The following is a 57,671-nucleotide window of genomic DNA, read 5'->3' as shown; positions in this document are numbered from 1 at the left end:
AGCGGTGCGCAGGTCACCGGTGACCGCGCCACGGTGCGCCAGGCCCAGATCACCTCGGTGCCCGACGGCTTCCAGAACGACATCGACCTCGTGCGACTGGACGGGCGGTGGTACATCGACTCACCGTCCGCCGCCGACCCGCCCTCGGCCGACCCGACGGGCTGACCCGACCGGCTGACCCCACGGGTCGCGCTTGACGCGCGGGAAAGGGCGATACTGAAGGGCATGTACGGCACCGAGATGGTCAGCGAGGATCACGACGACCCGATCGGGCCCGACGTGCCGCTCAACGCGTCGGAGTCCGCTGACTACGACGCTGCCGTCGCCGGGGCCGTGGCCACGGCCGACCGGTCCGGTCTGGGCCCGACCTCCTTCGACGCCCTGCTCCAGGCCGACCTGCGGGTCGAGCCGCGTGACGAGATGCCCGACGCCTACCGCCGCACGCTGGTGCGCCAGATCGCCCAGCACGCACACTCCGAGATCATCGGCATGCAGCCGGAGGGGGCGTGGATCACCCGTGCTCCGTCGCTGCGGCGCAAGGCGATCCTCATCGCCAAGGTGCAGGACGAGGCCGGGCACGGGCTCTACCTCTACAGCGCCGCCGAGACCCTCGGTGTCGACCGCGCCGACCTGCTCGACCAGCTGCACGAGGGCCGGCAGAAGTACTCCTCGATCTTCAACTACCCCACCTTGACCTGGGCCGACTGCGGCACCATCGGCTGGCTCGTCGACGGCGCGGCGATCATGAACCAGGTGCCCCTGTGCCGCTGCTCCTACGGCCCGTACGCCCGCGCGATGATCCGCGTCTGCAAGGAGGAGTCCTTCCACCAGCGACAGGGCTTCGAGATCCTGTGGACGCTCACCCGCGGCACCGATGCGCAGCGGGCCATGGCCCAGGACGCCGTCGACCGCTGGTGGGGGCCGTCGCTGATGATGTTCGGTCCCCCCGACACCGGTGACGCGGCCCGGGGTGGCGGTCACACCGACCAGTCGATGGCCTGGGGCATCAAGCGCTTCAGCAACGACGAGCTGCGCCAGCGCTTCGTCGACACCATGGTGGCGCAGGCCGACCGGCTCGGGCTCACCCTGCCCGACCCCGACCTGCGGTGGAACGAGGAGCGTGGCCACTGGGACTTCGGCCCCGTCGACTGGGCTGAGTTCCGCCGTGTGCTCTCCGGTGACGGCCCGTGCAACGCCGAGCGCCTCGCGCACCGGCGGGGGGCCCACGAGGAGGGCGCCTGGGTGCGTGAGGCGGCGACGGCGCATGCCGCGAAGCACGCGCGCCCGAGCCGCCAGCGGGAGCCAGCCGCGTGAGCGAGCGGAGCTGGCCGCTCTTCGAGGTGTTCGTGCGCGCCAAGCGTGGCCTGTCGCACGTGCACGTCGGGTCGCTGCACGCCCCGGACCCGACGATGGCGCTGCGCAACGCCCGTGACGTCTACACCCGCAGGCAGGAGGGGGTCTCGCTCTGGGTCGTCCGCTCCGACGACATCACCGCGAGCAGCCCGGGCGAGAAGGACAGCTTCTTCGACCCGGCCGCCGACAAGGTCTACCGCCACCCGTCGTTCTACGACGTCCCCGACGACGTGGAGTACCTGTGAGCGACGAGCTCGCCGCCGCCTACCTGCTCGGCCTCGCCGACGACGCCATGGTCTACGCGCAGCGGCTGGGGGAGTGGCTGACCCATGCCCCCCAGATCGAGGAGGACATGGCGCTGGCCAACATCGCCCTTGACCTGCTGGGCCAGGCCCGAGCGCTCTACCCGCGCGTCGGCGACCTCGACGGCACCGGCCGCGGCGAGGACGACTACGCGATGCTGCGCGACGAGCGCGCTTGGTGCAACGTGCTGCTCGTGGAGCAGCCCCGTGGCGAGTTCGCCGACGAGATGGCCCGGCTGCTGTGGTTCTCCGCCGCTCGCCTGCAGGTGCTCGTCGCGGGGTCGGGCGACCCGGTGCTGGACGGCGTGATGGGCAAGGGGGCCAAGGAGGTCACCTACCACCTGGACCACGCAGCCCAGTGGGTGGTGCGTCTCGGTGACGGCACCGAGACGTCGCACCAGCGCATGCAGGCGGCGCTGAGCCGGGTCACGCCCTATGTCGACGAGCTCTTCGAGGACGACCCCGTCAGCCTCGCCGTGGCTCCCGAGGTGCGCGGGCCGCTGCCCTCCGAGACCCGCCCGCCTGCGGTGGCGGCCGTCGAGCGCGTGCTGGCCGCCGCGGGTCTCACCCTGCCGGAGGCGGACTCCTGGCGCTCGCGGGGTGGTCGGCAGGGGGTCCACTCCCGCCCGATGGGCTCACTGCTGGCCGAGATGCAGTATCTCGCCCGGTCGCACCCCGGGGCGTCCTGGTGACGCGGCTCGCCGTCACCCGCACGCCCGCCGCCGTGCTCGACGCAGCCCTGCGCGAGGTGCCTGACCCGGAGGTGCCGGTCGTCAGCATCGCCGACCTCGGCATCCTGCGCGAGGTGGTGCTCGACGAGCGCACCGGCGAGGCCAGGGTGACGATCACGCCGACCTACTCCGGGTGCCCAGCCATGGACGTCATCCGCACCCACGTCGAGCACGTCTGCCGCCAGCAGGGCTGGCAGCCGGTGGTCAGCCTGCGGCTCTCTCCGCCGTGGACGACCGACTGGATGACGTCGCGGGGCCGGATGCGGTTGCGGGAGTTCGGTATCGCGCCACCCGGGGCGGCCCCGTCGTCCGCCGGTGGCCCCGTCGCGCTGACCCTGCAGGCGCACGTCGTCACCTGCCCCCAGTGCGGCTCCGACGACACCCAGGAGGTGTCCCGCTTCGGCTCCACAGCGTGCAAGGCACTGCGCCGGTGCCTGGTCTGCCGCGAGCCGTTCGACGAGTTCAAGGCGATCTGAGGACGCGAATGCCGTTGATCACCAAGCCTGCTCGGACCCGGGTGGCCTTCCACCCCCTGCGCGTCGTGCAGGTCGAGCACCTGACCGACGAGTCGGTCGCGCTGACCTTCGCCGTGCCGCCAGAACTGTGGGGAGCCTACGGTTTCGAGCCCGGTCAGCACCTGACCCTGCGGTCCACCATCGGTGGCGAGGAGGTGCGTCAGTCGTACTCGATCTGCGTGGCGCAGGTGCCGCAGACCCGGCTCGGCCAGGGCCAGCTGCTGCGGGTGGCCGCGGCGCGCGTGGAGGGCGGGCGCATGTCGACCTGGCTGAACGAGTCGGTGCGGCCCGGCGACGAGATCGAGGTGATGACCCCGATGGGTACCTTCGTGGTGACCGTCCGCCCCGACGAGGCGCGCCACCACCTCGCGGTCGCTGCCGGCTCCGGCATCACCCCGGTGCTCTCGATGGTGTCGTCGCTGCTGGTGCAGGAGCCGCACAGCCGGGTGACCCTGCTCTACGGCAACCGCCGCACCAGCTCGATCATGTTCCTCGAGGAGCTCGAGGACCTCAAGAACGCCCACCCCGGCCGCTTCCAGCTCGTGCACGTGCTGTCGCGCGAGGCCCCCGACGTCGAGCTCTTCCACGGGCGGCTCGACCGCGAGCGACTCGAGACGATCCTGGATGCCCTCGCTCCCGTGGCGACGGTCGACGAGTTCTACCTCTGCGGTCCCTTCGGCATGGTGACGGGCGCCCAGGCGCTGCTGCGCGAGCGGGGGGTCCCGGCCGAGCACGTCCACCACGAGATCTTCCACGTCGAGGACGACAGAGCCCCGCGGCCCGCCGCCCCCTTCACCCCCACCGACTCGTCGGCTCCTGCCGCTGCGGTGGTGACGGTGACCCTCGACGGGCGCACGACCGAGGTCCCGATGCGCACGCGGGACGAGTCGGTGCTGGCGGCGACGCTGCGGGTGCGCCCCGACGCGCCGTACAGCTGCGCGGGTGGGGTGTGCGGCACCTGCCGCGCCCGGGTCGTCGAGGGTGAGGTGACGATGGACCGCAACTACGCCCTCGAGCCGGAGGAGCTGGCGGCCGGCATCGTGCTGGCCTGCCAGGCGCACCCGGTCACCGACCGGGTCCGCCTGGACTACGACGCCTGAGCCGGCGGCCCGGGGACGTCAGGCGAGCACGAAGCCCTGGCGCTGCCGCTCGTAGGCGACGAAGGCGAACCCGTCGTGGGGCTCGCGGCTCGTCTCGTGCCAGACCGCCATGTCGATGGCGGGGAAGCGCACGTCGCCCGGAGGCGACTGGTCGACCTCTGTCACCAGCAGTCGGCCGGCGACCGGCATCGCCGCGGCATAGAGCTCGCCCCCGCCGCACACGAAGACCTCGCCCGTGGGGCCGGCGAGGGCCAGGGCGGCATCCAGCGAGTGGGCCGTCTCGACGTCGGCGTGGCGCCACCCCATCTGGCGGGTCACGACGATGGTCCGGCGCCCGGGCAGCACCCTCCCGACGGAGTCGAAGGTCTTGCGCCCCATGACCATCGTGTGACCCATCGTGGTGCGCTTGAAGAAGGCGAGGTCGGCGGGCAGGTGCCAGGGCAGCTGGTTGTCGGCTCCGATGACACCGTTGCGGGCGACGGCGGCGATGAGGGTGGGTTGGGTCATGCTGAGCTCCTCAGACGGCGATGGGGGCCTTGATGCCCGGGTGCGGGTCGTAGCCGACGAGCTCGAAGTCGTCGAGGTCGAAGTCGTCGAGCTGCTTGCCCGCGGTGATGGTCATCCGCGGCAGGTCGCGAGGCTCGCGGGTGAGCTGGAGGCGGGCCTGCTCGAGGTGGTTGAGGTAGAGGTGGGCGTCGCCGAGGGTGTGCACCAGCTCGCCGACCTCGAGGTCACACACCTGCGCCACCATCATCGTCAGCAGGGCGTAGGACGCGATGTTGAACGGCACCCCGAGGAAGACGTCGGCCGAGCGCTGGTAGAGCTGGCAGGACAGGCGGGCCCGCCCGCCGTCGCGGGCCGGGGCGACGTAGAACTGGAAGAGCGTGTGGCACGGCGGGAGCGCCATGTCGTCGACGTCGGCGACGTTCCACGCCGAGACGATGTGGCGGCGGGAGTCGGGGTTGGAGCGGATCGACTCGACGACCCGGGCGATCTGGTCGACGTGACGACCGTCAGGGGTCGGCCACGAGCGCCACTGGTGGCCGTAGACCGGGCCGAGGTCGCCCGACTCGTCGGCCCACTCGTCCCAGATGTTGATGCCCCGCTCCTGCAGCCAGCGCACGTTGGTGTCTCCCCGCAGGAACCACAGCAGCTCACCGATGATCGAGCGCAGGTGCAGCCGCTTGGTGGTCAGCACGGGGAAGCCCTCGGCCAGGTCGAAGCGCATCTGATGGCCGAAGACGCTGAGCGTGCCGGTGCCGGTGCGGTCGCTCTTGCGCTGGCCCTCGGCGAGCACGCGGTCGATCAGGTCGAGGTACTGGCGCACGCTGGGCACGCTAGCACCGCCGGGCGACCCGCCCACGCCGTGGTCCTGAATCACACGAATGCGTCGTGGATACCCATTTGAGTCGGTCTGTTTCGGGGTTTTGGGGTCTGGAGGCGACGAATTTCGTGGTTTCCATTTCGCTCGCGGCACGTGTCGTGCAACAATGGACGAAGTCGTGGCGCTGCCTGAACCCCCGAGCGGGCAGCGCCACGACCCCTGTCCGGACGAGAGCCCTGGCCCCGATATCCTCAGGCCATGCCTTCGCCGCCCCCCTTCGGTCGCGCCCTGACCGCTGTCGTCACGCCGATGCACCCCGACGGGAGCCTCGACCTCGAGGGATTCCGGGCGGTGCTCGAGCACCTGCTCGCGACGGGGCACGACGGGGTCGTGGTCAACGGCACCACCGGGGAGGCGTCGACGACGAGCGACGACGAGAAGGTCGTCCTGCTGCGAGCCGCGCTCGAGGTGGTCGGCGACCGCGCCGCCGTCGTGGCCGGGGTCGGGACCAACGACACCGCACACTCCGTGAGCAGCGCCCGCGAGGCGCAGCGCGCCGGTGCCCACGGGCTGCTGGTCGTGACGCCCTACTACAACCGCCCGACCCAGGCCGGTGTCGTGGCCCACATGGAGGCAGTGGCCGACGCCGCCGACCTGCCGGTGATGGTCTACGACGTGCCGCACCGCACGGGCACCCCGATCACGACCGACAGCCTCGTGCGCCTCGCCGAGCACCCCCGCATCCTCGCGGTCAAGGACGCCAAGGGCGACCTGTGGGCGGCGACGCACGTCCTCGCGGCCACCGACCTGCTCTACTACTCCGGCGACGACGCGCTGACGCTGGCGCACCTGACCCAGGGGGCGGTGGGCTACGTCGGGGTGGCCACGCACCTGCTCGGCCTGTCGTATGCCGCGATGCTCGCTGCGGTCGACCGGGGCGACCTCGCCGAGGCCATCGCGATCCACCGGCGCTCGGTGCCGGTGGTCGACGCGATCATGACCACCTCGCAGGGAGCGATCATGGCCAAGGCCGCGCTCCACGAGGAGGGCGTCATCGAGTCGGCTGCGGTGCGCCTGCCCCTGCTCGAGTCGCCCCCCGAGCACCTCGCCCTGCTGCGAGCAGCCCTCTCACCCGCAGGAGCCCGGTGACCACCGCGTCTGCCGACCCGTCCGCCGCGCTCGTCACCCCTCCGCCGCCACCCCCGCTGCCGGACAACGGGCTGCGCGTCATCGCGCTGGGCGGGCTCGGCGAGGTGGGCCGCAACATGACGGTCCTCGAGACCCGGGGCAGGCTGCTGGTCATCGACTGCGGCGTGCTCTTCCCGGAGGACCACCACCCCGGCATCGACCTGATCCTGCCCGACTTCGAGTACCTCGACGGACGTCTCGACGACATCGAGGCCATCGTGCTCACGCACGGTCACGAGGACCACATCGGTGCCGTGCCCTTCCTGCTGCGGCGCAAGCCCGACCTGCCCCTCATCGGCTCCCAGCTGACCCTCGCCCTGGTCGAGGCCAAGCTCAAGGAGCACCGCATCAAGCCCTACACGCTGACCGTCGCGGAGGGGCAGCGCGAGCGGGTGGGGGCCTTCGACCTCGAGTTCGTCGCAGTCAACCACTCGATCCCCGACGCGCTCGCCGTCTTCGTGCGCACCCCGGCCGGCACGATCCTGCACACCGGCGACTTCAAGATGGACCAGCTGCCGCTCGACGGGCGCCTCACCGACCTGCGCGCCTTCGCCCGGCTCGGCGAGGAGGGCGTCGACCTCTTCCTCACCGACTCGACCAACGCCGAGGTGCCCGGCTTCACCACGCCGGAGCGCGACATCGCTCCGGCCATCGACACCGTCTTCCGCAACGCGCGGCGCCGCGTGATCGTGGCCTGCTTCTCGTCGCACGTGCACCGGGTGCAGCAGGTGCTCGACGCCGCGCAGACGTCGGGGCGCAAGGTCGCCATGGTCGGCCGCTCGATGGTGCGCAACATGGGGATCGCCGCCGAGCTCGGCTACCTGCACGTGCCGGACGGCGTGCTCGTCGACGTCAAGAAGCTCGACACCCTGCCCGACGACGAGGTCGTGCTCATCTGCACGGGCAGCCAGGGCGAGCCGATGGCCGCTCTGTCGCGCATGGCCAACCGCGACCACCGGATCGAGGTGGGCCCGGGCGACACCGTCCTGATGGCCAGCTCGCTCATCCCGGGCAACGAGAACGCCGTCTACCGCGTGATCAACGGCCTGATGAGGCTCGGCGCCGACGTCGTGCACAAGGGCAACGCCCAGGTGCACGTCTCGGGTCACGCCAGCGCGGGCGAGCTGCTCTACTGCTACAACATCGTCAAGCCGAAGAACGTCATGCCCGTCCACGGCGAGTGGCGCCACCTCGTGGCCAACGCCGAGCTCGCGATCAAGACGGGCGTCCCGCGGGAGAGGGTCATCGTGACCACCGACGGCGGGGTCGTCGACCTCGTCGACGGGTTGGCGACGCAGGTGGGCGAGGTCTCGTGCGGCTACATCTACGTCGACGGGTCGTCGGTCGGTGAGACCACCGAGGCGCTGTTGAAGGACCGGAGGATCCTGCGCGACGAGGGCTTCATCACCTGCATCGCGGTGATCGACCTGGCCACGGGCAAGATCGCCGCCGGTCCCGAGATCACGGCTCGGGGCTTCGCCGAGGACACCCACATCTTCGACGAGGTGATCCCGCGGGTCGAGCGGGCCCTCATCGAGGCGACGAGCAACGGCGTCCGCGACGAGTACCAGCTGCAGCAGGTCATCCGGCGCACCATCGGGGGCTGGGTCGGCGGCAAGATCCGCCGCCGACCCATGATCATCCCCGTCGTCATCGAGGCCTGAGCAGGGCGGTGACGAGATGACCTCCCGACGAGCCTCCGGGGGGCTGCTGGCGCTCGCGCTCGTCGGGTCGGGCGCTGGTGTGGCGTCGCGCCGGGTCGATCTGGGCCAGCGCGCGCTGGCGGTGGTGCAGTCGGTGGTCCCGGCCTGGGAGGTCACCGTCGTCGTCGTCGCGCTGCTGTGCGTGTGGCGTCACCGCCGGCTGGCCCTCGTGCCCGCCCTGGTCAGCGCGGGTCTGCTGGTGTGGCCCCCTTCCTGCCCCACTCCGTGCCGAGCGGCCCCGGCGACGTCACGGTCATGGCCTCCGACCTCGAGTTCGGCCCGGCCGACGCCGGCCTGGGTCGGCTGCTTGCCGTATGCCGCCGGGTCACCCGGACAGGACGTCTCCGGCACGATGGTGCGCAGTGGCTACCCCCGCGACCTGCTGAGCACCGGAGAGGGGCCGAACGGTCTGCGCCGTTCGTGGTCAAGGCCGTGCACCCGCTGCCACCGACCGGCGACGTCAACGCGTCGGTGGAACTCGACCACGTGCCGGTCCGGGGCTTCTCCGTGGTCGATGCCGGCACCGTGCACCTCGACGACACCGACCACGCGGCGGTCTGGGGCGCCGTGCGCTGACGGCGCCCCATGGCCTCGCGGGCCCCACGCGGCGACCGGGGGGTCAGCTCGCGGGGACGAGGACGCGGTCGGCGGTCAGGCTCGTGGTGCCCGTGCCCGAGACCACGACCTCGGCGCCGCTCGTGACGTCGGAGATGCTCCCCCTCGCCGCACCGGCCGCACCGGCCGCCGGGCTCGCGGTCGCTCCGGTCGCCCTGCCCTTGGCGGGCCGGAGGGTGACCTTCGTCGAGGCGCCCACGGTGTAGGTCTGGCTCACGCCGTCCTTCGCCTTGACGGTGAGCGACGTCGCCGAGACCGCGGTGACGGTGCCGCGGATCGCGTCGCGGGTGACGAAGGCCCCGTCCTTGTCGGCGACGACCCACTGCGCGTGCTGCAGGCCCTTGAGCCGGGTGACGAGGTCACCCTTGGCGTGCTTGCGGTCGGCCTTGGCGCCGGCCGGCCCGGATGGCGCGGTGGTGGCGGAGGGGCCGGCCGTGCTGGTGCCGACCGCGACGGAGGTGGCGGGGGTGGTGTTGGCCGCGTGTGCGGCCGCGAACCCACCCACGGCGCCGGCAGCGGCGATGAGGGCGGCGGCGCCGCCTCCGATGACGACCGAGCGGGTGCGAGTGGTCCACATGGTGCGGCTCCTGCTTCGTGAGAACGAGGTGACGGGCCGCTTCAGCGGCTCGGACGCCAGTGTGCGAGAGCGATGTTCGAGGACGGTCAGGCTCCGCTGTCGATTCGGTATCGGACGGAGGCCGGACCCGCGGGCCACGCGCGGTCCCGCCCAGCCCAGCCCGCTCCGGTCACCAGGGTCGGGGCAGGGCGAGCACGCGGGTGTCGTCGCGCGGCTCCCACGCCCCGTGCGTGCGCACGTAGGGGCGGGTCGGTCCGTCGGCGGCGAGGGCGGCCACGGCGGCGACGAGACGGGTGACGTGCTCGGGCGTCGTGCCGAGCCCGAGGCTGGCGCGCACCGCCGTCGCCGGGGCCTGCCCGGACGGCTCGCGGAGCAGGGCGTCGACCAGCACGTGGGCACAGAACTTGCCGTCGCGCACACCGATGCCGTGCTCGGCCGACAGCACGGCAGAGACCAGCGAGCTGTCGAGCCCGGCGACGGTGAAGGCGACGACCCCGACCCGGTCGTGGTCGTGACCGAAGAAGGAGTGCAGCCCCACCCCGGGGATGGCCGCCAGTCCCGCTCGCAGCTCGGCCAGCAGGGTGCGCTCGTGCGCCTCGACCGCGGCCCGGTGGCGGGTCAGGGTGGCACAGGCCGCCGCGAGCGCGACGGCGCCGACGACGTTGGGGCTGCCGCCTTCGTGGCGGGCGGCGCCGGTGGTCCAGGTGGCGCCGGTCGTCGTGACCTGCGCGGTCGCGCCGCCGCCGCGCAGGTAGGGCGCCGCCTCGTCGAGCCAGTCGGAGCGCCCGACGAGGACCCCGACGCCATACGGCGCATAGAGCTTGTGACCCGAGAAGGCGACGTAGTCGACGTCGAGCCGGCGCAGGTCGAGCGCGCGGTGGGGTGCGAGCTGGGCCGCGTCGAGGGCGACCCGGGCGCCGTGCCGACGGGCGACCTGCCCGACGCGGTCGATCGGCCAGACCTCGCCCGTCACGTTGGAGGCGCCGGCGACGACGACGAGCCGGTGCTGCGTCGTCACGCCGGTGAGGGCGGCGTCGAGGTCGGCCAGGGCCCGGTCGACGCCGGTGGGCACGGGCAGCGTCACGCAGGTCGAGTCGGCCCACGGCAGCAGGGCCGCGTGGTGCTCGCTGCCGAAGACGACGACGGTCGTGTCGTTCGGCAGGCAGCGGGCCAGCAGGTTGAGCGAGTCCGTGGTGTTGCGCGTGAAGACCACTGTGTCGTCCGGGCGGGCCCCGACGAAGCGCGCGACCTCCTCTCGGGCCTGCTCGTACCACGCGCTCGTCACCCGGCTGGCGTAGCCGTTGCCCCGGTGGACCGAGGAGTAGGTCTGGAGCACGGTGTCGACGGCATCGCGCACGGCGACGAGAGCCGGGGTCGAGGCGGCGTGGTCGAGGTTGGCGTAGCCCCGCGTCCCGTTCAGCGTCGGCGCGAGCAGGTCGGCCCCCACGACGGCCGGCAGGCAGGAGACAGTGGGAGCAGGGGGAGCAGTGGGGACGAGCGAGGTGGTCGACATGGGTGAGCCTCCGAGACGGGGAGGACCGACCCCGCAGGGCGGTCCGCGCTTGCCCGCGCCGGACGGCATACGGGCCTGGTCGTCATCCGGAGCACCCCACCGCGAAAGAGGGTTGCTGGCCAGCGAGCCGGGGCTTGACGCTGGCACTCATGACCGTTGAGGAAGATATCGACAGCGCGCCCCTCCGGTCCAGCAGAAGGGGCGACGCTCTCGGTATGCGAGACGGCTAGAGGATGCCGCGGGCCACGAAGGCCGCCTTGACCTGCCGTGAGGCGGCTGCCCCGTAGAGGGTCGTCGCCGTCGACACGGTCACCCGGGCGGCGGACGCGAAGCTCGTGCGCGGGGCGTAGCCGAACTGCGACTCCAGCACCAGGGTGGCGGCCTTCTCGCGACCGAGCGCCTGGGTGACGTCCCACAGCGCGTTCGACCAGATCTCGCCGTCGTCGTGCACCTCGCCGTCGAGGTCGGCGACGGTCTTGCCGGTGTCGGTGCGACGCAGGCAGTGCGGCACGGTCGTGGTGTAGCTGGTGGAGTCCCAGTCCATCACGCAGGGCGTGTCGAGGCCCTTGCCCAGCGGTTGGCCCATGGTGACGGCCCACCAGTCGCCGAACCCCTCACCGATGGCCCCGGCCTGCTCCGAGGCACCGAAGCCGGGCACCTGGGCGTCCTGGATCGCGTGACCGTACTCGTGCCACACGACCTCGAGGTCCTCGGCGTCGTCGACGCCACCAGTGCCGTAGGTGATCAGGTCAGCGCCGGGGGAGTAGAACGAGTTGTCGTCCGGGATCGTGTTGATGCTCAGCTTCTGGGCCTCGGCGTTGACGTCGGTGAACCCCAGTGAGCGGATGTAGGTCTGGGCGCGGTCGATCCCGTAGTAGGCGTTGGCCTGCTCGAAGCGGTCGTCGGCCCGGTTGTAGACGAAGGTGCGGTTGGCGCTCTGCGCGAGCCCACCGGCTGCGGACACCACCGTGGCCCAGCGACCGCTCAGACGGTCCCCCGGGAGCAGGTTGTGCAGGGTCACGCTGCGGTAGGCCGCCTGCGGCACCGCGGTGGCCGAGTCGTTGCGGTCCTTGAGCGTCTGCAGTCCGAGACCGACGACCGGGTTCGGGTCGAAGACCGTCGCCGTGCCCGTCACGGCGGCGGCCCGCGCCGAGGTCCCGCCGGACGCTCGCTCGTTCTTCGACAGGGCGCGGACCTCGCGGACCGCGCCCGTGGTCGCGTCGACGAGGGTGCGCGTCTCGCCGTCGGCGGCGGTGGTGACGACGCTCCACACGAGAGCGGGAGCGGCTCCACCGACCACCGAGAGGGTGGCGGTCGACGTGCCGGCGGCGGCAGGGAGGAGCGCCACGTCCTTGCGCGGTCGGGTCGAGAGCGACGGTGCCACGGCGGCCTTTCGGGCGCTCACGCCGGTCACGACGGCCGTCGCCGACGACAGGGTCGGGATCGTGCCGAGCGTGTCGGGCACGGCCAGCCGACCGTCGTCGACGCGGACGGCCCCGAGACGGTCGGTGTGGACGGCGTAGTAGCCCTCGAGCACCGGGAGCCCACGGTAGGTCTGGGCATACCAGGCGTGCGTGCCGAGGAGTGACGAGAGGGTGCGGACCGCGGTCAGTCCGGGCGGCACGGCGGCGGATGGTGCGGTGGTGCCGGTCGTGACAGCCGAGGCCACGAGGGGCGAGGTGCTCCCGACGAGGAGAGCGGCCCCGGCCGCCACGGCGACGGTGACGGCGAGTCGGCGGTGCGAGCGAGCCTGAGACACAGGGAGATCCTTTGCTGGGGGGTGCTACCAGAGATTAGAGGCCGCGGCGCCTCCGCAGGGCCCATCCGACAAACCTGTGGGCCCTGTGCTCGTGTCACGCGTGTGGTTCATGGGTCTGGTGGGACCGATGCCGTACGGTCTCAGCATGGCCACACGTCCGTCCTCCACGCCGCGCCCGGGCCCGGCCCGCGCGACACCGACGACGCGCCCCACGACCGCCCGCTCCGGCGGGACCGCACGGGCGGGGGGGACCGGACGGGCCGGCCAGTCGGGCTCGTCGGGCCGCGTCTCCGCCGCCCGCTCCCGCTCGGGTGCGCGCTCCGGCGGTCTTCCGTTGCCCCTGCGCGCGGTGCGCGGCACGTGGATGGGCGTCAGCCACCTGGCCGGCGGTGCCGTCCGCCGCATGGGCTCCTCCGCCCGCGACCTCGAGCCGGAGCACCGCCGCGACGGGGTGGGCTTCACCCTCCTCGCCCTCGCGGTCCTCGTCGCCGCCCGCGAGTGGTGGGGGGTCGAGGGCCCGGTCGGCACCGTGGTGCACGCCGTGGTCGCCGGCACCCTCGGACGGGTGGGCTACGCCGTGCCCCTCGTGCTGCTCGGCCTCGGCCTGCGGCTCCTGCGCACCCCGGGGGACTCCGCCGCGACCAACCGCATCATCGTCGGGCTCGGCGCCCTGACCTTCTCGGCCAGCGGCCTGGCCCACGTGGCCGACGGCATCCCCGTGCCCCCCGACGGGGCCCTGCCCATGCGGGCGGCCGGGGGCATCATCGGCTTCCTTGCGGCGAGCCCGCTCGCGTCGGCCGTGACCGTCTACGGCGCGGTCGTCATCCTCGCGCTCGTGGGGGTCTTCGGCCTGCTCGTGGTGACGGCGACGCCGGTGCGGGCCATCCCCGACCGCTTCCGCCAGCTGCACGACCGGGTCGTCGGCGAGCACCATGACGGCTTCCACGAGGAGCAGGAGCAGGAGCAGGAGCCGCGAGCCCGTCGGGGCGGCCGTCGCAGCCGTGACCCCGAGCACGAGCTCGACGAGCTGGGTGAGCGGGTGGGTGACGAGGCCTTCGAGCAGGCGGCCGTCGTCGGCGCGCCCAAGGGGGCCCGGAGCGGCCGTCGGCCGCGTCCCGGCGAGCGACGACCGGCCCACGACGACACGCAGCCGGTGGGTCCCGCCCCGGCGGCCGGGCCCACGCCACCGGTGGCTCGCGTCGCGGCCTCGGTGCCGGCGCCCACACCCGGGGGAGCGGCGGCTGTCGGCCCGCGGGAGATCCTGGTCCCGCCGCCGACCACGAGCCTGCCGGCCCGGGTCGAGCAGCTCCAGCTGTCGGGAGACATCACCTACACCCTGCCCGACCAGGCCCTGCTGGCCCCCGGCGCCCCGCACAAGACCCGCAGCGCCGCCAACGACAAGGTGGTCGACTCGCTGACGCAGGTCTTCGAGCAGTTCGAGATCGATGCCGCCGTCACCGGCTTCTCCCGCGGTCCCACGGTGACCCGCTACGAGGTCGAGCTCGGCCTCGGCACCAAGGTCGAGCGGGTCACCGCTCTCTCCAAGAACATCGCGTACGCCGTCGCCTCCGCCGACGTGCGCATCCTGAGCCCGATCCCCGGCAAGTCGGCCATCGGCATCGAGATCCCCAACACCGACCGCGAGACGGTCTCGCTCGGCGACGTGCTGCGCAGCCAGGTGGCACGCAGCAACGAGCACCCGATGGTCATGGGGGTCGGCAAGGACGTCGAGGGCGGCTACGTCATCGCCAACCTCGCCAAGATGCCGCACCTGCTCGTCGCCGGGGCGACCGGCGCGGGCAAGTCGTCGTTCGTCAACTCGATGATCACCTCGATCCTGATGCGGGCCACGCCCGACGAGGTGCGGATGGTGCTCGTCGACCCGAAGCGGGTCGAGCTCACGGCCTACGAGGGCATCCCGCACCTCATCACCCCGATCATCACCAACCCCAAGAAGGCGGCCGAGGCGCTGGCCTGGGTCGTGCGCGAGATGGACACGAGGTACGACGACCTCGCGGCATTCGGCTTCAAGCACGTCGACGACTTCAACAAGGCCGTCAAGTCGGGCAAGCTCAAGCCGCTGCCGGGGTCGGAGCGGGTGCTCACGCCCTACCCCTACCTGCTCGTCGTCGTCGACGAGCTCGCCGACCTGATGATGGTGGCGCCGCGCGACGTCGAGGAGTCGATCGTGCGGATCACCCAGCTCGCGCGCGCGGCGGGGATCCACCTCGTGCTGGCGACCCAGCGGCCCTCGGTCGACGTCGTCACCGGCCTGATCAAGGCCAACGTGCCGTCCCGTCTGGCCTTCGCCACCTCGTCCCTGGCCGACTCGCGGGTCGTGCTCGACCAGCCCGGCGCCGAGAAGCTCATCGGCCAGGGTGACGCGCTCTTCCTGCCCATGGGGTCGAGCAAGACCATGCGCGTGCAGGGGGCCTGGGTCACCGAGTCCGAGGTCAACGCGGTCGTCAAGATGGTGACCGAGCAGCTGAAGCCCAGCTACCGCGAGGACGTCACCGTCGTCGCCGCGAGCAAGCTGGTCGACGACGACATCGGCGACGACCTCGACGTGCTGCTGCAGGCCACCGAGCTCGTGGTCACGACGCAGTTCGGCTCGACGTCGATGCTGCAGCGCAAGCTGCGCGTCGGCTTCGCCAAGGCCGGGCGCCTGATGGACCTGCTCGAGTCGCGGGGCATCGTCGGCCCGTCCGAGGGCTCCAAGGCTCGTGACGTGCTGGTCAAGCCCGACGACCTGCCGGCCACGCTCGCGCTGCTGCGCGGAGACGACATCCCGATCGACCCGCCGCCGGTCGCCGCCGCGCTCCCGGGCGACGAGCCGCCGCCTCCGGCCCCGCGCTGGGAGACCAAGGACTCGCTCGCTCCCGAGGGCCACGCCGAAATCGACGGGGACGAGGGCTCCGAGGACGCCTGGAGCCTGACCGACCGCGACTGAGCGGAGACGGCGCGACGGCATGCTGGGGCCATGGCGTACGACCGTGAGCTCGCCTCCTTGGTCGGCGGCTCGATGGCCGTCGCGGCCGGCAACCTGGGCGGCCTGCTCCTGCGCTGCGACCCGGCACACCCAGGAGCTCGCGCGGGCCCCCGGCGTGGAGCGGTACGAGACGCGCGGCCGGAGCACGAACGGCTGGCTGCACGTGGCGCCGGAGGCGGTCGAGGACGACGTGGACCTCCGGCGGTGGGTCGCCATCGGACTCGACCACGCCGCGAGCCTGACATGCGGCTGAGGCCCCGCCCGCCATCTCCGGAGCGGGTGCTGCGCAGGCCGTGAGCACGGCACCCCGCGGCGCCCGGTCGATGCACCGGACCCACCCCCGAGCTGTGGATCCGGCGCACCGGCCGCGCGACGCGGGGTGCTGACTGCCGGGGACGGGCCCCGACGGGCGTGGTCAGGAGCGGACCGAGCGACGTCCTCCGACACGGGTCCACACCAGGAGCACGATGACCGCTCCGATGATGGAGCCGATGATCCCGGACGGCTGCAGGAAGCCGTCGGCGGCGTCCTTGTGGAAGAGCACGTAGCCGAGGAACCCGCCGACGAGCGAGCCGAGGATGCCGATGACGATGGTCATCGCGATCGACAGGTCCTGCTTGCCGGGCACGAGCAGGCGGGCGACGAAGCCCGCCACGAGGCCGACGACGAGGATGGTGAGGATGAGTCCGAGCATGGTGAGGTGACCTTTCGTCAGGTGACGGCGGTCGCGTCCCGGTGGGGGCACCTCGCGCCGTCGTCCTCGAGACAACCACCCCCTGGGGTGGGTCCACCACACCCCTGGGGGTGGTTAGAGTCCTCCTATGAGCCCCGCCCCGCTGACGATCGCGCTCGTCGACGACTACGACGTCGTGCTCAAGGGGGTCGCATCGATGCTCGACCCCTATCGGCACCGGGTGCTCGTGGCCGAGATCGACGCGACCACCGCCCTGCACGACGAGGTCGACATCGCGCTCTACGACTCGTTCGCACAGCCGGAGTCCGACCACCACGAGATCGGGGTGCTCGTCGACAACCCCGCCGCTCGCCGCGTGGTGGTCTACACCTGGAACTTCCACCCCGACCTGGTCGAGAACGCCCGCTCGCAGGGGGCGCACGGCTACCTCGCCAAGTCGCTCCCTGCGGCGCAGCTCGTCGAGGCCCTCGAGGCGGTGCACGCGGGGGAGCAGGTGGTCAGCGAGCCGCCCCGGCGCGCGGGCTCCGCCAACGGGCTCGACTGGCCCGGGCGCGGCGAGGGGCTCTCGGACCGGGAGGCCGAGATCCTCGCGCTCATCACCCAGGGGAAGAGCAACGCCGAGGTCGCGGCGCTGACCTTCCTCAGCCCCAACACCGTCAAGACCTACATCCGCACGGTCTACCGCAAGATCGGCGCGGGCAGCCGCACCCAGGCCGTGCTCTGGGGCGTGGCCCACGGCTTCACCCCCGACCACCACCGCATCGACCACTGGCGCGGCGGGCCCTGAGGGCGGGAGCCCGCTCAGGCGCCGAGCACCTGGGCGACTGCCCGGGCCGTACGCCGTCCCGACACCAGCGCCCCCTGGATCGAGGGGGTGTCGCGGTGGTCACCGCACACGAAGCGCCCGTCACCGAGGTCGACCGGCGCCCGTGCGTCCAGTGGCGGACCGGAGCGAGGCAGGGCCCGGGTCACGTCGTGGCGCACGAGCAGGTCCCAGCCGTCGGCGCCGACCTGCCACAGCCTCCCGCCCTCAGCCCGAGCGGCGCTGTCGGACAGTCCGGCTGCGGCCAGGGTCGTCACCTGCACGAGGTCGCGGCCGGCGGGGGCATAGCTCGGGGCGGCGGCCGAGACGACGGCCGTGTTGACGACCGGCCCGCGGTCGCCGTCGACGACCAGCAGCCGGTCGTGCGGCATGCCTGAGGGGGTGCTGAACCACCAGGTGACGAGGCCGCCCATGGGCGCCGCGTCGGGCAGCGCTCCCAGGTCGGCGGCGTCGTGCCCGTCGGTCGCGACCACCACGGCTCGAGCGCCGATCGACCCCGAGGCGGTGCGCACGGTGGCCCCGGTGGGTGCGGGGTCGATGCCCAGGACGCGCACCCCGGTCTCGGCGGGGCGCAGCAGGTGGGTGGCGAGCTGGGCGGGGAGCGCGCGCATCCCGTCGTGGGGCAGGGCGGGCGTGCCGAGCAGGAAGGAGCGGATCAGCAGGCGCACGAACGTCGCTGAGGTCTGGCCGGTGTCGTCGGCGAGCACCCCGGCGAGGAACGGCTCGAGCACGTGTCGGCGCAGCGGCCCGCGCACACCGGCGGCGTCGAGCGACTGGTCGAGCGTCAGGTCGTCGCCCCGCATCGTGCGCTTCGCGTCGACCAGCACCGGCGCCGCCCACCGGGCCAGGCCCGCGATCTCGCGCGGGTCGAGCAGGCGGCTGCGCAGGGTGGCCAGCAGCAGACCCGGCTCGCGACGCGGGTCGGCGAGCGTGACCGACCTGTCGCTTCGCCGCACCCGCACCCCGGCCGCGAAGGGCTGCAACCGCAGCGCGTCGACGTCGACCAGCCGACCCACGGCCGGGTAGGCGGGGTTGAGCAGCTGAAAGCCGACGTCGCACAGGTGCCCGTCGACCACCTCGGTGCGGACCCGGCCCCCGACCTCGTCGGCCGCCTCCAGCAGCCGCACGTCGAGACCGCGCCGCTGGAGCGTCGCCGCACAGACCAGTCCCGCCAGCCCGGCGCCCACCACGACCACGTCCGCCCGCTGCACCATGCCCTTAGGCTCTCACCCGGCACCGGGAGGGGCGCGCGTGGCCCCGCACGGGGCCGGCCCCGTCAGTCCAGCTCGATGGTGAAATCCCACACGGCCATCACGTGACCACCCGGCGCCCAGGTCAGCTGCGCCGAGCCGCTGCGGAAGACGCCGGAGACCTCGAGCTGCCCCGTCGACCCAGCGGCCACCCGGCGCGAGGCCGGGCCGAGCGGGGTGAGCCGGATGGAGGCTCCCGAGTCGTCGCGACAGCTCAGGTCCGACGCGGACAGGACCGTCGTGCCGGTCTCACCTCGGGCGGAGACGGTCATCGTGGCCTTCGTGCGTGGGGGCGGCTGCCCCGGGGTGGGGACCACCACGCCCTGGTGGTCCTGCCGTGGCCCGTTGGCGGTGACCGTCGCGCGGGAGCCGTCGGCCAGGACGACGAGCACCGGCTCACCCATCGCCAGCAGCTGCAGCCTCGCGCCCGACGCGGTGGGCACGGGCGGGGTGGGGGGTGGGGTGGGGATGGGCACCGCCCCGAGCGCCGCGACGTCGAGGTCGTCCGTCGTCGAGGTGGCCCCCGGGGTGGCGCCGGTGCTGCCGCCGGTGCAGGCGGCTGCGCCGAGGCCGAGAGCCAGGGCCAGGGGAAGGGCCACCGCCGCCCGCCGGCCCCGGGCGCGCAGGCGCCCGGGGCCGAGCAGGACGGCGTGGTAACCGGTCAGCGCGACACCACCGGGACCGGCGCACGCCGGACGACGGCCTGCGGCAGGTCGGCCGCCCGGGCCGTGGCCGGGTAGACCGAGCTGCCCGACGGGGCCGCCTGGAGGGCTCTCCCCGGGTGGTTGTTGTAGACGTCCGCCCCGAAGGGTCGCAGGCCGTCCGCGCCGGCGTAGCCCAGGTGGCCCTGTCCGTCGCTCCCGCCCTCGGTCACCCCGTAGAGGTCCTCCATGCTGCGCAACCAGCTGTAGTGGTTGTACGGCTGGTCCGACACCGAGCCGGGAGTGATGAAGCGGCTGATGAACACCGCCCCCGTGACGCCCCCGCCGGGAGTCGTGTCCTGGTTGAAGGCCTGGAAGCCCGGCTGGCTCGTGTTGGGGCCGGGGAGCTCGTTGCAGCAGGCGACGACCGACTGGGCGGTGTTGGCCTCGGCCTGGACCGAGCCACCCGTGGCGGAGTCCGTGCCGAGCCGGGCGTCACCGGCGTAAGTTAGGTCCGCGATGGAATTGTTGTACATCTTGTAGGGCGGGAAGGCCTCGTCGAAGAGCACCTGGATCATCCCGTCCTCCTGGAAGGCTGGGGAGGCCATGATCGTGGGAATCCACTTCTCCAGGAAGCGGTCTGCGGCGTAGAGGCCGCCCTGGTGGTTGGTCGGGTCGCCCGACAGGTTGTCGCCCACGCAGGTCGCGTCGTGGGCGTCCGAGCAGTTGTTGGGTGAGATCCACGAGTACGACGGCGTCGTGCTGACGGACTCGAGGTCCTTCGCCATGCTGGGGATGGCGGCGTGCCCCGGGGTGGCGGGGTAACCGTCGAGGGGGACGACGTTCTGACAGTCCTTGTGCGAGTCGATCAGCGAGTGGAACCAGGGTGCCGGGTTGTGCTTCGGCACGTACTGGTCGGTGGGCGTGGCGCCCCCCGGGTCGGGCACGCCGGCGCCGGCGGGGTTGCCCGGGATCCCGCACTGGTAGACCTGCTCGCGGGCGGGGTCGTTGCCCATGTCCTGGGCGTAGATCTTCCAGCTCTTCCCGACGCTGTCCAGCTGGTCGAACAGCGTCTTGGTCTGGCGCGGGTAGACGCAGCCGGAGGAGGCGAACGTCTGCCCGTCGGGGGCCGGGAGCCCCGGGGCCACGTTGACGTACTGCGGGCAGTCGGCCTGGTTGGACGGGGTCGGAGACTGCCCGGAGACGAGGCTGATGTAGTTGTCGAGGGAGTAGTGGCCAGTCCCGTAGTACTGCTGCAGAAGCTCGCCATAGGACGGGAGGGTCTTCCACAGGTAGTCGTTCTGGTTGAGGCCCGTGAAGGTCGCCTCGTAGGACTTGTTCTCGAGGATGATCGTCCAGACATGGCCGATCTTCGGCAGTCGGGGCGAGGAGCCCTGACCGCGCGCGCTGGCCGAGGCCAGCGAGGCAGCACACAGGAGGACGGCCACGGCGGTGGTGATCAGCGCTCGGTGGCGACCTCGCCAGAGAATCCCAGAATTCATTCGTCTCTCCGATCACAGCCGCCTGACACCAAGCGGTTGACAGACACACAGGTGGACGGCAGAAGATTGCCCGGGACAACTGGGGGGAGCCTGGGAGCACGCTGACCACGAGGCGGCATCCAGGTGAACAGTGCGTGGACGACCCCCTCGGGGCCGCTCAGGGGTGCAGGCGGTAGCCGATCCCGGGCTCGGTGAGCAGGTGCACCGGGCTGCCCGGGTCGGGCTCGAGCTTGCGGCGCAGCTGGTTGGCGTAGACCCGCAGGTAGTTCAGCTCCCGCCCGTAGGCCGGCCCCCACGCCGCGCGCAGCAGCTCGGCGTGCGTGACCAGGTGCCCGGGCTGGCGGGCCAGTGGCTCGAGCAGGCGCCACTCGGTGGGGGTGAGCCGCACCTCGGCCCCTCCGGGCCCGGTGGCGCGCCGTTCACCGAAGTCGAGCACGAAGTCGGCGGAGGTCACCACGAAGGACTCGTGCTCGTCGGCCGAGCCGCGGCGGATGGCGGCCCGCACCCGGGCGAGCAGCTCGTCCATTCCGAAGGGCTTGGTGACGTAGTCGTCGGCGCCGGCGTCGAGGGCCTCGACCTTGTCGTCGGACTCGTGCCTCGCCGAGAGCACGATGACCGGCACCCGCGAGGTGCGGCGCAGCCGACGCAGCACCTCGACGCCGTCGAGGTCAGGCAGCCCGAGGTCGAGCACGATGATGTCGGGCGCGCGCTCGGCCACGACCTGCAGGGCTGACCGGCCGTCGGCGGCCGTCTCGACCTCGTAGTCGCGGGCCCGCAGGTTGATCGTGAGGGTGCGGCGGATGAGGGGCTCGTCGTCGACGACGAGGACGAAGGTCACGGGCTCGATCCTCGCACCGCCCCGGCCGGCTCGGCAGGGGCGGTGGCGAGCTCGAGCACCACTGTCAGGCCGCCCCCGGGGGTGTCCTCCGCCCAGACCCGACCGTCCATCAGCTCGGCGAGACCGCGGGCGACGGCCAGCCCCAGCCCGACTCCGTCGCCGCGTGGGGCGTCGCCCTCGCGCTGGAAGGGCGCGAAGATGCGCTCCTTCGCGTCCTCGGCGACCCCCGGTCCGCGGTCGACGACCCGCACCTGCACCCGGTCGCCCAGCCGACCCGACTGGACCAGCACCTCCCGGCGGCCGGGGGAGTGGCGCACGGCGTTCTCGAGGACGTTCGCCAGCACCCGGTCGAGCAGCCCGGCGTCGGCGACGACGGCCTCGGCTCCCGCGTCGAGCTGCAGACGCACCCGGCCGGGGTCGCTGAGCCCGGCGTCGACGGTGCGCACGGCCGGGGCGACGGGCACCGGCTCGAGGTGGGGGGTGATGGCCCCCGTCTGCAGCCGCGACATGTCGAGGAGGTTGCCGATGAGCACGTCGAGCCGGTCGGCCGACTCCTCGACCGTGCGCAGCAGCTCGGCCTCGTCCTCGGGCGAGAAGGTGACGTCGTCCTGGCGCAGGCTCGAGACGGCCGCCTTGATGCCGGCGAGGGGCGTCCGCAGGTCGTGCGACACCGCCGCCAGCAGGGCGGTGCGGGCCCGCCCCTCACGGGCCAGACCCTTGGCCTGACCCGCCTCGGCGAGCAGTCGTCGCCGGGTCAGCACGGAGGCGGCGTGGGTGGCGAAGGCCGACACGAGGCCCTGCTCGTCGGCGGGCAGCACCGGCCCGAGCAGCACCAGGTCGGTGGTCTCGTCGACGGTGGCGCGCACGGCCGCGGCCCCGATGCCGTCGACGGTGAACTCGCCGGTCTGGCCCACGACCTGCCAGGGCTCGCGCACGCCCTCGCGGGTCACGAGGGCCGCCCCGCGCATCGCGAAGGTGGTCAGGGCCTCGTCGAGCAGCGCCGTCACCGGGTCGGAGGCGCTGATGAGCGAGCTCGCGAGCGTGGCCAGGGTGCGCGACTCGTGCTGCGCCTCCACCGCCTGCCGGGTACGCCGGGCCGCGAGGTGCACGACCGACGCCACCGAGACGGCGACGACCACGAAGACCAGCAGGGCGAGGGCGTTCTGCGGGCTGCTGATGGTGAGGGTGCCCACGGGGTCGGTGAAGAACCAGTTGATGACCAGCGACGACCCGATGGCGCACACGACCGACGGCCAGACCCCGCCGAGCAGGGCGCACCCGACGGTGAGCGCCAGGTAGAGCAGCACCTCGAGCGGCAGGTCGTGGGCCCCTCTGGTCGGCACGAGCAGGAGGCTGAGGGCCACGACACCCAGCACGGCCAGCAACCAGCCGCCGAAGCGGCGGCGGCGGCTGAGCGAGCGGGGGCCCGGACGACGCCTCGACACCGCCACCGCGCGATGGCCGACGAGGTGGACGTCGATGTCGCCCGCCCCGGCCGCCACGGCCTCGCCGATGCCGCGCGAGAAGCGCCCCCGCAGGGCGCCGTGCCGGGAGGTGCCGATCACGATCTGCGTGGCGTTGACCCCGCGGGCGAAGTCGAGGATGGCTTCGCCGACGTCGTCGCCGGCGACGGCGTGGAAGGTGCCGCCGAGCTCCTTGACCAGCCGGCGCTGCGCGGCGATCACCTCGGGGGCGTCGTCGACCAGTCCGTCGCTCTGCCCCACGTGACAGGCCAGCAGCTCGCTGCCGGCCCCGCGCGAGGCGATCTGGGCGGCCCGCCGCAGCACGGTCTCGCCCTCGGTCCCCCCGGTGAGCGCGACGACCACCCGCTCGCGGGTGGCCCAGGTGGCCGAGATGTCGTGGCTGGCGCGGTAGCGCTCGAGGGTCTCGTCGACCCGGTCGGCCAGCCACAGCAGGGCGAGCTCGCGCAGGGCCGAGAGGTTGCCCGGCCGGAAGTAGTTGGCGAGGGCGGCGTCGATCTTCTCGGCGGCGTAGACGTTGCCGTGGGCCATCCGCCGGCGCAGCGACTCGGGTGACATGTCGACGAGCTCGATCTGGTCAGCCGCCGACCGCACGACGTCGTCCGGCACGGTCTCGCGCTGCGTGATGCCGGTGATCGACTCGACGACGTCGTTGAGCGACTCGAGGTGCTGGATGTTGACCGTGGAGACGACGTCGATGCCGGCCGCCAGCAGCTCCTCGATGTCCTCCCAGCGCTTGGTGTTGCGTGAGCCCGGCACGTTGGTGTGGGCGAGCTCGTCGACGAGCGCGAGGTCGGGCCTGCGGGACAGCAGGGCGTCGAGGTCCATCTCCTCGAGCACCGCGCCCCGGTGCTCGATCCGGAGGCGGGGCACCACGGGCAGGCCCTCGAGCTGGGCCCCCGTGAAGGGGCGCCCGTGGGTCTCGACGAGCCCGACCACGACGTCGGCCCCCCGCTCCGCCCGGCGATGGGCCTCGGAGAGCATGGCGACGGTCTTGCCCACCCCGGGGGCCGCCCCGAGGTAGATCCGCAGCTGACCGCGCGCCATGCCCTCATCCTGCCTGTTGGAGGTGCAGCCGGGTCAGGACAGTCCGGCGAGGGCCAGGTTGAGCTCCGTGGTGTTGACCCGGGGCTCACCCAGGAACCCGAGCAGCCGACCCTTGGTGTGGTCCTGGACCAGCTCGAGCACCCGCTGCTGCGGGAGTCCCCGGGCCGAGGCGATGCGGCCCACCTGGAGCAGGGCGTACTCCGGCGAGATGTCGGGGTCGAGACCGCTGGCCGAGGCCGTCAGCGCGTCGGGCGGGAGCACGGCAGGCGCGTCCGGGTTGGCCGAGCGGACCGCGTCGCCGTTGTCCGTGACCGCCTTGGCCAGGTCGGCGGCGGCGGCCCCGAGGTTGCTGCCGCCGCTCGCGTTGCCGGCGTAGTCGCTGGCCGACGGCCGGGCGAGGAACCACCTGGCTTCCTGGCCCGTGGCGACGGTCTGGCCGAGGCTCGAGGAGCCCACGGTGGTGCCGTCGCGGCTGACGAGGGAACCGTTGGCGGCTCCGTGGTCGACCACCTGGCCGACGCCGAGGACCACGAGGGGGTAGACGATCCCGGTGAGCACCGTGAGCGCGAGCAGCATCCGCAGGGCTGCCCCGAGCTGGCGGGGGAGGGCGAGCATGTCAGATCACTTCGTTCCGGTCGAGGGCAGGAGCAGCGAGACCACGAGGTCGATCACCTTGATTCCGATGAACGGGGTGACCACCCCCCCGAGGCCGTAGACGAGCAGGTTGCGGCGCAGCATCGACGCGGCCGACGCGGGCCGGTAGCGCACCCCGCGCAGGGCCAGCGGGATGAGCACGACGATGACGAGCGCGTTGAAGATGACCGCCGACAGGATCGCCGAGTCCGGTGTGGCCAGGCGCATGACGTTGAGCGTCTGCAGACCGGGGAACAGCCCGGTGAACATCGCCGGGATGATCGCGAAGTACTTCGCGACGTCGTTGGCGATCGAGAAGGTCGTGAGGGCGCCGCGGGTGATGAGCAGCTGCTTGCCGATGGCGACGATCTCGATGAGCTTGGTCGGGTCGGAGTCGAGGTCGACCATGTTGCCGGCCTCCTTCGCCGCCGACGTGCCCGTGTTCATCGCGACACCCACGTCGGCCTGGGCCAGCGCCGGGGCGTCGTTGGTGCCGTCACCGGTCATCGCGACGAGCCGGCCGCCCTCCTGCTCCTTGCGGATCAGGGCCATCTTGTCCTCGGGGGTGGCCTCGGCGAGGAAGTCGTCGACACCGGCCTCCTGCGCGATGGCGGCCGCGGTGAGTGGGTTGTCGCCCGTGATCATCACGGTGCGGATGCCCATGGCCCGCAGCTGGTTGAAGCGCTCGGTCATGCCGGGCTTGACCACGTCCTTGAGGTGGATGACACCGAGAACCGTTGCGCCAGAGCCACCCTGGGCGCGGGCGACGACGAGCGGGGTGCCACCGGAGGTCGAGATGCCGTTGACGACCTGCGTGAGGTCGGGGGGCTCCGTCCCGCCGTTGGCGACGACCCAGGCGGCGACCTGGCTGCCCGCGCCCTTGCGCACCTGCTCACCCGAGGGGAGGTCGACCCCCGACATGCGGGTCTGCGCGGTGAACTCCACGAAGGTCGCGCCGTCGGCCTGCAGGCTGGACGGCGTGCGCCCGGCGGGGGCCGAGGGGTAGCCCCCGATCGCCAGCTCGACCACCGAGCGCCCTTCGGGCGTCTCGTCAGCGAGGCTGCTGAGGTATGCGGCAGCCGCGAGGTCGACGTCGGTCGTGCCGCCGACGGGCACGAACTGCGTGGCCCGGCGGTTGCCGAGGGTGATGGTGCCGGTCTTGTCGAGCAGCAGCGTCGACACGTCGCCGGCGGCCTCGACCGCGCGGCCCGACATGGCGAGCACGTTGCGCTGCACGAGACGGTCCATTCCCGCGATGCCGATCGCCGAGAGCAGCGCGCCGATGGTCGTGGGGATCAGGCACACGAGCAGGGCCACCAGGACGACCACCGTCTGGCTCTCGCCCGAGTAGGCGGCCATCGGCTGCAGGGCGACCACGACGAGCAGGAAGATGATCGTCAGCGTCGCGAGCAGGATGTTGAGGGCGATCTCGTTGGGTGTCTTCTGCCGGGCGGCACCCTCGACGAGGGCGATCATCCGGTCGATGAAGGTCTCTCCGGGCCTGGTCGTGATCTTGACGACCACCCGGTCGGACAGCACGGTCGTGCCACCGGTGACGGCGCAGCGGTCGCCACCGGACTCAAGGACGACCGGAGCCGACTCGCCGGTGATGGCCGACTCGTCGACGGTGGCGACACCCTCGACGACGTCGCCGTCACCGGGGATCACCTGACCGGCCTCGACGACGATGAGGTCGCCGATGCTCAGGGTCGCGCCCGAGACCTCCTCCTCGGTCCCGCCGTCGGAGGTCAGACGTCGGGCCATCGTGTCGGTGCGGGCGGCCCGCAGGGTCGCGGCCTGGGCCTTGCCGCGGCCCTCGGCCACGGCCTCGGCCGTGTTGGCGAAGACCACGGTGACCCACAGCCAGATGGCGATGCCGACCGAGAAGGTCGACGGGGTGATGGCGGCGAGCACGGTGGTGAGCACCGAGCCGACCCACACGACGAAGATCACCGGGCTGCGGACGACGTGCCGGGGGTCGAGCTTGGCGAGGGCCTGTGGCAGGGCCGCGAGGAGCGAGGCGACGCTCAGGCCGGTCCCGCCCCTCGGCGTCACGCTGGTGTCCGAGGCGGGGCGGGGACGGGTGGTGGTGGCGGTCATGACAGTGCCTCCGCGATGGGACCGAGGGCGAGCGTAGGGAAGTAGGTGAGCCCGGTGACGATGAGCGCGACGCCGACCAGGAGGGTGACGAACAGGGGGGTGTGCGTGGGCATCGTGCCGGCCGTTGCCGGCCGCTTCTTCTGGACCACGACCCGACCGGCCAGGGCCAGCACCAGCATCATCGGCACGAAGCGACCGAGGGCCATGCCCAGCGCCAGGGTGAGGTTGAGGTAGGGCTGGTCGGCCGTGAGCCCGGCGAAGGCGCTGCCGTTGTTGTTGGCGGCCGACGTGAAGGCGTAGATGATCTCGGAGAGCCCGTGGGTCCCTGAGTTGAGCAGGCCCGCCTTCGCGACGGGCAGGCTGATGGCCAGCCCGCCCAGCACGAGCACGAGGGCCGGGGTGACCAGCGTGTAGAGGGCCGCGAGCGTGATCTCGTGCCGACCGACCGTCTTGCCGAGCAGCTCTGGCGTGCGACCGACCATGAGACCGGCGATGAAGACCGTGATGACGGCGACGACGAGCGCGCCGTACAGGCCCGAGCCCGTGCCGCCCGGCGAGATCTCGCCGAGCATCATGTTGAGCAGCAGGACGGCGCCACCGGCGCCGCTGTAGCTGTCGTGGAGCGAGTTGACGGCGCCCGTCGAGGTCGAGGTGGTGGACGAGGCGAACAGCGCGGAGGCCCAGACCCCGAACCGCGTCTCCTTGCCCTCCATCGAGCCGGTGAGCCCCGACCCGGCCGCGACCTCGGCCCACGTGGTGAGCGCGACGCCGGCCCCCCACAGCAGGCCCATGAAACCGAGGATCGACCAGCCCTGACGGCGGTCGCGGACCATCACGCCATACATCCGGGGGAGGCTGAGGGGGATGACCAGCAGCAAGAAGATCTCGATGAGGTTGGTGAGGGGGTTGGGGTTCTCGAAGGGGTGCGCCGAGTTGGCGTTGAAGAAGCCGCCACCGTTGGTGCCGAGCTCCTTGATCGCCTCCTGCGAGGCGACCAGCCCGCCGGGGATGGACTGCGAGCCACCGGTGACCCCGGTGACCTCGAGCGGCGAGGCGAGGTTCTGGATCACCCCACCCACGACCAGCAGCACGGCCGCGACCAGGGCGATGGGCAGCAGCACGCGCACGATGGTGCGGACCAGGTCGACCCAGAAGTTGCCGATGAGCGAGGTCTCGTGGCGGGCGAAGGCGCGCACCAGGGCCACGACGACGGCGATGCCGACCGCTGCGGAGACGAAGTTCTGCACGGTCAGGCCCAGGGCCTGGACCGCGATGGAGGTGCCGGACTCACCGGCATACGACTGCCAGTCGGTGTTGGTGACGAAGGAGATCGCGGTGTTGACCGCGGTGTCGACGTGCATGGTCTCGCCGTGGTGGAAGGGCAGGATCCCCTGCGCCACGATGACGAGGAAGAGGAGCACCACGCTGAGCAGCGACAGGGCGCCGACGGAGCCGGCGTAGACCTTCCAGCTCTGCTCCTTGTCGGGGTCGACCCCGCAGGCGCGGTAGAGCAGCCGCTCGGCGCCGAGGTGCCGGTCGGTGGTGAAGACGTGCGCCAGGTGGTTGCCGAGCGGCACGTGGGTGACGGCGAGCAGGGCGAGCAGGACGCCGATGGTCAGCAGACCCGAGACGGTGTCGCTCATGCCGCCCACCTAGAACCGGTCCGGTTTGACGAGGGCGTACACGAGGTAGGCGATGAGGGCCAGGGCGATGATCCCGGCGACGATGTTGTCGATCACGCGTCGAAGTCAACGGCAGGGCCGAGCCGCCAACCCCTCGGTTGACGTCCGGTTGACGCGTCTTGACGGCGTCTTGACGTCGCGACCCGACCGGTCGGCTCAGCCGTCGAGCGCCGCGAACGTCGCCAGGGACGGACCCCCGCTCGATGCGCTGGCGGGTCGTCTCGGGGGCGGAGTCGGCGGCCGGCACCCGTCGGATCCTGCCACCCACTCCACTCGACGCTGCGTCGCCGCACGTGACGCACGGTGCTCCTGGCGTCGAGCGCGTCGAGCGACCCCGACGGCCCGTAGACTCCCCACGTGACGACCTCGGCCCTTCCTCGGCGCAGTGTCGCCCTCGTGACCCTCGGATGCACCCGGAACGAGGTCGACTCCGAGGAGCTGGCGGGCCGGCTGCAGGCCGAGGGCTGGGACCTCGTCGAGGACGCGGCCGATGCCGACGTCGCCGTGGTCAACACCTGCGGCTTCGTCGAGCAGGCCAAGAAGGACTCCATCGACGCCCTGCTCGAGGCCTCGGACCTCAAGGGCAGCGGCCGTACGCAGGCGGTCGTCGCCGTCGGCTGCCTCGCCGAGCGCTACGGCGAGCAGCTGGCCTCGCAGCTGCCCGAGGCCGACGCCGTGCTCGGCTTCGACTCCTACGCCGACATGTCGAGCCACCTCGCGACCATCCTCGGAGGTGGCAAGGTCGCCTCGCACACCCCGTCGGACCGTCGCCTGCTCCTGCCGCTGTCACCCGTGCAGCGCCAGGACTCGGGCGTGGCGCTGCCCGGTCACGGAGCGGCCGAGCTGCCCAGCTCACGCCCCGTGGACGTCATGATCGAGGGCCCGGTGCCGGCCAGCGGCCCGCGGGTCATCCGCGCCCGTCTCGATGGCCGGCCGTGGGCCCCGCTGAAGATCGCCAGTGGCTGTGACCGACGGTGCTCCTTCTGCGCCATCCCGTCCTTCCGTGGCGCCTTCGTGTCGCGCCGCCCGGCCGACATCCTCGCCGAGGCGCGCTGGCTCGGCCAGCACGACGTCCGCGAGATCTTCCTGGTCAGCGAGAACTCCACGTCCTACGGCAAGGACCTCGGCGACCTCGGCCTGCTCGAGAAGCTGTTGCCCGAGCTGACCGCCGTCGACGGCATCTCGCGCGTGCGCGTCTCCTACCTGCAGCCCGCCGAGATCCGCCCCGGGCTGCTCACGGCCATGGCCGAGACCGCCGGTGTCGTGCCCTACTACGACATCTCGTTCCAGCACGCGTCCGAGACCCTCCTGCGTCGGATGCGGCGCTTCGGCAGCCGCGAGGCCTTCCTCGACCTGCTCGGGCGGGTGCGCGCCACCTCGCCGCAGGCGGGCATCCGCTCCAACGTCATCGTCGGCTTCCCCGGTGAGACCGAGGCCGACGTCGACGAGCTCGAGGCCTTCCTCGAGGCCGCGCGGCTCGACGTCGTCGGGGTGTTCGGCTACTCGGACGAGGACGGCACGGAGGCCGAGACCCTCGACGGCAAGCTGCCCGACGACGTCGTCTCCGACCGGGTCGCCCGCCTCACCGCACTGGTCGAGGAGCTGACGACCCAACGGGCCGAGGAGCGCGTCGGCGAGACCGTCGAGGTGCTCGTCGAGGAGGTCGACGAGGAGACGGGCGAGATCGTCGGTCGGGCCGCCTTCCAGGGCCCCGACGTCGACGGGGTGACCCTGCTCGAGCGGGCTGCCGCCCACCGGGGCACCCCGCCGGCCGTCGGAGACCTCGTGACCGCCGTGGTCACCGCCACCGAGGGGATCGACCTCGTGGCCCGTCCGCTCTGAGCGGTGGCACGATGAGGGCGCGATGAGCGACGTCGACCACGACCACCACGCACCCCGGGCAGCGCTGCCCCCGGTGACGGTGGAGCCTGTCGTCGCGACGCCACCGTTCCCGCTCGCTCCCGCACCACCTCCGGCTCCCGCAGCACCAGCGGCACCAGCGGCACCAGCGGCTCCAGCGGCTCCAGCGGCCCCGAGCGCGTGGAACCTCGCCAACCTCCTCACCGTCGTCCGCATCCTGCTCGTGCCGGTGTTCGGCTGGCTGCTGCTGGCCCACGACGGCGGGCAGACGGCCTACCGGATGGGGGCGTTCGTCGTCTTCGCCGTCGCGGCGATCACCGACCTCGTCGACGGCGACCTGGCGCGTCGCCGCAACAGCGTCACCGATTTCGGCAAGGTCACCGACCCGATCGCCGACAAGGCGCTCACCGGCATGGCCCTCGTCGGGCTGTCCCTGATCGACGAGCTGCCGTGGTGGGTGACCACCGTCTTCCTCGTGCGTGAGGTCGGGGTCACCGTCATGCGCTTCGTCGTCATCCGCCACGGCGTCATGCCGGCGAGCCGCGGCGGCAAGGTCAAGACGGTGCTGCAGGCCTTCGCCCTCGCCATGCTGGTCTTCCCCCCCGACGTGCTGCCCTTCGCGGGGGCCTGGTCGCTCACCGCCCACCTCGTGCTGTGGGTGGCACTCGCCGTGACCGTCGCCACCGGGGTGGACTACGCCGCCAAGGCGCACGTGCTTCGACGCACGAGCGCCCGCGCCGTGGCCAAGCGCGCGGCTCGAGCCGGCGCGCGACGCCCGTGACCGATGCGGGGCCCCACGTGCCCGCCCCCCCCGAGGGGGCGACGCTCGCAGCCGACGTCGTCGCCCGGCTGCGCGCCCGTGGGGAGACGGTCGCCTGCGCCGAGTCGCTGACCGGCGGCCTGCTCACGTCACGGCTGGTCGACGTGCCCGGCGCCTCGGCCGCGGTGCGCGGGGGAGTGGTCGCCTACGCCACCGCGCTCAAGGCCGAGCTGCTGGGTGTCGAGCCTGCGCTGCTGGCCCGCGCCGGCCCGGTGGACCCGGCGGTGGCCGACCAGCTCGCCCGCGGTGTGCGGGCGCGGCTGCACGCCGACTGGGGTCTGGGCACGACGGGGGTCGCGGGCCCCGACCCGCAGGACGGCCACACCGTCGGTACGGTCTACGTCGCGGTCGCCGGCCCCCGCGACGAGAACGTGACCGTGCGCGCCCTGCACCTGCGCGGTGACCGCGCCGCGATCCGCGCGGCCACCGTCGACGCGGTCCTGGTCCTCCTGCTCGACCGTCTCGGCCCCAGCGGTCAGTAGCGGGACTCCTCCGGCCGCAGGGACCGGGGCGCCGATCGCGGCGTCGGGGCCGGCCCGGGCGCCAGGTCGGGAGGCAGCCCCGGCACGACCCACGCCGGGTCGGGGCGCCACGTGCGCCACGGGCCCCACGTCGAGTCGTCCGGCCCGAAGGGCGGCTCACCGGCCGCCACGGCGGCGAGGACGCCGACGGCCTCCTGATGGATGCCGTGGGCCTCCGGAGCGGTCAGCCGCCCTTGCTCGACCGCCGCTGCCAGCTCGTGCTCGTCCTTGAGCCGGCACCTGCCGTCGGGGTCGACCAGCACGTCGAGCACGTGGTCGGTCGAGAGCGTGTGCCGGCCCTGACGCCGGTGCGGCGCCTCGAGGTTGACGTACCACCCGTCGAACTCCCCGTCGGCCCAGAAGAGCCACGCCGACCAGGCGCGGCCGGCCGGGGCGATCCGCAGGGTCCCCTCGCCCTTCCACAGCATCCGCGACTGCACCCGCGGCGCCAGGAACATCCGCTCGACCGGCAGCGAGCGGGTGCTCGACCCGTCGGGCAGGGTGGGGGCGAGGATCGGGGTGCCACCAGCCAGCCAGGCGACCAGCCCTCGCGCGTCGTCGCGCACCACCCGCATCGGGTGCACGGTCTCGGGCTCGCCCGGCTGCCAGTCGTGGCGGCGGTAGTGCCACCAGACGGCGTCACCGGCCGACCAGTAGGGCGGCGACCCCGCCTCGGGCAGCCCCTGGCCCCACGCCGCGGGCCCCTGAGGGTACGTCGGCTGCGAGGGGAGGGGCACGCGACGAACGCTACCCACCGACGCACCGGTCCGCGGGCACCCACCCCGACCCGGCAGAATGACGGGGTGAGCGACTCGACCCCGACCCTCGACCCCACGCTGGCGGCGCTGCTGAAGCGTGACGACGCCGGCCTCGTGGCCGCCGTCGTCCAGCAGCACGACACCGGCGAGGTGCTCATGGTCGGCTGGATGAACGACGAGGCCCTGGCCGCGACCCTCACCCAGGGCCGGGTGACCTTCTGGTCACGCAGCCGGCAGGAGCTGTGGCGCAAGGGCGACACCTCGGGTCACGTGCAGTGGGTGCGCTCGCTCGCGCTCGACTGCGACGGTGACGCCCTGCTCGTGCGCGTCGACCAGGTGGGCGCCGCCTGCCACACGGGTGACCGCACGTGCTTCGAGGCCCAGCCGCTCGAGGCCGTCGTGCTCACCACCCCTGCGCCCACGCAGCCCGACGAGGTGTCCGCCGGTGCCTGACGTCACCGCGGAGACCGCCTGGGGCCAGACGTGGCCCGGCCTCGACCTCTTCTCCGAGCTCGCGCGCACCCGACGCGTCGTCCCCGTCGTGCGTCGGCTGCTCGCCGACGGCGAGACGCCGATCGGGGTCTACCGCAAGCTGGCTCGCGACGCGCCCGGCACCTTCCTGCTCGAGTCCGCCGAGCACGGTGGGGTCTGGTCGCGCTACTCCATCGTGGGTGTGCGCAGCAGCGCCACCCTCACCGAGCGAGGAGGCGAGGCGCACTGGATCGGCGTCCCCCCGGTCGGTGTGCCCACCTCGGGCGACCCCACCGTCGCCCTGCGCGAGACCGTCGCGGCCCTGGCGACCAGCCGCATACCGGGTCTGCCGCCGCTGACCGGCGGCATGGTCGGGGCCATCACCTACGACGCGGTCCGTCGGTGGGAGAAGGTGCCCGACACCGGGGTCGACGAGCTCGGCCTGCCCGAGCTCGGCATGGTCCTCGCCACCGACCTCGCCATCCTCGACCACACCGACGGGTCGCTGCTGCTCGTCGCCAACGCCGTCAACACCGACGACACCGACGAGCGGGTCGAGTGGGCCTGGGCCGACGCGTGCCAGCGTCTCGACCGGATGACGGCCGAGCTGGCCGAGCCGGCCCCCAGCACCGTCGCCGTCGTCGAGCCGGTCGAGGTCGAGGTGTCGAGCAACCAGACGCAGGAGGGCTACCACGACCTCGTCGAGCGCAGCAAGGAGGCGATCCGGGCGGGTGAGGCCTTCCAGATCGTGGTCTCCCAGCGCTTCTCGATGCCGTGCAGCGCCGACGCGCTCGACGTCTACCGGGCGCTGCGCGCAAGCAACCCGAGTCCCTACATGTACCTCCTGAGGCTGGCGCACCCCGACGGCACGACCTACGACGTCGTGGGCTCGAGCCCCGAGGCGCTGGTCAAGGTGACCGGGCGGCGAGCCATCACCCACCCCATCGCCGGCTCGCGCCCCCGGGGCAAGACCCCCGAGGACGACGTCCGAATGGGTGAGGAGCTGCGCGGCGACGCCAAGGAGCGCGCCGAGCACGTCATGCTCGTCGACCTCTCGCGCAACGACCTGCAGCGCGTATGCCGCGCCGGCACGGTCGACACCGTCGAGTTCATGAGCCTGCGGCACTACTCACACATCATGCACCTCGAGTCGACGGTGGTCGGCGAGATCCGCCCCGAGTGCACCGCCTACGACGTGCTGGTCGCGACCTTCCCCGCGGGCACCCTGTCGGGGGCGCCCAAACCGCGCGCCATGCAGCTCATCGACGAGATGGAGGGCAGTCGCCGCGGGGTCTACGGCGGCGTCGTGGGCTACCTCGACTTCGCCGGGGACCTCGACATGGCCATCGCCATCCGCACTGCCGTGCTCCGGGGCGGGCGGGCCCACGTGCAGGCGGGGGCCGGCATCGTGGCCGACAGCGTGCCCCAGCTCGAGTTCGAGGAGACGGAGCACAAGGCGGCCGCCGTGGTGCGCGCGGTGCGCTCGGCTGCGGGGCTGCGGGCTCCGCGGCCGGGGTGGGTGCCGACCGGCGCGTCGTCGTGACGGCCTGGCTCACCAAGCGCCGGGCCGCCCTCGGCCTCCTGCTGCCCAGCCTCGCGGTCGTGATCCTCGGCAGCCGCCCGTGGGTGACCGGCCGCACCAGCGACGTGGTCCTGGCGGGTCGGGGGCTGACGGTGACCGGTGACCAGGCCGCGCCCGGCCTCGTCGCCCTCGGCCTCGTGGCCGTCGCCGCCAGCGTGGCCGTGCTGACGACCGGTCGTCGCCTGCGGCAGGTCTCCTCGGTGCTGCTGACGCTGGCCGCCCTCGGGGCGCTGGCCCTCACCGTCGGCGTCCTGCGTGACCCCTCGGCGGCGCTGTCGGCCGGCAGCGGGCCCGGCGCGGTCGGTGCGGCGTCGGCGACCCCCGGCTCGCTCACCCCGTGGCCCTGGTCGGCCCTCCTGGCGGCCGTCCTCACCACCGTGCTCGGCGCCCTGTCGCTGCCTGCGGGGCGGGGGTGGGAGGGGCTCTCGAGCCGTTTCGAGCGGCCCTCCACGCCGGACGCGGCCCAGGGTCTGGAGCCCGGTGCCGGCGAGGGAGCAGGCGAGGAGCGGACCCACGCGCCCGACCTGCCCCCCGCGGCGACAGCCTGGGACGCCCTGAGCGAGGGACACGACCCGACCGACGACGACCCGGCGACGACCTGACAGGATGAAGGGGCAGAGCACGCACCCGCGAGAGGACCCAGCATGAGCGAGCAGGCCCAGGTCGACGGCCACGCCGTCGTCGAGCACACCGAGAGCCACGGTCACAGCACCGCGGCCTGGACGGGTGTCGGAGGCGTCATGCTGGGCTCCCTGGTGATGTCGCTCGCCGTCATCTTCCCCTCCATCGCATGGTTCGTCATCGGCGCCGTGATCGTGGTCGCCGCCGCCGCAGCCGGCAAGATCCTGTCGCTGGCGGGCTTCGGGGCGCACGCGGCCAAGGCCGGCACCCGCGAGGGCCGGGCCAAGGGCGCCCACGAGCCCGGCTCGAGCCGTCACGACAGCGGCACCTCCTGAGCCGAGCGCGCGGCAGCAGTCCCGCACCCTGGGGGGATCGTGGGTTTTTTCGGGCATTTCCCCTGCGGGACACGCCGCTGGGTCGGTGCGTCGGTGATCGCCACGCGCTAGTGTCCACACCACTCGCGTCCCAGGGGGTCGCACTTCGCTCGAGGAAGGCCAACACCCATGTCCTACGGCACCCCGCCACCCGGAGGTCCGTCCGACTCCGGGGAGAACCCTCCCCAGAACCCTGGCTACGGGTCCGCCCCGCCGCCGCCGCCGGCCTACGGCGCGCCACCGCCCCCGCCGGCCTACGGCGCACCTCAGCCGGCCTACGGCGCACCTCAGCCCCCCTACGGTGGACCGGCCTCCGGCGAGGCTCCGTCCCCCTACGGCCAGGCCCCGCCTCCGTATGGTGCCGCCCCCGGTGGCGCCGCGGGTGCCCTGGCCCAGTGGCCGCAGCGGGCCGTGGGCTGGCTGATCGACTTCGTCGCGCTCTCCATCCCGTTCTACGTCCTGTCGGCGCTGAGCGGCGGCAGAGGCGGGTTCCTCTATGTCCTCGGCGTCCTCTACCTCATCGGCATCTCCGTCTGGAACCGCTACCTGAAGGGCGGGTCCACCGGCCAGACCATCGGTCGTGGAGTGGCCGGCGTGCGCCTGGTGTCGGAGAAGACGGGTGAGCCGATCGGTGCGGTCATGGCGTTCGTGCGTGACCTGGCGCACCTCGTCGACAGCGTCATCTGCTACGTCGGCTGGCTCTTCCCCCTGTGGGACTCCAAGCGTCAGACGCTCGCCGACAAGATCGTCGGCACCGTCGTCGTCGTCGCACCCAAGGCCTGACGGGCACCGTCCCGTCCGCATGGCCGCGTCCGAGCACAGGCCCGCCCTCCTCCACCGCAGCGCCGGTGGGCGAGGGCGGTCTCTCGTCGAGGTGGGTGCCGGGACGGCCGCCCTCGCCGCCGTGCTCGCGCGGCTGCACGCCACGCGTGGCTACGACGTCCTGCCCCTGCTCCCTGTGCCCCTGTGCCCCTTCCACGCGGCGACGGGCCTGTGGTGCCCGGTCTGCGGGAGCCTGCGCGCTGTCGCCTCGCTGACCCGTCTCGACGTCGCCGGGGCGCTGTCGTCCAACCTCCTCGTCACGGCGCTGCTGCCGCTGCTGGCGCTCGCGGTGCTGAGCCCGGCGGTGACCTCCGTCACCGGTCGGCGGGTGCCGGCCCCGACCCTCGACAACCGCGCCTGGGTCGTGCTGGGGGTGGCGTTCTCGGTGTTCACCGTCTGGCGCAACCTGCCCGGCCTGCCGCTGTCGGGCTGGCTGGCCCCCTGAGGCCGGTCCGGGGGGTCGCTCGCGCGTCGTCCCGCGTAGTCTGGGGAGCGTGTCACCTGCTCCCTCCGTCCTTCACGACCTCATCGTCGGTGTCCGGGCCGACCTCGCCGAGCGCGAGGCGCTCGTGAGCCGCGACGACCTCCAGCGCCGCCTGCCCGACGTGGCCCCGGCGATCGACGCCACGACCGCCCTCCGTCGGGCTCGGGGGCTCGCCGTCGTCGCGGAGGTCAAGCGGTCGAGCCCGAGCAAGGGCGCCCTCGCCCCCATCGCGGACCCGGCGGCGCTCGCCGCGTCGTATGCGGCAGGCGGGGCCACGGCCGTGAGCGTGCTCACCGAGCGACACCGCTTCGGCGGCAGCCTCGACGACCTCGCGGCGGTGCGCGCCGCGGTGCGGGTGCCGGTCCTGCGCAAGGACTTCATGGTGACCCCGTACCAGATCGACGAGTCGCGCGCCTGGGGTGCCGACCTCGTCCTGCTCATCGTCGCGGCCCTCGCCCAGGCCGACCTCGTGGCGATGCGCGAGCAGGCCGAGGCGCTCGGCATGACCGCCCTCGTCGAGGTGCACGACGAGGAGGAGACGCGTCGGGCGCTCGACGCGGGGGCCACGGTCGTCGGTGTCAACGCCCGCAACCTCAAGACCCTCGAGGTCGACCGCTCCACGTTCGCCCGACTGCGCCCGCTGGTGCCCGACGACGTCGTCACCATCGCCGAGTCGGGGGTGCGCGACCTCGCCGACGTCCAGGCGTACGCCGATGCCGGCGCGCGCGGCGTGCTCGTGGGGGAGGCCCTCGTCACCGGGGGCACCCCGACCCGGACCGTGGCGGACTTCGCCGCGGTCGTGCCCAACCTCGTCCCGCAGACCGTGGAGGTGGCCCGATGACCACGACCGAGCTCACGCAGGCAGCACCCACCCCGGCCGCCGCGCCCACCCCTGGGCGCTTCGGCGACTTCGGCGGTCGCTACGTGCCCGAGGCCCTCATCCCAGCGCTGGAGCAGCTCGACGAGGTGCGGCGCAAGGCGATGGTCGACCCCGAGTTCGTCGGTGAGCTCGAGCGGCTGCACCGCACCTACACCGGCCGGCCCAGCATCATCACCGAGGTGCCCCGCTTCGCCGAGCACGCAGGCGGGGCCCGGATCATCCTCAAGCGCGAGGACCTCAACCACACCGGCTCGCACAAGATCAACAACGTGCTCGGGCAGGCCCTGCTCGCCAGGCGCATGGGCAAGCAGCGGGTCATCGCCGAGACCGGCGCCGGCCAGCACGGCGTGGCCACTGCCACGGCGGCCGCGCTGCTGGGGCTGGACTGCGTCGTCTACATGGGCAAGGTCGACACCGAGCGCCAAGCGCTCAACGTCGCCCGCATGCGCCTGCTGGGGGCCGAGGTCGTGGCCGTCGACAACGGCAGCCAGACCCTGAAGGACGCCGTCAACGAGGCGTTGCGCGACTGGGTCGCCAACGTCGACGACACCCACTACGTGCTCGGCACCGTCACCGGTCCGCACCCCTTCCCCGAGATGGTCCGCGACTTCCACCGCGTCATCGGGGTGGAGGCGCGCGCCCAGGTCCTCGACCTCGTGGGGCGCCTGCCGGACGTCGTCCTGGCCTGCATCGGTGGTGGCTCCAACGCGATCGGCATCTTCCACCGCTTCCTCGACGACACCCAGGTGCGCCTCGTCGGTCTCGAGGCGGCCGGGGCCGGGATCACGACCGGCAAGCACGCCGCTCGATTCGCCGCGGGCGAGAAGGGCGTCCTGCACGGGGCCTTCACCTACGTCATGCAGGACGCCGACGGCCAGACCGTCGAGTCCCACTCGATCTCGGCCGGTCTCGACTACCCGAGCGTCGGGCCCGAGCACTCCCACCTGCTCGACAGCGGCCGGGCGGAGTACCGCGCCGTCACCGACGTCGAGGCCATGGAGGCGTTCCAGCTGCTGTGCCGCACCGAGGGCATCATCCCGGCCATCGAGTCAGCCCACGCCCTCGCCGGCGCCATGCAGGTCGGCCGCGAGCTCGGGCCCGACGCGGTGCTGCTGGTGAACCTCTCCGGCCGCGGCGACAAGGACGTGCACACCGCCGCGAAGTACTTCGGCATGCTCGACGACGAGCAACTCTCGCAGGCCGGGGCCCAGGTGTGAGCGGCGTCTCCGAGGTCCTGGCCGCCTGCCGCGCCGAGGGTCGCGCGGCGCTCATCGGCTACCTGCCCGTGGGCTACCCCGACGTGCCGGGGTCGATCGAGGCCATGGTCGCGATGGTCGAGGCGGGTGTCGACATCGTCGAGGTCGGCGTGCCCTACAGCGACCCGCTGATGGACGGCCCCGTCATCCAGCGGGCGGTCGAGGCCGCGCTCGCCGGCGGGTCGCGCGTGGTCGACGTGCTCGACGCCACCGCGGCCGTGCGCGACGCCGGGGCGCCGTCGCTGGTGATGACCTACTGGAACCTCGTGCTGCGCCGGGGGGTCGACGGCTTCGCCGCCGAGCTCGCCGCCAGCGGGTGCTCCGGGCTGATCACCCCCGACCTGATCCCCGACGAGGCCGGCGCCTGGATCGCGGCCGCCGACGCCCACGACCTCGACCGCGTCTTCCTCGTGGCGCCCAGCTCGACCCCCGAGCGACTGGCCACCGCCACCTCCGCGAGCCGCGGCTTCGTCTACGCCACGTCCGTGATGGGGGTGACCGGCACGCGTACGACGGTCGGCAACGCCGCCGAGGGGCTCGTGGCCCGCACCCGCGAGGTCACCGACCTGCCGGTGTGCGTGGGCCTGGGTGTCTCGACCGGTGAGCAGGCCGCCGACGTCGGCCGGTTCGCCGACGGGGTGATCGTCGGGTCGGCCCTGGTGCGGTGCCTCCTGGAGGCACCCGACCGGGCGAGCGGCATCCGGGCCCTGCGTGAGCTGGTCGCCGAGCTCGCGGCGGGCGTGCGGGCCGGTGGGGCGCAGCGCGCCGCCCACGCGGCGAGCGCCCGGTCGACCACGGCGGGTGCACCGGCGTGAGCCTGCTGACGGGCCTGGCCCCCACCGTGCTGCCGAGCCCGACGTCGGGCGTCTGGCACCTCGGTTTCTTCCCCGTGCGGGGCTATGCCATGTGCATCCTCGCGGGCATCGTCATCGCCGTCTGGATCACCCAGAAGCGGCTCTCCGACCGCGGCGGGCGCGCTGGGCTGGCCCTCGACATCGCGGCCTGGGCGGTGCCCTTCGGCATCCTCGGTGGCCGGCTCTACCACCTGATCACCTCGCCGCAGGCCTACTTCGGAGAGGGCGGTCACCCGCTCGACGCGTTCAAGATCTGGAACGGTGGCCTGGGCATCTGGGGCGCGGTCGCCCTCGGTGCGGTGGGGGCCTGGATCGGGTGCCGGAAGCAGGGCATCCCGCTCGCGGTCTTCGGTGACTGCGCCGCCCCCGGCATCCTGCTCGCGCAGGGCATCGGTCGGTGGGGCAACTGGTTCAACAACGAGATCTACGGCGGCCCGACGAGCCTGCCCTGGGGTCTCGAGATCCACCAGTGGGACGCGGCCGAGGGTCATGCCGTGCTCGACGCCGCCGGGCAGCCGGTCGTGCTCGGCACCTACCAGCCGACCTTCCTGTACGAGTCGATCTTCTGCCTCGTGCTGGCCCTCGCGCTCGTGCTGCTCGACCGTCGGGTCACCCTGCGCGCAGGGCAGGTGCTGGCGCTGTACATCGCCGGCTACCCGATCGGTAGAGTGGTGCTGGAGTTCATGCGCACCGACGACGCCAACCACATCCTGGGTCTGCGGGTCAACGTGTGGGTGAGCCTGATCGTGTTCCTCCTCGGAGCCGCGATGTTCGTCCTCTTCGGCCGCCGATCGCGGCCCTCCGAGCTCGAGAGCCTCCCGACCCCGGGTCCTGACGCCCCCGCTACGGCGTCTCGCGCCCTGGACTGACGTCGTACCAGGCCTGAGTCCCGGCTGGATGACGGTTATTGTGTGCCCACCGGCCATCGCCGCCCGGCTCATGCCAGAGGTGTCTGCGCATGCCATCACCAAGGATCCGCGGCGGCTTCACCCGTGCCCGGTCCGACACCTGAAGGACGGTGAACCGCGTTGGTCTCCTCGCGCCCCCTGTTCACGGCCCAGCCGACCGATACCGGCCTCTACCGCCGCGACCTCGAGCACGACGCCTGTGGCGTCGCCATGGTCGCGACGATGCGCGGCAGCGCGGGCCACGACATCGTGGAGCACGCGCTGACGGCGCTGCGCAACCTCGACCACCGCGGCGCGACCGGGGCCGACCCGTCGGTCGGTGACGGAGCCGGCATCCTGACCCAGGTGCCTGACGCGTTCCTGCGCAGCGTCGTGCCCTTCCCCCTGCCGGCGGCCGGGGCGTATGCCGTGGGCCTCGCGTTCCTCCCGCCGGACGCGACCCAGCGGGCGCAGGTCGTCGCCGACATCGAGGCGCTGGCCGCCGAGGAGTCGATGAAGGTCCTCGGGTGGCGCGACGTGCCGGTCGTCGCCGACCTCGTCGGTCAGGCTGCCCGCGCGTGCATGCCGCACTTCGCCCAGCTCTTCGTCACCTCGTCGGTGGGTCGCCAGGTCGGGGTGGGGCTCGACCGCTATGCGTTCTGCCTGCGCAAGCGCGCCGAGCGCGAGACGGACGTCTACTTCGCCTCACTCTCCTCGCGCACGCTGGTCTACAAGGGCATGCTGACGACCGGTCAGCTCGAGCCGTTCTTCCCGGACCTGTCCGACCGGCTCTACGAGACCGAGCTGGCGCTCGTCCACTCGCGCTTCTCGACCAACACGTTCCCCTCGTGGCCCCTGGCCCACCCCTACCGCTTCATCGCCCACAACGGCGAGATCAACACCGTCAAGGGCAACCGCAACTGGATGCGGGCGCGAGAGAGCCAGCTCACCTCCGACATCATCCCCGGCGACCTCAAGCGGGTCTTCCCGGTCTGCACGCCCGACGCCTCCGACTCGGCGAGCTTCGACGAGGTGCTCGAGCTGCTGCACCTCGGTGGCCGCTCCCTGCCGCACTCGGTCCTGATGATGATCCCCGAGGCGTGGGAGAACAACGGGGCGATGGACCCGGCCCGACGCGCCTTCTACGAGTTCCACTCCACCTTCATGGAGCCCTGGGACGGCCCGGCCTGCGTCACCTTCACTGACGGCACCCTCATCGGTGCGGTGCTCGACCGCAACGGCCTGCGCCCCGGGCGCTACGCGGTGACGGACGACGGACTGGTCGTCCTCGCGTCCGAGTCGGGGGTCCTCGACCTGCCGGCCGAGACCATCGTCAAGCGCGGGCGGCTGCAGCCCGGCAAGATGTTCCTCGTCGACACCGAGCACGGCCGCATCATCGGTGACGAGGAGATCAAGTCGGGGCTGGCGTCGCGCCACCCCTACGACGAGTGGCTGCACGCCGGCGTCATCGAGCTCAAGGACCTGCCCGAGCGCGAGCACATCGTGCACACCGCGTCGTCCGTGGCCCGTCGGCAGCAGACGTTCGGCTACACCCAGGAGGAGCTGCGCATCCTCCTGACGCCGATGGCCCGCACCGGGGGAGAGGCCCTCGGCTCGATGGGGACCGACTCGCCCATCGCCGTGCTCTCGAGCCGACCCCGCCTGGTCTTCGACTACTTCACCCAGCTCTTCGCGCAGGTGACCAACCCTCCGCTCGACGCGATCCGCGAGGAGCTCGTCACCTCGCTGGGCACGACCATCGGGCCCGAGGGCAATGCCCTCTCCGCATCGGCGGCGCACGCCCGCCTGGTGCACCTGCCCTTCCCCGTCATCGACAACGACGAGCTGGCCAAGATCGTCCACATCAACGCCGACGGCGACCTGCCGGGCTACGCCACGCACGTGGTGCAGGGCCTGTACGACGTGACCGGCGGCGCCGGGGCGATGGAGGCCCGGCTCGAGGCGATCTTCGCCGAGACCTCGCAGGCGATCCGCCGGGGGGCCCGCTTCGTCGTGCTCTCCGACCGCGACTCGGGACGAGACCTCGCCCCGATCCCGTCGCTGCTGCTCACCTCGGCCGTGCACCACCACCTGATCCGCGAGAAGACCCGCACCCAGGTCGGGCTGCTCGTCGAGGCCGGTGACGTGCGGGAGGTGCACCACGTCGCCCTGCTCGTCGGCTACGGCGCGGCCGCGGTCAACCCCTACCTCGCCATGGAGAGCGTGGAGGAGCTCGTCCGCTCCGGCACGATCTCGGGCGTCACCCCCGAGCTGGCGGTCAAGAACCTCATCAAGGCCCTCGGCAAGGGCGTCCTCAAGGTGATGTCCAAGATGGGCATCTCCACGGTGGCGTCCTACCGCGGGGCGCAGGTCTTCGAGGCGATCGGTCTCGCGCAGGACCTCGTCGACCGCTACTTCACCGGCACGGTCAGCCAGCTCGGCGGGATCGGGCTCGACGTGGTCGCCGACGAGGTCGCCGCCCGGCACGCGTCGGCCTACCCGCCCGAGGGCATCCACCAGGCCCACCGCAAGCTGTGGGTGGGCGGCGAGTACCAGTGGCGCCGCGAGGGCGAGCCGCACCTGTTCGACCCCGACACGGTCTTCCGGCTGCAGCACTCGACCCGCCAGCGGCGCTACGACATCTTCAAGCAGTACACCGCCCGCGTCGACGAGCAGTCGACCCGCCTGATGACGCTGCGGGGGCTCTTCGAGTTCACCGACGCCGCCGTGAGCGGGCGCGAGCCCCTCGCGATCGACGAGGTCGAGCCGGTCTGCGAGATCGTCAAGCGCTTCTCCACCGGCGCCATGAGCTACGGCTCGATCAGCCAGGAGGCCCACGAGAACCTCGCGATCGCGATGAACCGTCTGGGCGGCAAGTCCAACACCGGTGAGGGCGGTGAGGACGAGGACCGCCTGCTCGACCCGGCCCGGCGGTCGGCGATCAAGCAGGTGGCCTCGGGCCGCTTCGGGGTGACCAGCCTCTACCTCACCGAGTCCGACGACATCCAGATCAAGATGGCGCAGGGCGCGAAGCCGGGGGAGGGCGGGCAGCTGCCCGGGCCCAAGGTCTACCCGTGGGTGGCCAAGACCCGGCACAGCACGCCCGGTGTGGGGCTCATCTCGCCGCCGCCGCACCACGACATCTACTCCATCGAGGACCTGGCCCAGCTGATCCACGACCTCAAGAACGCGAACCCGCAGGCGCGGGTGCACGTCAAGCTGGTGTCCGAGGTCGGCGTGGGCACGGTCGCGGCGGGGGTCTCGAAGGCGCACGCCGACGTGGTGCTCGTCTCGGGCCACGACGGTGGCACCGGCGCCTCGCCGCTGACGTCCCTCAAGCACGCCGGGGCGCCGTGGGAGCTCGGCCTGGCCGAGACCCAGCAGACGCTGCGCCTCAACGGCCTACGGGACCGGATCGTCGTGCAGACCGACGGCCAGCTGAAGACCGGCCGCGACGTCGTCATCGCGGCCCTACTCGGCGCCGAGGAGTTCGGCTTCGCCACCGCCCCGCTCGTGGTCTCGGGCTGCATCATGATGCGGGTCTGCCACCTCGACACGTGCCCCGTCGGTGTCGCCACGCAGAACCCCGACCTGCGGGCGCGCTTCTCGGGCAAGCCCGAGTTCGTCGAGACCTTCTTCGAGTACATCGCGCAGGAGGTGCGCGAGCTGCTCGCGCAGCTCGGTTTCCGCTCGGTCCGCGAGGCCGTCGGCCACGTCGAGGCGCTCCACACCGAGAAGGCCGTCCAGCACTGGAAGGCCGCCGGCCTCGACCTCGCGCCGATCCTCACCCAGGTCCAGGACCCGACCGGTGGCACCCCCTACAACTCCGCGGTGCAGGACCACGGGCTCGAGAAGGCGCTCGACCACCAGCTCATCGCCATGGCGCAGCCGGCGCTGCGCGACGGTGAGCAGGTGCGGGGCTCGCTGGCCGTGCGCAACGTCAACCGCACGGTGGGCACGATGCTCGGGCACGAGATCACCAAGGCGCACCCCCACGGCCTGCCGGACGGCACGATCGAGCTGACGCTCACCGGGTCGGGCGGCCAGTCGTTCGGGGCGTTCCTGCCCCGGGGCCTGACCCTGGTGCTCGAGGGCGACTCCAACGACTACGTCGGCAAGGGCCTGTCCGGTGGGCGCATCATCGTGCGGCCGCAGCCGGGGGCCCGGCTCACGGCCGAGGCCAACGTCATCGCCGGCAACGTCATCGGCTACGGCGCCACCGCGGGCGAGATCTTCCTCCGTGGACAGGTGGGCGAGCGGTTCTGCGTGCGCAACTCCGGCGCCGTCGCGGTCGTCGAGGGGGTCGGGGACCACGGCTGCGAGTACATGACCGGAGGCATCGCGGTCGTCCTCGGGGCGACCGGGCGCAACTTCGCCGCTGGCATGTCGGGCGGAGTGGCCTACGTGCTCGACCTGGACCCGGGCCTGGTCAACACCGAGCTGGTCGACCTGCTCCCGCTGCGCGAGTCCGACGCCACGACCCTCGAGGAGCTGCTGCGCCGACACCTGCGCTGGACCGACTCGACCGTCTCCGGCCGTCTCCTGCAGGACTGGGACGCCAGCCGGGCCCGTTTCACCCTCGTCCTTCCCCGCGACTACCAGCGCGTCCTCGACGTGCGTGCCCGAGCCGAGGCCGAGGGCCTCGACCTGCAGGGCGCGCAGGTCTGGGACCGGATCATGGAGGCTTCCCGTGGCTGACCCCCAGGGTTTCTTGAAGGTGCGCGAGCGCGAGCTCCCGACCCGGCGCCCCGTCCCCGTGCGGATCCGTGACTGGAAGGAGGTCTACGAGGAGCAGGAGCTGGGGCAGCTGCAGCGCCAGGCCGGTCGCTGCATGGACTGCGGCATCCCCTTCTGCCACAACGGGTGCCCGCTGGGCAACCTCATCCCGGAGTGGAACGACCTCGCCTGGCGAGGTGACTGGCAGGAGGCGATCGAGCGGCTGCACGCGACCAACAACTTCCCCGAGTTCACCGGTCGCCTCTGCCCGGCGCCCTGCGAGACCGCGTGCGTGCTGGGCATCAACCAGCCCGCCGTGACGATCAAGCAGGTCGAGGTCACCACCATCGAGCAGGCGTTCCAGGCCGGGGCCGTCACCCCGCAGCCACCGGAGCGGCTCTCGGGCAAGACCGTGGCCGTCGTGGGCTCGGGCCCGGCCGGCCTCGCGGTCGCCCAGCAGCTGACCCGCGCCGGCCACACCGTCGCCGTCTACGAGCGGGAGGCCAAGCCCGGCGGGCTGCTGCGCTACGGCATCCCGGAGTTCAAGATGGAGAAGTCGGTCCTCGACCGGCGGCTGGCCCAGATGGAGGCCGAGGGAACCCGCTTCCGCAGCGGGGTCGCGGTCGGTGACGAGATCACCGGCAAGCAGCTGCAGGACCGGTACGACGCGGTCGTGCTCGCCGTCGGCTCGACGGTGCCGCGCGACCTCGCCGTCCCCGGTCGTGAGCTGGGTGGCATTCACCAGGCGATGGAGTACCTCCCGCCCGCCAACCTCGTCGCGCTCGGCGAGAGCGTGGAGGGCCAGATCCTCGCGACCGGCAAGGACGTCGTCATCATCGGCGGCGGCGACACCGGGGCCGACTGCCTGGGCACGGCCACGCGTCAGGGTGCCCGGTCGGTGACCCAGCTCGAGATCATGCCGCGCCCGCACGAGGAGCGTCCCGGCTCGCAGCCCTGGCCGACCTACCCCATGACCTACCGGATCGCCAGCGCGCACGAGGAGAACGGCGAGCGGGTCTACGCGGTCAACACCGAGGAGGCCCTCGGCGACGCCGACGGCAACGTGCGGGCGCTGCGCCTGTCTGAGGTCGAGCTGAAGGACGGCCGGTTCGTGCCCGTCGAGGGCAGCGGGAAGGAGCTCCCGGCCCAGCTCGTCCTGCTGGCCATGGGCTTCCTCGGGCCGCAGAAGGTCGGTGTCGTCGAGCAGCTCGGGGTCGAGCTGGACGAGCGCACCAACGTGCGTCGCGACGCGTCGTACATGACCTCGGTGCCGGGGGTCTTCGTCGCGGGCGACGCCGGGCGTGGCCAGTCGCTCATCGTCTGGGCCATCGCCGAGGGTCGGGCCTGCGCCCACGGGGTCGACCAGTGGCTGATGGGTGCGAGCCAGCTGCCGCGGCCGATCGAGCCCACGGACCGGCCGCTGAGCGTCTGAGGCGAGGTAGGCGCCGGTCTCACCGATGGCCCCGGATGAGACCTGCGTCACCTCTACGCCTAGGCTGACGGCATGCGTCGCGCCAAGATCGTCTGCACCCTCGGCCCCGCCACCTCGTCCACGAGGCAGGTCCGCAAGCTCGTCGAGGCCGGCATGGACATCGCCCGCCTCAACCTCTCCCACGGTGAGTACGCCGTCCACGAGGAGGTCTACCGCGCCGTGCGCGCGGCGAGCGACGCGACCGGCCGGGCGGTCGGTGTCCTCGTCGACCTCCAGGGTCCGAAGATCCGCACGGGGCGCTTCGCCGACGGCCCCATCTCGCTGGCTCCCGGTGACCCCTTCACGATCACCATCCTCGACGTGCCCGGTGACAGCCGCCGGGTGAGCACCACCTACAAGGGCATGACGGGCGACGTCACGCCGGGCGACCTGCTGCTCATCGACGACGGCAAGGTCACCCTGCGGGCCGTCGAGGTCACCGACACCGACATCGTCACCGAGACGGTCGAGGGCGGCGTGATCTCCAACAACAAGGGCATCAACCTGCCTGGGGTCGCGGTGAGCGTGCCGGCGATGTCGGACAAGGACCGGGCTGACCTGCGCTGGGCCCTCGCGCTGCGCGCCGACATGATCGCGCTCTCGTTCGTGCGCTCCGCCGACGACATCAAGGAGGTGCACGCGATCATGGACGAGGTCGGCATCCGCCTGCCCGTCATCGCGAAGATCGAGAAGCCGCAGGCGGTCGAGAACCTCCGCGAGATCATCGAGGTCTTCGACGGCGTCATGGTGGCGCGCGGCGACCTCGGGGTCGAGCTGCCCCTCGAGGACGTCCCCATCGTGCAGAAGCGGGCGATCGAGATCGCCCGCCAGAACGCCAAGCCGGTCATCGTGGCGACGCAGGTGCTCGAGTCGATGATCGAGAACTCCCGTCCCACCCGGGCCGAGGCCAGCGACTGCGCCAACGCCGTCCTCGACGGCGCCGACGCCATCATGCTGTCCGGCGAGACCAGCGTGGGGGCGTGGCCGATCCAGGCCGTCAGCACGATGGCGCGCATCATCCAGAGCACCGAGGACCACGGCCTCGAGCGCATCCTTCCCCTCGGCACCCGTCCGCACAGCAAGGGCGGGGCCGTGACCTGGGCGGCCGTCGAGATCGGCGAGCTGCTCGGAGTCACCTACCTCGTGACCTTCACGCAGTCGGGTGACTCCGCGCTGCGCCTGGCTCGCATCCGCCCGAAGATCCCCATGCTGGCCTTCACCCCGCTGCAGGACACCCGCTCCAAGCTGGCGCTCGTCTGGGGCATCGAGACCTTCCTGGTGCCGATGGCGCGCCACACCGACCAGATGGCCCTCGAGGTCGACAACTCGCTGCTCGCCTCGGGCCGCGCGCAGGAGGGCGACCTGGTGATCATCGTGGCGGGGTCACCCCCCGGCATCCCCGGCTCGACGAACGCCCTGCGGGTGCACCGCATCGGCGACGCCAAGAACCGGGTGGCCCCGGCCTACGAGGACTTCTCGCGCGTCGAGTGAGCCCTGGAGTTGGGGCCGGGCAGCGGCGCTCGCTACTCTTCGCCTGCGCCCCGGTATCCCAACCGGCAGAGGAAGCGGTCTCAAACACCGTCCAGTGTGGGTTCGAATCCCACCCGGGGCACTGCGCACCGCCCGGACCCCGATAAACTCCCGCCATGACGACGAGCGCTGCGGCGGAGCAGGGACCCGACACGGTGGGCACGACCGACCAGGGCGCGGATGACGGGCGCCTGCGCATCGTCGTCGCCGAGGACGAGGCGCTGATCCGGCTCGACCTCGCCGAGATGCTGGGCGAGGGTGGCTACGACGTGGTCGGGCAGGCCAGCGACGGTGAGCAGGCGGTCGAGCTCACCCGTGAGCACCGCCCCGACCTCGTCATCATGGACGTCAAGATGCCCGTCCTCGACGGCATCAGCGCAGCCGAGATCATCGGCAAGGAACAGCTCGCCCCGGTGGTCATGCTCACCGCCTTCAGCCAGAAGGAGCTCGTCGAGAGGGCCCGCGACGCGGGTGTCATGGCCTACATCGTCAAGCCCTTCACCCAGGCCGACCTCGCTCCGGCCATCGACATCGCCCGCTCGCGCTGGACGCAGATGAGGGCCCTCGAGAGCGAGATCGCCGACCTCGGGGAGCGCCTCGAGACGCGCAAGGCCGTCGACCGGGCCAAGGGCGTGCTGATGACGCAGCTGAAGCTGAGCGAGGCCGAGGCCTTCCGGTGGATCCAGAAGACCGCGATGGACCGTCGTCTCGGCATGCGCGAGGTGGCCGACGCCGTGATCACCGGCCTGCCGAAGAAGTAGCAGACCGGCAGCGAAGAGGGCCTCCGGCCAGCGGGAAGCGCGTCCAGCGGCCTCTGGCACCACCAATTTCGCGTTTCCTCTATCGGTGGCGTCGGCCGTGGTCCTAGAGTCGGGGCAACCCGAGCGACATCCGGGCCCGCCGTCGGGGGACGGCACGACGACGGCGCCACCCTGCCTTGGTGCCGTCGTCCGCCACGCACCCGACCCGCAGGTGCACGGTCCCTCTTCTGCCCCAGGAGGCTCGCCTTGGCTCGACCCCAGATCCTCGTCCGCCGGGTCACCCCCGGTCAGCACCAGGACCTCGTCGACCTGTGGGTCGCCCATCGGGCCGAGACCGGCGCGAGCCCGGAGGCCACGGCGCGGATGGTGGCCGAGGGCACCGTCGTCTCGAGCCTCGAGCGCCCCGGGGTCGTCGCCCTCATGGCCCTGGCCGACTCCCGTCCGGTCGGTTACCTCGTGCTGTCCGACACGACCGCCGGGGTCTTCGTCGACGCCCACTGCGTCGCCGTGGACCAGCTCTTCGTGAGCAGCACCTGGCGCAAGCACGGCATCGCCCGGCACCTGCTCTCGGCCGTCGCCGCCCACGCCGACCGGGTGGGAGCCGAGCAGATCGTGGGTCACGTGCCGGCCGGCCAGCGCGATGCCAACCGGTTCTTCGCGCGCCTCGGCTTCACGCCGACCGTCGTGCGGCGCGTCACCACGCCGAGAGCGCTGCACCGTCGCCTCGCCGGGGGCAGCGAGCAGCAGGCGTCCCTGGGCACGCTCGAGCAGGTGCTGCGTCGGCGTCGCTCCGCCCGGGTGCGGGCCGTGCAGGGCACCGTCGGCGGGCTCTGAGCCCGTCATCGGTGCTGTCGGTGCGGTGGCCTAGGCTTCCGGCGTGGCTCGACTCCTCCTGCTCGACGGACACTCCCTCGCCTACCGGGCGTTCTACGCGCTCCCCGCTGAGAACTTCTCGACCAAGACGGGGCAGACGACCAACGCGGTCTTCGGCTTCACGTCGATGCTCATCAACATGCTGCGCGACGAGGAGCCGACCCACCTGGCCGTGGCCTTCGACCTGTCGCGGCAGACGTTCCGCCTCGAGGAGTACGCGGAGTACAAGGCCGGGCGGGCGGCCACACCGTCCGAGTTCTCGGGCCAGATCCCGCTCATGCACGAGGTGCTCGACGCCCTGAAGATCCGGTATGTCGAGGCGCCCGGCTACGAGGCCGACGACATCATCGCCACGCTCACCACCCAGGCCGAGGCGCAGGGGATGGAGGTGCTGATCTGCTCCGGAGACCGTGACGCCTTTCAGCTGGTCACCGACCGGGTCACGCTGCTCTATCCGGTGCGGGGGGTCTCGGAGATGTGGCGGATGACCCCGGCGGCGGTCACCGAGAAGTACGGCGTCCCCCCAGGTCTCTACTCCGACCTGGCCGCGCTCGTGGGGGAGACCTCCGACAACCTCCCGGGGGTGCCCGGCGTCGGTCCCAAGACAGCGGCGAAGTGGATCCAGCAGTACGACGGCCTGAGCGGCATCGTGGCCCACGTCGACGAGATCAAGGGCAAGGCCGGTCAGTCGCTGCGCGACCACCTCGACGACGTCCTGCGCAACCGCCGCCTCAACCAGCTGGTGCGTGACGTCTCGCTGGGGATCGAGGTCGACGAGCTCGAGCGGCAGACGTGGGACCGCGAGCAGGTGCACCAGGTCTTCGACGGCCTCGAGTTCCGCGTCCTGCGGGAGCGTCTCTTCGCCACGCTCGAGTCCGCGACGCCCGAGGCCGAGTCCGGCTTCGACGTCTTCGGCTCGGTGCTCGAGTCGGCTGACGTGCCACTGTGGCTCGACGAGCACAGCCAGGACGGTGACCGGGTCGGGGTCAACGTCGTCGGTCGGTGGGCCCGCGGCACCGGTGACGTGCGGGGCCTCGCCCTGGCGACGGTCGACGGGCACGCGGCATACCTCGATGTGACGACGCTCGACGAGCCGGCCGAGCAGGCCGTCGCCGGGTGGCTGGCTGATCCCCTCCGGCCCAAGGCGATCCACGACGCCAAGGGGCCCCTGCAGGCGCTCGCGTCCCGGGGGTGGGCGCTCGCGGGCCTCACCAGCGACACCGCCCTGGCCGCCTACCTCGTCAAGCCCGACCAGCGGTCCTACGACCTGGCCGACCTCGCCCTGCGCATGCTCAAGCGCGAGCTGACCAACGACACCGACGACCACGGTCAGGGGATGCTCGCCTTCGATGGCGACCCCGACGGCGACAGCGAGGCGCAGGACGCGATGGTCGTCGCCCGCGCGGTGCTCGAGCTGGCCGACGCGCTGGACGCCGAGCTCGTCACCCGCGCGGCGGACGGTCTGCTGCGCGACGTCGAGCTGCCGCTGGTCGACGTCCTGGCAGGGATGGAGCGGGTGGGCATCGCGGTCGACGTCGACGCGCTCGACGCCCTCGACGCCGACTTCGCCGACCAGGTCTCCCGGGCCCAGCAGGCAGCGTGGGACGCCATCGGTGACGACAGCGTCAACCTCGGCTCGCCCAAGCAGCTCCAGGAGGTGCTCTTCGAGCGGCTCGGCCTGCCGAAGACGAAGCGCACCAAGACGGGCTACACCACCGACGCCGATGCGCTGGCCGACCTCGGGCGCAAGGTCGACCACCCCTTCCTGATGGGTGTGCTGGCCTTCCGCGACGCGAGCCGGCTCAAGGTCACGGTCGAGGGGCTGCTCAAGTCGGTGGCCGAGGACCAGCGGGTCCACACCACCTACCTGCAGACCATCGCCGCCACGGGGCGCCTCAGCTCCACCGACCCCAACCTGCAGAACGTCCCGATCCGCACCGAGGAGGGCCGGCGCATCCGCGAGATGTTCGTCGTCGGCGAGGGGTTCGAGTCGCTCATGTCGGTCGACTACAGCCAGATCGAGATGCGGGTGATGGCCCACCTGTCGGGGGACGCCGGCCTGATCGAGGCCTTCCGGACCGGTGAGGACCTGCACAGCTACGTCGGGGCGCGCGTCTTCGGGGTCGGCATCGAGGACGTCACCTCCGCGCAGCGCTCGAAGGTGAAGGCGATGTCCTACGGCCTGGCCTACGGTCTGTCGGCGTTCGGCCTCTCGAAGCAGCTGACCATCGGCACGGGCGAGGCCAAGGAGCTGATGGACGAGTACTTCGAGCGGTTCGGCGGGGTGCGCGACTACCTGCGAGAGCTGGTCGTCGAGGCCCGGGCGACGGGCTTCACCGCCACCATGCTCGGCCGCCGTCGCTACCTGCCCGACCTCAACTCCGACAACCGCCAGCGGCGCGAGATGGCCGAGCGGATGGCCCTCAACGCCCCGATCCAGGGGTCGGCGGCCGACATCATGAAGGTGGCGATGCTCGGTGTCCACCGTGGTCTCGTCGGCTCTGGTGCACGGTCACGGATGCTGCTGCAGGTGCACGACGAGCTGGTGCTCGAGATCGCTCCGGGGGAGCGCGACGACGTCGAGCGGCTGGTGCGGCACGAGATGGGCCAGGCCGTGACGATGGACGTGCCCCTCGACGTGAGCGTCGGCGTCGGCCGCTCCTGGCACGCAGCCGCCCACTGACCCCGGGACGAACCGGACGGGGAAGAGGCCGGGCGGGCGGACCCGCCCGGCCTCCAGTGGCCTCCACAGAGCCACCTCAGCCTCCCCGCCTCGGTGACTCCGGTCAGCCAACTGCGCTTCCGGTCGCAGGACAAGACGTTACACACACCTCGGGGAATTCTCGGGCCTTTACGGTGAAATCACGTCCCGTTCATCAAGTTGACATCCATCTCGTTCGCTCAGCGAGCGAATGACCGGTGATTCTTCCTGACCTCGTGGTCCGGCGGTCGGCGACGGCTCGTCCTGCGGCCAGTCGTCATCCGGGTCGCCGGGTGACGAAGATGGCGGTCCCGGGCACCAGCTCACCCCGCAGCGGTGACCACCCGCCCCACGTCTGGTCGTGACCCGGCGGCCAGGCCGGCTCGACGAGGTCGACGAGCTGCAGCCCGGCAGCCACCAGCTCGCGCACCCGGTCGCCGACGGTGCGGTGGTGCTCGACGTAGGTGGCCCGGCCACCGGCGTCCTGCTCCACGTAGGGGGTGCGGTCGAAGTAGGAGTGGCTCACGCGCAGGCCGGCCTCGCCGGGGTCGTCGGGCAGCGACCAGCGGATCGGGTGGGTGGTCGAGAAGACGAAGCGCCCCCCCGGACGCAGGACCCGCCCCGCCTCGCGCATCACGGCCGCCGAGTCGGCGACGAAGGGGATCACCCCGTACGACGTGAAGACGACGTCGAGGCTGGCGTCGGCGACCGGCAGGGCGAGACCGTTGCACTGGAGCAGGGGGACCGGCGCCGAGCCTGACGAGCCTGACGTCTGCTCGTCGAGCCGGGCGTCGATCGCCTGGGCCTGACGCAGCATGCCGAGCGAGAGGTCGCTGGCCAGGACCATCGCCCCCTGACCCGCCAGCCAGCGCGAGCACTGCGCGGCACCGGCGCCGATCTCGAGCACCTGCGCTCCCCGCACGTCACCGAGCAGTCGGGCCTCGGCCTCCCGCAGGCCCTCGGGGCCCCACACGAAGTCGTCGTCGCCGAGGAAGCCGCCGTGCTCGAGGTAGTAGCCGTCGGCCTCGGCGTCCCACCAGGTCTGGTTGGCGGGGACCGTCTCGGCGTCGTCGGAGACCCGCCGGGCCACGGCGGGCGGCCGCTCGTAGGGAGACGGCGGGGACGGCGTCACAGGGTTGGTCACGGCATACAGTCTGGCGTCGGGACGGACATCGCCCGGCGTTTTGACCCACGTCGCGTGGCGCGCGTAGTCTGGAGTGTCGCCCACGTGGGTGCCCGTGCATTATGTCCCCTTTTCCTCCACCTGTCCACCAACGGAGTTCCTCCTACATGACTGCCACTACGGTCGAGAAGACCGCCCCTCAGGTCGCCATCAACGACATCGGCTCTGAGGAAGACCTGCTCGCCGCCATCGACGCGACGATCAAGGATTTCAACGACGGAGACATCGTCGAAGGTGTCATCGTCAAGGTCGACCGGGACGAGGTCCTGCTCGACATCGGCTACAAGACCGAGGGCGTCATCCCCTCGCGCGAGCTGTCGATCAAGCACGACGTCGACCCGTCCGACGTCGTCAAGGTCGGCGACGAGGTCGAGGCCCTGGTCCTCCAGAAGGAGGACAAGGAAGGTCGTCTGATCTTGTCCAAGAAGCGGGCTCAGTACGAGCGCGCCTGGGGCACGATCGAGAAGATCAAGGAAGAGGACGGCGTCGTCACCGGCACCGTCATCGAGGTCGTCAAGGGTGGGCTCATCCTCGACATCGGCCTGCGCGGCTTCCTGCCCGCCTCCCTCGTCGAGATGCGTCGGGTCCGCGACCTCCAGCCGTACGTCGGCAAGGAGATCGAGGCCAAGATCATCGAGCTCGACAAGAACCGCAACAACGTGGTCCTGTCGCGCCGGGCGTGGCTCGAGCAGACGCAGTCCGAGGTGCGCACGACGTTCCTCAAGGAGCTCCAGAAGGGGCAGGTCCGCGAGGGCGTCGTCTCCTCCATCGTCAACTTCGGTGCCTTCGTCGACCTCGGTGGCGTCGACGGTCTCGTCCACGTCTCCGAGCTGTCCTGGAAGCACATCGACCACCCGTCCGAGGTCGTCGAGGTCGGCGACAAGGTCACGGTCGAGGTCCTCGACGTCGACATGGACCGCGAGCGCGTCTCCCTCTCGCTCAAGGCGACGCAGGAAGACCCGTGGCAGCACTTCGCCCGCACCCACGCGATCGGCCAGGTCGTGCCGGGCAAGGTCACCAAGCTCGTCCCGTTCGGTTCCTTCGTGCGCGTCGACGACGGCATCGAGGGTCTGGTCCACATCTCCGAGCTGGCCGAGCGCCACGTGGAGCTGCCGGAGCAGGTCGTCAACGTCGGTGACGACATCTTCGTCAAGGTCATCGACATCGACCTCGAGCGTCGCCGGATCTCGCTGAGCCTCAAGCAGGCCAACGACGGTGCGCAGCTGGCCGAGTTCGACCCGACGCTCTACGGCATGGCCGCGGAGTACGACGAGGCGGGCAACTACAAGTACCCCGAGGGCTTCGACCCGGAGACGAACGAGTGGCTCGAGGGTTACGACACCCAGAAGGAGAAGTGGGAGGGTCAGTACGCCGAGGCGCACTCCCGCTGGGAGGCCCACAAGGCCCAGGTCGAGGCTGCGGCCAAGGCCGACGCCGAGGCCGCCAGCGGTGGCGACGTCACGACCTCGTACTCCTCCGCCACGGGTGACGTCAGCGACGACGACGACGGTGACCACCCGGTGGCCTCGCGTCCCGCGCCGGTCGCCGAGGGCACCCTGGCCTCGGACGAGGCCCTCGCCGCCCTGCGCGAGAAGCTCACCGGTAACTGACCCAGGTCTTCGACCGGATCGACGACGAAGCCCCGGACCCGTGCGGTCCGGGGCTTCGCCGCGTCCTGAGGCGGGCCGTCCCGACGTGTCGTCGACCTGCCACTCCCGGCGCCCCGACCTGGGGGACACGCCATCGACAGCGGCCCGCAATAGTCGCGATCGCGCGGGTCGGCCCGCTAGGTTGGCGGAGTGAAGTCACCCGTGACCGAGCCACAGCGGGCAATTCTGCCGTCTGGAGGCTCCCCCCAGGGACCTCCCCCACCCGTCGGGCCGGCGCCCCGGCGATCCAGCGGCCGGGTGTGGGAGTGGAGCCTCGCGGCCCTGCTGCTGCTGCCGAACCTGATCCTGCTCATCGTCTTCACCTACCGGCCGCTGATCGACAACATCCGGCTGTCGTTCACCGACTGGAACATCTCCTCGCCCACGCTCAACGGGGTCGGCTTCGCCAACTACGTCGAGTGGTTCGGGCGCGAGGACACCAAGGTGGTCCTGCGCAACACCGTCATCTTCACCGCGGCGACGGTGGGTATCTCGCTCGCCGTCGGGCTCGGGCTCGCACTGCTGCTCGACCAGCAGCTGCGTGGTCGCAACCTCGTGCGCTCGGTGGTCTTCGCCCCGTTCGTCATCTCCGGAGCCGCGATCGGGGTGGCCTTCCAGTTCGTGTTCGACCCGAGCTTCGGGCTCGTGCGCGACCTGCTCGCGCGGGTGGGCATCGAGTCGCCGGACTTCTACCAGCAGTCGGGGTGGGCGCTGTTCATGGTCACGGTCACCTACATCTGGAAGAACCTCGGCTACACCTTCGTCATCTACCTCGCGGCGCTGCAGGGGCGACGGTCCGACCTCGACGAGGCGGCCGAGATCGACGGCGCCTCGGCGTGGACGCGGTTCCGGCGGGTGCTCATGCCCCAGCTGCGGCCGACGACGTTCTTCCTGTCCATCACCGTGCTGCTCAGCTCGGTGCAGGTCTTCGACATCATCAACGTCATGACCCGGGGCGGGCCGGTCGGCAACGGCACCACCACGCTCGTCTACCAGGTGTACCAGGAGACCTTCGTCAACCAGCGGGCCGGCTACGGCGCGACGGTGGCCACGGTGATGTTCCTCATCCTGCTGGTCGTCACCGTGGTGCAGGTCCGCTTCATGGACAAGGGGCGCCAGTCATGACGACGACACCGGCGACACCGACGACACCGACGACACCGGCGACACCGGCGACGACACCGGCGACACCGGCGTCGTCCACGACGGCCTACGGGTCGGACGGGGCTTTGCGCCCCGGGCGGCTGCGCGCCACCGCTGGATACGTCGGGATGGTGCTCGCCGTCCTGCTCGTGGCGGTGCCGCTCTTCTGGATCCTCATCACGTCGTTCAAGGACCGGGGCGACATCTACGTGCGCCCGGCGCAGTGGTGGCCGGACCCGATCACCCCCGGCAACTACTCCGACGTCACGACCCGCATCCCCTTCTTCAGCTACGTGCGCAACAGCTTCATCATCACCGCGAGCACGTCGGCGATCAAGATCGTGCTCGGGGTGCTCAGCGCGTACGCCCTGTCGCTGCTGCGCTTCCCCGGCCGCTCGGTCGTGTTCTTCGTCGTCATCGCGGCGCTCATGGTGCCCAACCAGATCACCGTCATCTCCAACTACGCCTTCGTGGCGCAGATCGGGTGGCGCAACACCTACCAAGGCATCATCATCCCGCTCGCGGGGGTCGCCTTCGGCACCTTCCTCATGCGCAACCAGTTCCTCAGCCTGCCCGGCGAGATCATCGAGGCCGCCCGGCTCGACGGAGCCGGCCCGCTCAAGCTGCTGTGGCGCGTCGTCCTGCCCATGTCGTGGCCGACGGTCGTGGCCTTCTCGCTCATCACCGTCGTCACGGAGTGGAACGAGTACCTCTGGCCGTTCCTCATGGCCGACGACGAGCGGGTCGCCCCCCTGCCGGTCGGGCTCACGCTGCTGCAGAACAACGACGGCGTCACCAACTGGGGGCCGGTGATGGCCGGCACGGTGCTGGCCATGCTGCCGATCCTCATCCTCTTCCTCTTCCTCCAGCGACAGATGATCAAGGGCCTCACGGCCGGGGCCCTGAAGGGCTGACTTCACCTCATGACGACGAAAGGCACCACACCATGAACGATCTCTCCCGCCGCGGATTCCTCGGGCTCACCGGCGCCGCCGGGATCGCCGGTCTCAGCGCGTGCGCCGGGACCGGCGGGACCCCCGCCGCTGCCGGCGGTGGTGGCTCGAGCAACACGATCGAGTTCTGGAGCAACCACC

General features: G+C 72.1%; 51 protein-coding genes, 1 tRNA gene and 1 riboswitch (2 of these 53 running past the window's edge). Of the genes, 35 read left to right on the top strand and 17 right to left on the bottom strand.

The window, feature by feature from the left end; all coding sequences use genetic code 11:
- The 6 genes in view from V3N99_02200 to paaE are tightly spaced (at most 60 nt apart) and all read left to right on the top strand, a layout consistent with a single transcriptional unit that may run on beyond the window.
- On the top strand, positions 1 to 165 hold the 3' end of the coding sequence (locus tag V3N99_02200; protein ID MEO3935547.1) for a hypothetical protein. The gene continues 297 nt to the left of window position 1, outside the view; only the last 165 of its 462 coding nucleotides appear in the window; the start codon falls outside the window, past its left edge; the stop codon is at positions 163 to 165.
- 60 nt (positions 166 to 225) lie between these two features.
- Complete coding sequence (paaA, locus tag V3N99_02195; GenBank protein ID MEO3935546.1) at positions 226 to 1,314, top strand: 1,2-phenylacetyl-CoA epoxidase subunit PaaA; 1,089 nt, start codon at positions 226 to 228, stop codon at positions 1,312 to 1,314.
- Positions 1,311 to 1,598 carry a 1,2-phenylacetyl-CoA epoxidase subunit PaaB gene (paaB, locus tag V3N99_02190; GenBank protein MEO3935545.1) on the top strand — a complete coding sequence of 96 codons (288 nt, stop codon included), beginning with the start codon at positions 1,311 to 1,313 and terminating at the stop codon, positions 1,596 to 1,598. The genes paaA and paaB overlap by 4 nt, the downstream gene beginning before the upstream one ends.
- On the top strand, positions 1,595 to 2,347 hold the full coding sequence (gene paaC / locus V3N99_02185) for a 1,2-phenylacetyl-CoA epoxidase subunit PaaC (GenBank protein ID MEO3935544.1): 753 nt from the start codon (positions 1,595 to 1,597) through the stop codon (positions 2,345 to 2,347). The genes paaB and paaC overlap by 4 nt, the downstream gene beginning before the upstream one ends.
- Positions 2,344 to 2,862, top strand: a complete 519-nt coding sequence (gene paaD / locus V3N99_02180) for a 1,2-phenylacetyl-CoA epoxidase subunit PaaD (protein ID MEO3935543.1) — start codon at positions 2,344 to 2,346, stop codon at positions 2,860 to 2,862. Before paaC ends, paaD begins: the two co-directional genes overlap by 4 nt.
- Before the next feature lie 8 nt (positions 2,863 to 2,870).
- Positions 2,871 to 4,001 carry a 1,2-phenylacetyl-CoA epoxidase subunit PaaE gene (paaE, locus tag V3N99_02175; protein ID MEO3935542.1) on the top strand — a complete coding sequence of 377 codons (1,131 nt, stop codon included), beginning with the start codon at positions 2,871 to 2,873 and terminating at the stop codon, positions 3,999 to 4,001.
- An 18-nt stretch (positions 4,002 to 4,019) separates the two neighbouring features.
- On the opposite strand, the gene V3N99_02170 is transcribed toward paaE, so the two are convergent.
- A complete protein-coding gene (locus V3N99_02170) occupies positions 4,020 to 4,508 on the bottom strand; it encodes a dihydrofolate reductase (GenBank protein ID MEO3935541.1) in 489 nt (162 codons plus the stop codon).
- Positions 4,509 to 4,518: 10 nt separating this feature from the next.
- On the bottom strand, positions 4,519 to 5,328 hold the full coding sequence (locus V3N99_02165; protein MEO3935540.1) for a thymidylate synthase: 810 nt from the start codon (positions 5,326 to 5,328) through the stop codon (positions 4,519 to 4,521).
- 255 nt (positions 5,329 to 5,583) lie between these two features.
- Here V3N99_02165 and dapA point away from each other — a divergent pair, with 255 nt between their 5' ends.
- Positions 5,584 to 6,474, top strand: a complete 891-nt coding sequence (gene dapA / locus V3N99_02160; GenBank protein ID MEO3935539.1) for a 4-hydroxy-tetrahydrodipicolinate synthase — start codon at positions 5,584 to 5,586, stop codon at positions 6,472 to 6,474.
- Positions 6,475 to 6,530: 56 nt separating this feature from the next.
- Positions 6,531 to 8,177 (top strand): ribonuclease J, encoded by a 1,647-nt coding sequence (locus V3N99_02155; protein MEO3935538.1) that lies wholly within the window; start codon positions 6,531 to 6,533, stop codon positions 8,175 to 8,177.
- Here V3N99_02155 and V3N99_02150 read toward each other — a convergent pair.
- Positions 8,164 to 8,370, bottom strand: coding sequence for a hypothetical protein (locus V3N99_02150; protein MEO3935537.1), 207 nt, complete (start codon positions 8,368 to 8,370; stop codon positions 8,164 to 8,166). The genes V3N99_02155 and V3N99_02150 overlap by 14 nt on opposite strands.
- Before the next feature lie 47 nt (positions 8,371 to 8,417).
- Between V3N99_02150 and V3N99_02145 the strand changes: the two genes are divergently transcribed.
- The gene (locus tag V3N99_02145) at positions 8,418 to 8,792 is read left to right on the top strand and encodes a hypothetical protein (protein ID MEO3935536.1); all 375 of its coding nucleotides are present in this window, start codon (positions 8,418 to 8,420) and stop codon (positions 8,790 to 8,792) included.
- A gap of 43 nt (positions 8,793 to 8,835) precedes the next feature.
- Here V3N99_02145 and V3N99_02140 read toward each other — a convergent pair whose 3' ends face one another.
- The 3 genes from V3N99_02140 to V3N99_02130 all read right to left on the bottom strand — a co-directional run bounded on the left by V3N99_02140 (position 8,836) and on the right by V3N99_02130 (position 12,680).
- Positions 8,836 to 9,408 carry a hypothetical protein gene (locus V3N99_02140; GenBank protein MEO3935535.1) on the bottom strand — a complete coding sequence of 191 codons (573 nt, stop codon included), beginning with the start codon at positions 9,406 to 9,408 and terminating at the stop codon, positions 8,836 to 8,838.
- Between the two features lie 169 nt (positions 9,409 to 9,577).
- Positions 9,578 to 10,921 (bottom strand): aminotransferase class V-fold PLP-dependent enzyme, encoded by a 1,344-nt coding sequence (locus V3N99_02135; protein MEO3935534.1) that lies wholly within the window; start codon positions 10,919 to 10,921, stop codon positions 9,578 to 9,580.
- A 40-nt stretch (positions 10,922 to 10,961) separates the two neighbouring features.
- Positions 10,962 to 11,076: riboswitch (SAM riboswitch) on the bottom strand.
- A 71-nt stretch (positions 11,077 to 11,147) separates the two neighbouring features.
- Positions 11,148 to 12,680, bottom strand: a complete 1,533-nt coding sequence (locus V3N99_02130; GenBank protein ID MEO3935533.1) for a M36 family metallopeptidase — start codon at positions 12,678 to 12,680, stop codon at positions 11,148 to 11,150.
- Positions 12,681 to 13,044: 364 nt separating this feature from the next.
- Here V3N99_02130 and V3N99_02125 point away from each other — a divergent pair, with 364 nt between their 5' ends.
- The gene (locus tag V3N99_02125; protein ID MEO3935532.1) at positions 13,045 to 15,630 is read left to right on the top strand and encodes a DNA translocase FtsK 4TM domain-containing protein; all 2,586 of its coding nucleotides are present in this window, start codon (positions 13,045 to 13,047) and stop codon (positions 15,628 to 15,630) included.
- A gap of 454 nt (positions 15,631 to 16,084) precedes the next feature.
- On the opposite strand, the gene V3N99_02120 is transcribed toward V3N99_02125, so the two are convergent.
- Positions 16,085 to 16,363 carry a GlsB/YeaQ/YmgE family stress response membrane protein gene (locus tag V3N99_02120; GenBank protein MEO3935531.1) on the bottom strand — a complete coding sequence of 93 codons (279 nt, stop codon included), beginning with the start codon at positions 16,361 to 16,363 and terminating at the stop codon, positions 16,085 to 16,087.
- Between the two features lie 127 nt (positions 16,364 to 16,490).
- On the opposite strand from V3N99_02120, the gene V3N99_02115 reads away from it, so the two are divergent.
- Positions 16,491 to 17,150 (top strand): response regulator transcription factor, encoded by a 660-nt coding sequence (locus V3N99_02115; protein ID MEO3935530.1) that lies wholly within the window; start codon positions 16,491 to 16,493, stop codon positions 17,148 to 17,150.
- A 14-nt stretch (positions 17,151 to 17,164) separates the two neighbouring features.
- Here the strand turns inward: V3N99_02115 and V3N99_02110 are convergent, their stop codons facing one another.
- From V3N99_02110 to kdpA, 8 genes are all read right to left on the bottom strand, one after another.
- A complete protein-coding gene (locus V3N99_02110) occupies positions 17,165 to 18,400 on the bottom strand; it encodes an FAD-dependent oxidoreductase (protein MEO3935529.1) in 1,236 nt (411 codons plus the stop codon).
- Positions 18,401 to 18,462: 62 nt separating this feature from the next.
- Positions 18,463 to 19,035, bottom strand: coding sequence for a hypothetical protein (locus V3N99_02105; GenBank protein MEO3935528.1), 573 nt, complete (start codon positions 19,033 to 19,035; stop codon positions 18,463 to 18,465).
- Between the two features lie 62 nt (positions 19,036 to 19,097).
- Positions 19,098 to 20,525 carry an alkaline phosphatase family protein gene (locus tag V3N99_02100; GenBank protein MEO3935527.1) on the bottom strand — a complete coding sequence of 476 codons (1,428 nt, stop codon included), beginning with the start codon at positions 20,523 to 20,525 and terminating at the stop codon, positions 19,098 to 19,100.
- A gap of 211 nt (positions 20,526 to 20,736) precedes the next feature.
- On the bottom strand, positions 20,737 to 21,417 hold the full coding sequence (locus tag V3N99_02095; GenBank protein ID MEO3935526.1) for a response regulator transcription factor: 681 nt from the start codon (positions 21,415 to 21,417) through the stop codon (positions 20,737 to 20,739).
- Complete coding sequence (locus V3N99_02090; protein MEO3935525.1) at positions 21,414 to 23,945, bottom strand: ATP-binding protein; 2,532 nt, start codon at positions 23,943 to 23,945, stop codon at positions 21,414 to 21,416. Before V3N99_02090 ends, V3N99_02095 begins: the two co-directional genes overlap by 4 nt.
- 33 nt (positions 23,946 to 23,978) lie before the next feature.
- Positions 23,979 to 24,560 carry a K(+)-transporting ATPase subunit C gene (gene kdpC, locus V3N99_02085; GenBank protein MEO3935524.1) on the bottom strand — a complete coding sequence of 194 codons (582 nt, stop codon included), beginning with the start codon at positions 24,558 to 24,560 and terminating at the stop codon, positions 23,979 to 23,981.
- A gap of 6 nt (positions 24,561 to 24,566) precedes the next feature.
- Entirely contained in the window at positions 24,567 to 26,678 is a 2,112-nt protein-coding gene (kdpB, locus tag V3N99_02080) for a potassium-transporting ATPase subunit KdpB (GenBank protein MEO3935523.1), read from the bottom strand.
- Positions 26,675 to 28,321, bottom strand: a complete 1,647-nt coding sequence (kdpA, locus tag V3N99_02075) for a potassium-transporting ATPase subunit KdpA (GenBank protein ID MEO3935522.1) — start codon at positions 28,319 to 28,321, stop codon at positions 26,675 to 26,677. The genes kdpB and kdpA overlap by 4 nt, the downstream gene beginning before the upstream one ends.
- Before the next feature lie 396 nt (positions 28,322 to 28,717).
- Between kdpA and rimO the strand changes: the two genes are divergently transcribed.
- The 3 genes from rimO to V3N99_02060 are packed head-to-tail and all read left to right on the top strand — an operon-like array spanning position 28,718 to position 31,522.
- Positions 28,718 to 30,202, top strand: a complete 1,485-nt coding sequence (rimO, locus tag V3N99_02070) for a 30S ribosomal protein S12 methylthiotransferase RimO (GenBank protein MEO3935521.1) — start codon at positions 28,718 to 28,720, stop codon at positions 30,200 to 30,202.
- A gap of 22 nt (positions 30,203 to 30,224) precedes the next feature.
- Positions 30,225 to 31,001, top strand: coding sequence for a CDP-diacylglycerol--glycerol-3-phosphate 3-phosphatidyltransferase (pgsA, locus tag V3N99_02065; GenBank protein ID MEO3935520.1), 777 nt, complete (start codon positions 30,225 to 30,227; stop codon positions 30,999 to 31,001).
- 17 nt (positions 31,002 to 31,018) lie between these two features.
- Positions 31,019 to 31,522: a CinA family protein gene (locus tag V3N99_02060; protein MEO3935519.1), complete on the top strand. Its 504-nt coding sequence runs from the start codon at positions 31,019 to 31,021 to the stop codon at positions 31,520 to 31,522.
- On the opposite strand, the gene V3N99_02055 is transcribed toward V3N99_02060, so the two are convergent.
- Positions 31,516 to 32,298 (bottom strand): DUF402 domain-containing protein, encoded by a 783-nt coding sequence (locus V3N99_02055; protein MEO3935518.1) that lies wholly within the window; start codon positions 32,296 to 32,298, stop codon positions 31,516 to 31,518. The two genes, V3N99_02060 and V3N99_02055, sit on opposite strands and share 7 nt — an antisense overlap.
- Positions 32,299 to 32,364: 66 nt before the next feature.
- On the opposite strand from V3N99_02055, the gene hisI reads away from it, so the two are divergent.
- From hisI to polA, 17 genes are all read left to right on the top strand, one after another.
- Positions 32,365 to 32,772, top strand: a complete 408-nt coding sequence (gene hisI, locus V3N99_02050; GenBank protein ID MEO3935517.1) for a phosphoribosyl-AMP cyclohydrolase — start codon at positions 32,365 to 32,367, stop codon at positions 32,770 to 32,772.
- Positions 32,765 to 34,333, top strand: coding sequence for an anthranilate synthase component I (locus V3N99_02045; protein ID MEO3935516.1), 1,569 nt, complete (start codon positions 32,765 to 32,767; stop codon positions 34,331 to 34,333). Before hisI ends, V3N99_02045 begins: the two co-directional genes overlap by 8 nt.
- Positions 34,330 to 34,974, top strand: a complete 645-nt coding sequence (locus tag V3N99_02040) for a Trp biosynthesis-associated membrane protein (protein ID MEO3935515.1) — start codon at positions 34,330 to 34,332, stop codon at positions 34,972 to 34,974. Before V3N99_02045 ends, V3N99_02040 begins: the two co-directional genes overlap by 4 nt.
- A gap of 42 nt (positions 34,975 to 35,016) precedes the next feature.
- A complete protein-coding gene (locus tag V3N99_02035) occupies positions 35,017 to 35,328 on the top strand; it encodes an HGxxPAAW family protein (GenBank protein MEO3935514.1) in 312 nt (103 codons plus the stop codon).
- A gap of 168 nt (positions 35,329 to 35,496) precedes the next feature.
- Entirely contained in the window at positions 35,497 to 36,150 is a 654-nt protein-coding gene (locus V3N99_02030; protein ID MEO3935513.1) for an RDD family protein, read from the top strand.
- Positions 36,151 to 36,169: 19 nt separating this feature from the next.
- Positions 36,170 to 36,634, top strand: a complete 465-nt coding sequence (locus tag V3N99_02025; protein MEO3935512.1) for a DUF2752 domain-containing protein — start codon at positions 36,170 to 36,172, stop codon at positions 36,632 to 36,634.
- A gap of 49 nt (positions 36,635 to 36,683) precedes the next feature.
- Positions 36,684 to 37,514 carry an indole-3-glycerol phosphate synthase TrpC gene (gene trpC / locus V3N99_02020; GenBank protein ID MEO3935511.1) on the top strand — a complete coding sequence of 277 codons (831 nt, stop codon included), beginning with the start codon at positions 36,684 to 36,686 and terminating at the stop codon, positions 37,512 to 37,514.
- The gene (gene trpB, locus V3N99_02015) at positions 37,511 to 38,770 is read left to right on the top strand and encodes a tryptophan synthase subunit beta (protein MEO3935510.1); all 1,260 of its coding nucleotides are present in this window, start codon (positions 37,511 to 37,513) and stop codon (positions 38,768 to 38,770) included. Before trpC ends, trpB begins: the two co-directional genes overlap by 4 nt.
- The gene (gene trpA / locus V3N99_02010) at positions 38,767 to 39,624 is read left to right on the top strand and encodes a tryptophan synthase subunit alpha (GenBank protein MEO3935509.1); all 858 of its coding nucleotides are present in this window, start codon (positions 38,767 to 38,769) and stop codon (positions 39,622 to 39,624) included. Before trpB ends, trpA begins: the two co-directional genes overlap by 4 nt.
- Positions 39,621 to 40,532 (top strand): prolipoprotein diacylglyceryl transferase, encoded by a 912-nt coding sequence (gene lgt / locus V3N99_02005; protein MEO3935508.1) that lies wholly within the window; start codon positions 39,621 to 39,623, stop codon positions 40,530 to 40,532. The genes trpA and lgt overlap by 4 nt, the downstream gene beginning before the upstream one ends.
- A gap of 159 nt (positions 40,533 to 40,691) precedes the next feature.
- Positions 40,692 to 45,248: a glutamate synthase large subunit gene (gene gltB / locus V3N99_02000; protein ID MEO3935507.1), complete on the top strand. Its 4,557-nt coding sequence runs from the start codon at positions 40,692 to 40,694 to the stop codon at positions 45,246 to 45,248.
- Complete coding sequence (locus V3N99_01995) at positions 45,241 to 46,698, top strand: glutamate synthase subunit beta (protein MEO3935506.1); 1,458 nt, start codon at positions 45,241 to 45,243, stop codon at positions 46,696 to 46,698. Before gltB ends, V3N99_01995 begins: the two co-directional genes overlap by 8 nt.
- 72 nt (positions 46,699 to 46,770) lie before the next feature.
- Positions 46,771 to 48,228, top strand: a complete 1,458-nt coding sequence (gene pyk / locus V3N99_01990) for a pyruvate kinase (protein ID MEO3935505.1) — start codon at positions 46,771 to 46,773, stop codon at positions 48,226 to 48,228.
- 47 nt (positions 48,229 to 48,275) lie between these two features.
- A tRNA-Leu gene (locus tag V3N99_01985) sits at positions 48,276 to 48,349 on the top strand.
- A 34-nt stretch (positions 48,350 to 48,383) separates the two neighbouring features.
- Positions 48,384 to 49,028, top strand: a complete 645-nt coding sequence (locus tag V3N99_01980) for a response regulator (protein ID MEO3935504.1) — start codon at positions 48,384 to 48,386, stop codon at positions 49,026 to 49,028.
- A gap of 246 nt (positions 49,029 to 49,274) precedes the next feature.
- A complete protein-coding gene (locus V3N99_01975) occupies positions 49,275 to 49,862 on the top strand; it encodes a GNAT family N-acetyltransferase (protein ID MEO3935503.1) in 588 nt (195 codons plus the stop codon).
- 43 nt (positions 49,863 to 49,905) lie between these two features.
- A complete protein-coding gene (gene polA, locus V3N99_01970) occupies positions 49,906 to 52,584 on the top strand; it encodes a DNA polymerase I (protein MEO3935502.1) in 2,679 nt (892 codons plus the stop codon).
- Between the two features lie 295 nt (positions 52,585 to 52,879).
- On the opposite strand, the gene V3N99_01965 is transcribed toward polA, so the two are convergent.
- Positions 52,880 to 53,692: a class I SAM-dependent methyltransferase gene (locus tag V3N99_01965; protein ID MEO3935501.1), complete on the bottom strand. Its 813-nt coding sequence runs from the start codon at positions 53,690 to 53,692 to the stop codon at positions 52,880 to 52,882.
- 200 nt (positions 53,693 to 53,892) lie between these two features.
- On the opposite strand from V3N99_01965, the gene rpsA reads away from it, so the two are divergent.
- The 4 genes from rpsA to V3N99_01945 form a co-directional block, all read left to right on the top strand.
- Positions 53,893 to 55,395 (top strand): 30S ribosomal protein S1, encoded by a 1,503-nt coding sequence (gene rpsA / locus V3N99_01960; protein ID MEO3935500.1) that lies wholly within the window; start codon positions 53,893 to 53,895, stop codon positions 55,393 to 55,395.
- 297 nt (positions 55,396 to 55,692) lie between these two features.
- Complete coding sequence (locus V3N99_01955) at positions 55,693 to 56,559, top strand: sugar ABC transporter permease (GenBank protein MEO3935499.1); 867 nt, start codon at positions 55,693 to 55,695, stop codon at positions 56,557 to 56,559.
- 146 nt (positions 56,560 to 56,705) lie between these two features.
- Positions 56,706 to 57,491 carry a carbohydrate ABC transporter permease gene (locus V3N99_01950; GenBank protein ID MEO3935498.1) on the top strand — a complete coding sequence of 262 codons (786 nt, stop codon included), beginning with the start codon at positions 56,706 to 56,708 and terminating at the stop codon, positions 57,489 to 57,491.
- A 32-nt stretch (positions 57,492 to 57,523) separates the two neighbouring features.
- Positions 57,524 to 57,671, top strand: partial view of an ABC transporter substrate-binding protein gene (locus tag V3N99_01945; GenBank protein MEO3935497.1) — the beginning only. Its footprint extends 1,154 nt past the window's final position; only the first 148 of its 1,302 coding nucleotides appear in the window; its start codon is at positions 57,524 to 57,526; its stop codon lies off the right edge, out of view.

It is taken from the genome of Dermatophilaceae bacterium Soc4.6 (assembly GCA_039889245.1).
In the GTDB taxonomy this organism is placed as follows: Bacteria; Actinomycetota; Actinomycetes; order Actinomycetales; family Dermatophilaceae; genus Lapillicoccus.
The sequence above is the reverse complement of the archived record's forward strand: the minus strand, read 5'-3'. Positions and strand labels throughout refer to the sequence as shown.

What these genes read in the sequence shown, in the direction of transcription:
- paaA (MEO3935546.1), top strand. Translation starts at nt 226, where the DNA reads ATGTACGGCACCGAGATGGTCAGCGAGGATCACGACGACCCGATCGGG.
- paaE (MEO3935542.1), top strand. Translation starts at nt 2,871, where the DNA reads ATGCCGTTGATCACCAAGCCTGCTCGGACCCGGGTGGCCTTCCACCCC.
- V3N99_02170 (MEO3935541.1), bottom strand. Translation starts at nt 4,508, where the DNA reads ATGACCCAACCCACCCTCATCGCCGCCGTCGCCCGCAACGGTGTCATC.
- dapA (MEO3935539.1), top strand. Translation starts at nt 5,584, where the DNA reads ATGCCTTCGCCGCCCCCCTTCGGTCGCGCCCTGACCGCTGTCGTCACG.
- V3N99_02140 (MEO3935535.1), bottom strand. Translation starts at nt 9,408, where the DNA reads ATGTGGACCACTCGCACCCGCTCGGTCGTCATCGGAGGCGGCGCCGCC.
- V3N99_02135 (MEO3935534.1), bottom strand. Translation starts at nt 10,921, where the DNA reads ATGTCGACCACCTCGCTCGTCCCCACTGCTCCCCCTGCTCCCACTGTC.
- V3N99_02125 (MEO3935532.1), top strand. Translation starts at nt 13,045, where the DNA reads ATGGGCGTCAGCCACCTGGCCGGCGGTGCCGTCCGCCGCATGGGCTCC.
- V3N99_02120 (MEO3935531.1), bottom strand. Translation starts at nt 16,363, where the DNA reads ATGCTCGGACTCATCCTCACCATCCTCGTCGTCGGCCTCGTGGCGGGC.
- V3N99_02115 (MEO3935530.1), top strand. Translation starts at nt 16,491, where the DNA reads ATGAGCCCCGCCCCGCTGACGATCGCGCTCGTCGACGACTACGACGTC.
- V3N99_02110 (MEO3935529.1), bottom strand. Translation starts at nt 18,400, where the DNA reads ATGGTGCAGCGGGCGGACGTGGTCGTGGTGGGCGCCGGGCTGGCGGGA.
- V3N99_02090 (MEO3935525.1), bottom strand. Translation starts at nt 23,945, where the DNA reads ATGGCGCGCGGTCAGCTGCGGATCTACCTCGGGGCGGCCCCCGGGGTG.
- kdpC (MEO3935524.1), bottom strand. Translation starts at nt 24,560, where the DNA reads ATGCTCGCCCTCCCCCGCCAGCTCGGGGCAGCCCTGCGGATGCTGCTC.
- kdpB (MEO3935523.1), bottom strand. Translation starts at nt 26,678, where the DNA reads ATGACCGCCACCACCACCCGTCCCCGCCCCGCCTCGGACACCAGCGTG.
- kdpA (MEO3935522.1), bottom strand. Translation starts at nt 28,321, where the DNA reads ATGAGCGACACCGTCTCGGGTCTGCTGACCATCGGCGTCCTGCTCGCC.
- pgsA (MEO3935520.1), top strand. Translation starts at nt 30,225, where the DNA reads ATGAGCGACGTCGACCACGACCACCACGCACCCCGGGCAGCGCTGCCC.
- V3N99_02035 (MEO3935514.1), top strand. Translation starts at nt 35,017, where the DNA reads ATGAGCGAGCAGGCCCAGGTCGACGGCCACGCCGTCGTCGAGCACACC.
- V3N99_02030 (MEO3935513.1), top strand. Translation starts at nt 35,497, where the DNA reads ATGTCCTACGGCACCCCGCCACCCGGAGGTCCGTCCGACTCCGGGGAG.
- V3N99_02025 (MEO3935512.1), top strand. Translation starts at nt 36,170, where the DNA reads ATGGCCGCGTCCGAGCACAGGCCCGCCCTCCTCCACCGCAGCGCCGGT.
- trpB (MEO3935510.1), top strand. Translation starts at nt 37,511, where the DNA reads ATGACCACGACCGAGCTCACGCAGGCAGCACCCACCCCGGCCGCCGCG.
- pyk (MEO3935505.1), top strand. Translation starts at nt 46,771, where the DNA reads ATGCGTCGCGCCAAGATCGTCTGCACCCTCGGCCCCGCCACCTCGTCC.
- V3N99_01980 (MEO3935504.1), top strand. Translation starts at nt 48,384, where the DNA reads ATGACGACGAGCGCTGCGGCGGAGCAGGGACCCGACACGGTGGGCACG.
- rpsA (MEO3935500.1), top strand. Translation starts at nt 53,893, where the DNA reads ATGACTGCCACTACGGTCGAGAAGACCGCCCCTCAGGTCGCCATCAAC.
- V3N99_01950 (MEO3935498.1), top strand. Translation starts at nt 56,706, where the DNA reads ATGGTGCTCGCCGTCCTGCTCGTGGCGGTGCCGCTCTTCTGGATCCTC.